The 57671-nt window shown below is 44.4% G+C and carries 57 protein-coding genes, 7 tRNA genes, 1 riboswitch and 1 other annotated feature (1 of these 66 running past the window's edge); of the genes, 19 read left to right on the forward strand and 45 right to left on the reverse strand.

The genetic code is table 11. The features are described from left to right. Window positions 1-132 precede the first annotated feature (132 nt). The 11 genes from V6C11_RS15960 to V6C11_RS16010 form a co-directional block, all read right to left on the reverse strand. Window positions 133-333 (reverse strand): hypothetical protein, encoded by a 201-nt coding sequence (locus V6C11_RS15960; protein ID WP_333532195.1) that lies wholly within the window; start codon window positions 331-333, stop codon window positions 133-135. Window positions 334-412: 79 nt separating this feature from the next. Next, the gene (locus tag V6C11_RS15965) at window positions 413-760 is read right to left on the reverse strand and encodes an antibiotic biosynthesis monooxygenase family protein (RefSeq protein WP_333532196.1); all 348 of its coding nucleotides are present in this window, start codon (window positions 758-760) and stop codon (window positions 413-415) included. Window positions 761-775: 15 nt separating this feature from the next. Then, window positions 776-1309 (reverse strand): DNA-3-methyladenine glycosylase family protein, encoded by a 534-nt coding sequence (locus tag V6C11_RS15970; protein ID WP_333532197.1) that lies wholly within the window; start codon window positions 1307-1309, stop codon window positions 776-778. A 39-nt stretch (window positions 1310-1348) separates the two neighbouring features. Then, a complete protein-coding gene (locus tag V6C11_RS15975) occupies window positions 1349-1597 on the reverse strand; it encodes a hypothetical protein (RefSeq protein ID WP_333532198.1) in 249 nt (82 codons plus the stop codon). Window positions 1598-1633: 36 nt separating this feature from the next. After that, entirely contained in the window at window positions 1634-2566 is a 933-nt protein-coding gene (locus tag V6C11_RS15980) for a DUF1848 domain-containing protein (protein WP_333532327.1), read from the reverse strand. Between the two features lie 28 nt (window positions 2567-2594). Further along, window positions 2595-2804 (reverse strand): MGMT family protein, encoded by a 210-nt coding sequence (locus tag V6C11_RS15985; protein WP_333532328.1) that lies wholly within the window; start codon window positions 2802-2804, stop codon window positions 2595-2597. A 482-nt stretch (window positions 2805-3286) separates the two neighbouring features. Then, on the reverse strand, window positions 3287-3415 hold the full coding sequence (locus V6C11_RS15990; protein WP_333532199.1) for a hypothetical protein: 129 nt from the start codon (window positions 3413-3415) through the stop codon (window positions 3287-3289). A gap of 126 nt (window positions 3416-3541) precedes the next feature. After that, window positions 3542-3618 (reverse strand) — tRNA-Pro (locus V6C11_RS15995). A gap of 470 nt (window positions 3619-4088) precedes the next feature. Then, a complete protein-coding gene (locus tag V6C11_RS16000) occupies window positions 4089-6074 on the reverse strand; it encodes a transglycosylase domain-containing protein (protein WP_333532200.1) in 1986 nt (661 codons plus the stop codon). Between the two features lie 155 nt (window positions 6075-6229). Next, the gene (locus V6C11_RS16005) at window positions 6230-6949 is read right to left on the reverse strand and encodes a cell wall hydrolase (RefSeq protein ID WP_333532201.1); all 720 of its coding nucleotides are present in this window, start codon (window positions 6947-6949) and stop codon (window positions 6230-6232) included. A gap of 205 nt (window positions 6950-7154) precedes the next feature. Further along, window positions 7155-7994: a DnaD domain-containing protein gene (locus tag V6C11_RS16010; RefSeq protein WP_333532202.1), complete on the reverse strand. Its 840-nt coding sequence runs from the start codon at window positions 7992-7994 to the stop codon at window positions 7155-7157. Window positions 7995-8230: 236 nt separating this feature from the next. Here V6C11_RS16010 and V6C11_RS16015 point away from each other — a divergent pair, with 236 nt between their 5' ends. The 3 genes from V6C11_RS16015 to V6C11_RS16025 all read left to right on the forward strand — a co-directional run bounded on the left by V6C11_RS16015 (window position 8231) and on the right by V6C11_RS16025 (window position 10381). Then, window positions 8231-8383, forward strand: a complete 153-nt coding sequence (locus tag V6C11_RS16015; protein WP_333532203.1) for a hypothetical protein — start codon at window positions 8231-8233, stop codon at window positions 8381-8383. A 136-nt stretch (window positions 8384-8519) separates the two neighbouring features. Then, window positions 8520-9659, forward strand: a complete 1140-nt coding sequence (locus tag V6C11_RS16020; protein ID WP_333532204.1) for a sensor histidine kinase — start codon at window positions 8520-8522, stop codon at window positions 9657-9659. Window positions 9660-9727: 68 nt separating this feature from the next. Beyond that, a complete protein-coding gene (locus V6C11_RS16025; RefSeq protein WP_333532205.1) occupies window positions 9728-10381 on the forward strand; it encodes a response regulator transcription factor in 654 nt (217 codons plus the stop codon). Window positions 10382-10422: 41 nt separating this feature from the next. Here V6C11_RS16025 and V6C11_RS16030 read toward each other — a convergent pair whose 3' ends face one another. Beyond that, on the reverse strand, window positions 10423-11577 hold the full coding sequence (locus V6C11_RS16030; protein WP_333532206.1) for an alkaline phosphatase family protein: 1155 nt from the start codon (window positions 11575-11577) through the stop codon (window positions 10423-10425). Window positions 11578-11881: 304 nt separating this feature from the next. Between V6C11_RS16030 and V6C11_RS16035 the strand changes: the two genes are divergently transcribed. Continuing rightward, window positions 11882-11958, forward strand: a tRNA-Pro gene (locus V6C11_RS16035). Window positions 11959-12015: 57 nt separating this feature from the next. Here the strand turns inward: V6C11_RS16035 and V6C11_RS16040 are convergent. From V6C11_RS16040 to trpE, 6 genes are all read right to left on the reverse strand, one after another. Further along, window positions 12016-13224 (reverse strand): EAL and HDOD domain-containing protein, encoded by a 1209-nt coding sequence (locus tag V6C11_RS16040; protein WP_333532207.1) that lies wholly within the window; start codon window positions 13222-13224, stop codon window positions 12016-12018. A 396-nt stretch (window positions 13225-13620) separates the two neighbouring features. Further along, window positions 13621-14238, reverse strand: a complete 618-nt coding sequence (locus V6C11_RS16045; RefSeq protein ID WP_333532208.1) for a phosphoribosylanthranilate isomerase — start codon at window positions 14236-14238, stop codon at window positions 13621-13623. Beyond that, on the reverse strand, window positions 14231-15016 hold the full coding sequence (gene trpC / locus V6C11_RS16050) for an indole-3-glycerol phosphate synthase TrpC (protein WP_333532209.1): 786 nt from the start codon (window positions 15014-15016) through the stop codon (window positions 14231-14233). Before trpC ends, V6C11_RS16045 begins: the two co-directional genes overlap by 8 nt. Further along, a complete protein-coding gene (gene trpD, locus V6C11_RS16055; RefSeq protein ID WP_333532210.1) occupies window positions 15013-16029 on the reverse strand; it encodes an anthranilate phosphoribosyltransferase in 1017 nt (338 codons plus the stop codon). The genes trpC and trpD overlap by 4 nt, the downstream gene beginning before the upstream one ends. Before the next feature lie 19 nt (window positions 16030-16048). Next, window positions 16049-16639, reverse strand: a complete 591-nt coding sequence (locus V6C11_RS16060; RefSeq protein WP_333532211.1) for an anthranilate synthase component II — start codon at window positions 16637-16639, stop codon at window positions 16049-16051. After that, entirely contained in the window at window positions 16636-18072 is a 1437-nt protein-coding gene (gene trpE / locus V6C11_RS16065; protein ID WP_333532212.1) for an anthranilate synthase component I, read from the reverse strand. Before trpE ends, V6C11_RS16060 begins: the two co-directional genes overlap by 4 nt. 41 nt (window positions 18073-18113) lie before the next feature. Beyond that, window positions 18114-18448 (reverse strand) — a binding site (T-box leader). 773 nt (window positions 18449-19221) lie between these two features. Between trpE and aroF the strand changes: the two genes are divergently transcribed. The 6 genes from aroF to V6C11_RS16095 all read left to right on the forward strand — a co-directional run bounded on the left by aroF (window position 19222) and on the right by V6C11_RS16095 (window position 25899). Continuing rightward, the gene (aroF, locus tag V6C11_RS16070) at window positions 19222-20223 is read left to right on the forward strand and encodes a 3-deoxy-7-phosphoheptulonate synthase (RefSeq protein WP_333532213.1); all 1002 of its coding nucleotides are present in this window, start codon (window positions 19222-19224) and stop codon (window positions 20221-20223) included. Between the two features lie 18 nt (window positions 20224-20241). Then, window positions 20242-21342 (forward strand): prephenate dehydrogenase, encoded by a 1101-nt coding sequence (locus V6C11_RS16075; protein WP_333532214.1) that lies wholly within the window; start codon window positions 20242-20244, stop codon window positions 21340-21342. 14 nt (window positions 21343-21356) lie between these two features. Next, window positions 21357-22634, forward strand: a complete 1278-nt coding sequence (gene aroA, locus V6C11_RS16080) for a 3-phosphoshikimate 1-carboxyvinyltransferase (protein ID WP_333532215.1) — start codon at window positions 21357-21359, stop codon at window positions 22632-22634. Window positions 22635-22902: 268 nt separating this feature from the next. After that, window positions 22903-24045: a chorismate synthase gene (aroC, locus tag V6C11_RS16085; RefSeq protein WP_333532216.1), complete on the forward strand. Its 1143-nt coding sequence runs from the start codon at window positions 22903-22905 to the stop codon at window positions 24043-24045. After that, window positions 24021-25079, forward strand: coding sequence for a 3-dehydroquinate synthase (gene aroB / locus V6C11_RS16090; RefSeq protein WP_333532217.1), 1059 nt, complete (start codon window positions 24021-24023; stop codon window positions 25077-25079). Before aroC ends, aroB begins: the two co-directional genes overlap by 25 nt. 55 nt (window positions 25080-25134) lie before the next feature. Further along, on the forward strand, window positions 25135-25899 hold the full coding sequence (locus V6C11_RS16095) for a shikimate kinase (RefSeq protein ID WP_333532218.1): 765 nt from the start codon (window positions 25135-25137) through the stop codon (window positions 25897-25899). A 56-nt stretch (window positions 25900-25955) separates the two neighbouring features. Here V6C11_RS16095 and V6C11_RS16100 read toward each other — a convergent pair whose 3' ends face one another. The 5 genes from V6C11_RS16100 to V6C11_RS16120 form a co-directional block, all read right to left on the reverse strand. Further along, window positions 25956-26156: a CopZ family metallochaperone gene (locus V6C11_RS16100; RefSeq protein WP_333532219.1), complete on the reverse strand. Its 201-nt coding sequence runs from the start codon at window positions 26154-26156 to the stop codon at window positions 25956-25958. A 14-nt stretch (window positions 26157-26170) separates the two neighbouring features. Beyond that, on the reverse strand, window positions 26171-28558 hold the full coding sequence (locus V6C11_RS16105; protein ID WP_333532220.1) for a heavy metal translocating P-type ATPase: 2388 nt from the start codon (window positions 28556-28558) through the stop codon (window positions 26171-26173). A 17-nt stretch (window positions 28559-28575) separates the two neighbouring features. After that, the gene (locus V6C11_RS16110) at window positions 28576-28905 is read right to left on the reverse strand and encodes a metal-sensitive transcriptional regulator (RefSeq protein WP_333532329.1); all 330 of its coding nucleotides are present in this window, start codon (window positions 28903-28905) and stop codon (window positions 28576-28578) included. 458 nt (window positions 28906-29363) lie between these two features. After that, window positions 29364-30440, reverse strand: coding sequence for a branched-chain amino acid aminotransferase (locus V6C11_RS16115; protein WP_333532221.1), 1077 nt, complete (start codon window positions 30438-30440; stop codon window positions 29364-29366). Between the two features lie 156 nt (window positions 30441-30596). Then, window positions 30597-34400: a response regulator gene (locus V6C11_RS16120; protein ID WP_333532222.1), complete on the reverse strand. Its 3804-nt coding sequence runs from the start codon at window positions 34398-34400 to the stop codon at window positions 30597-30599. Window positions 34401-34601: 201 nt separating this feature from the next. On the opposite strand from V6C11_RS16120, the gene V6C11_RS16125 reads away from it, so the two are divergent. The 3 genes from V6C11_RS16125 to V6C11_RS16135 all read left to right on the forward strand — a co-directional run bounded on the left by V6C11_RS16125 (window position 34602) and on the right by V6C11_RS16135 (window position 34847). Next, window positions 34602-34677 (forward strand) — tRNA-Glu (locus tag V6C11_RS16125). A gap of 5 nt (window positions 34678-34682) precedes the next feature. Then, window positions 34683-34768 (forward strand) — tRNA-Tyr (locus V6C11_RS16130). A gap of 4 nt (window positions 34769-34772) precedes the next feature. Continuing rightward, window positions 34773-34847: transfer RNA gene (locus V6C11_RS16135), tRNA-Gln, on the forward strand. Between the two features lie 91 nt (window positions 34848-34938). Here the strand turns inward: V6C11_RS16135 and V6C11_RS16140 are convergent. Continuing rightward, window positions 34939-35097 carry a hypothetical protein gene (locus V6C11_RS16140; RefSeq protein ID WP_333532223.1) on the reverse strand — a complete coding sequence of 53 codons (159 nt, stop codon included), beginning with the start codon at window positions 35095-35097 and terminating at the stop codon, window positions 34939-34941. A 453-nt stretch (window positions 35098-35550) separates the two neighbouring features. Between V6C11_RS16140 and V6C11_RS16145 the strand changes: the two genes are divergently transcribed. The 4 genes from V6C11_RS16145 to V6C11_RS16160 all read left to right on the forward strand — a co-directional run bounded on the left by V6C11_RS16145 (window position 35551) and on the right by V6C11_RS16160 (window position 37623). Further along, window positions 35551-35637, forward strand: a tRNA-Leu gene (locus tag V6C11_RS16145). A gap of 124 nt (window positions 35638-35761) precedes the next feature. Continuing rightward, on the forward strand, window positions 35762-36205 hold the full coding sequence (locus V6C11_RS16150) for a GNAT family N-acetyltransferase (RefSeq protein ID WP_333532224.1): 444 nt from the start codon (window positions 35762-35764) through the stop codon (window positions 36203-36205). Between the two features lie 152 nt (window positions 36206-36357). Continuing rightward, window positions 36358-36639, forward strand: a complete 282-nt coding sequence (locus tag V6C11_RS16155; RefSeq protein ID WP_333532225.1) for a nucleotidyltransferase domain-containing protein — start codon at window positions 36358-36360, stop codon at window positions 36637-36639. Window positions 36640-36804: 165 nt separating this feature from the next. Next, window positions 36805-37623 (forward strand): VanW family protein, encoded by an 819-nt coding sequence (locus V6C11_RS16160; RefSeq protein WP_333532226.1) that lies wholly within the window; start codon window positions 36805-36807, stop codon window positions 37621-37623. Window positions 37624-37646: 23 nt separating this feature from the next. Here V6C11_RS16160 and V6C11_RS16165 read toward each other — a convergent pair whose 3' ends face one another. Then, window positions 37647-37820: a MerR family transcriptional regulator gene (locus V6C11_RS16165; protein WP_333532227.1), complete on the reverse strand. Its 174-nt coding sequence runs from the start codon at window positions 37818-37820 to the stop codon at window positions 37647-37649. A gap of 427 nt (window positions 37821-38247) precedes the next feature. Here V6C11_RS16165 and V6C11_RS16170 point away from each other — a divergent pair. Continuing rightward, window positions 38248-38334, forward strand: a tRNA-Leu gene (locus V6C11_RS16170). Window positions 38335-38537: 203 nt separating this feature from the next. On the opposite strand, the gene V6C11_RS16175 is transcribed toward V6C11_RS16170, so the two are convergent. The 10 genes from V6C11_RS16175 to V6C11_RS16220 form a co-directional block, all read right to left on the reverse strand. Then, a complete protein-coding gene (locus V6C11_RS16175; protein ID WP_333532228.1) occupies window positions 38538-38870 on the reverse strand; it encodes a hypothetical protein in 333 nt (110 codons plus the stop codon). A 110-nt stretch (window positions 38871-38980) separates the two neighbouring features. After that, a complete protein-coding gene (locus V6C11_RS16180; protein WP_333532229.1) occupies window positions 38981-39196 on the reverse strand; it encodes a hypothetical protein in 216 nt (71 codons plus the stop codon). A 369-nt stretch (window positions 39197-39565) separates the two neighbouring features. Beyond that, entirely contained in the window at window positions 39566-40651 is a 1086-nt protein-coding gene (locus V6C11_RS16185) for a hypothetical protein (RefSeq protein ID WP_333532230.1), read from the reverse strand. A 75-nt stretch (window positions 40652-40726) separates the two neighbouring features. Next, on the reverse strand, window positions 40727-40927 hold the full coding sequence (locus V6C11_RS16190; RefSeq protein ID WP_333532231.1) for a hypothetical protein: 201 nt from the start codon (window positions 40925-40927) through the stop codon (window positions 40727-40729). Between the two features lie 105 nt (window positions 40928-41032). Beyond that, on the reverse strand, window positions 41033-42301 hold the full coding sequence (gene eam / locus V6C11_RS16195) for a glutamate 2,3-aminomutase (protein WP_333532232.1): 1269 nt from the start codon (window positions 42299-42301) through the stop codon (window positions 41033-41035). 6 nt (window positions 42302-42307) lie between these two features. Beyond that, window positions 42308-42444, reverse strand: a riboswitch (cyclic di-AMP (ydaO/yuaA leader). A 107-nt stretch (window positions 42445-42551) separates the two neighbouring features. Beyond that, complete coding sequence (locus tag V6C11_RS16200) at window positions 42552-43163, reverse strand: GntR family transcriptional regulator (protein ID WP_333532233.1); 612 nt, start codon at window positions 43161-43163, stop codon at window positions 42552-42554. Between the two features lie 198 nt (window positions 43164-43361). Then, entirely contained in the window at window positions 43362-44816 is a 1455-nt protein-coding gene (hydG, locus tag V6C11_RS16205) for a [FeFe] hydrogenase H-cluster radical SAM maturase HydG (RefSeq protein WP_333532234.1), read from the reverse strand. A gap of 9 nt (window positions 44817-44825) precedes the next feature. Next, entirely contained in the window at window positions 44826-45890 is a 1065-nt protein-coding gene (hydE, locus tag V6C11_RS16210) for a [FeFe] hydrogenase H-cluster radical SAM maturase HydE (RefSeq protein WP_333532235.1), read from the reverse strand. Window positions 45891-45907: 17 nt separating this feature from the next. After that, the gene (gene hydF / locus V6C11_RS16215) at window positions 45908-47140 is read right to left on the reverse strand and encodes a [FeFe] hydrogenase H-cluster maturation GTPase HydF (protein WP_333532236.1); all 1233 of its coding nucleotides are present in this window, start codon (window positions 47138-47140) and stop codon (window positions 45908-45910) included. A gap of 126 nt (window positions 47141-47266) precedes the next feature. After that, window positions 47267-47515 carry a TM1266 family iron-only hydrogenase system putative regulator gene (locus V6C11_RS16220; protein ID WP_333532237.1) on the reverse strand — a complete coding sequence of 83 codons (249 nt, stop codon included), beginning with the start codon at window positions 47513-47515 and terminating at the stop codon, window positions 47267-47269. A 493-nt stretch (window positions 47516-48008) separates the two neighbouring features. Between V6C11_RS16220 and V6C11_RS16225 the strand changes: the two genes are divergently transcribed. Further along, complete coding sequence (locus V6C11_RS16225; RefSeq protein WP_333532238.1) at window positions 48009-48428, forward strand: chemotaxis protein CheW; 420 nt, start codon at window positions 48009-48011, stop codon at window positions 48426-48428. A gap of 148 nt (window positions 48429-48576) precedes the next feature. Here the strand turns inward: V6C11_RS16225 and V6C11_RS16230 are convergent, their stop codons facing one another. The 10 genes from V6C11_RS16230 to hemA all read right to left on the reverse strand — a co-directional run. Beyond that, the gene (locus V6C11_RS16230) at window positions 48577-48888 is read right to left on the reverse strand and encodes a YbjQ family protein (RefSeq protein ID WP_333532239.1); all 312 of its coding nucleotides are present in this window, start codon (window positions 48886-48888) and stop codon (window positions 48577-48579) included. A 122-nt stretch (window positions 48889-49010) separates the two neighbouring features. After that, window positions 49011-50312, reverse strand: a complete 1302-nt coding sequence (hemL, locus tag V6C11_RS16235; protein ID WP_333532240.1) for a glutamate-1-semialdehyde 2,1-aminomutase — start codon at window positions 50310-50312, stop codon at window positions 49011-49013. A gap of 10 nt (window positions 50313-50322) precedes the next feature. Beyond that, window positions 50323-50796, reverse strand: coding sequence for a siroheme decarboxylase subunit beta (gene ahbB, locus V6C11_RS16240; RefSeq protein ID WP_333532241.1), 474 nt, complete (start codon window positions 50794-50796; stop codon window positions 50323-50325). A 20-nt stretch (window positions 50797-50816) separates the two neighbouring features. Next, on the reverse strand, window positions 50817-51284 hold the full coding sequence (gene ahbA / locus V6C11_RS16245; RefSeq protein ID WP_333532242.1) for a siroheme decarboxylase subunit alpha: 468 nt from the start codon (window positions 51282-51284) through the stop codon (window positions 50817-50819). A gap of 1 nt (window position 51285) precedes the next feature. Further along, window positions 51286-52278, reverse strand: coding sequence for a putative heme d1 biosynthesis radical SAM protein NirJ2 (nirJ2, locus tag V6C11_RS16250; RefSeq protein WP_333532243.1), 993 nt, complete (start codon window positions 52276-52278; stop codon window positions 51286-51288). Window positions 52279-52280: 2 nt separating this feature from the next. Beyond that, complete coding sequence (gene hemB / locus V6C11_RS16255) at window positions 52281-53267, reverse strand: porphobilinogen synthase (protein ID WP_333532244.1); 987 nt, start codon at window positions 53265-53267, stop codon at window positions 52281-52283. A gap of 83 nt (window positions 53268-53350) precedes the next feature. Further along, window positions 53351-54523: a putative heme d1 biosynthesis radical SAM protein NirJ1 gene (gene nirJ1 / locus V6C11_RS16260; RefSeq protein WP_333532245.1), complete on the reverse strand. Its 1173-nt coding sequence runs from the start codon at window positions 54521-54523 to the stop codon at window positions 53351-53353. Between the two features lie 43 nt (window positions 54524-54566). Further along, window positions 54567-56096, reverse strand: a complete 1530-nt coding sequence (gene cobA / locus V6C11_RS16265) for a uroporphyrinogen-III C-methyltransferase (protein WP_333532246.1) — start codon at window positions 56094-56096, stop codon at window positions 54567-54569. A 5-nt stretch (window positions 56097-56101) separates the two neighbouring features. Beyond that, a complete protein-coding gene (hemC, locus tag V6C11_RS16270; RefSeq protein WP_333532247.1) occupies window positions 56102-57031 on the reverse strand; it encodes a hydroxymethylbilane synthase in 930 nt (309 codons plus the stop codon). Window positions 57032-57043: 12 nt separating this feature from the next. Next, window positions 57044-57671, reverse strand: the final stretch of a protein-coding gene (gene hemA, locus V6C11_RS16275; RefSeq protein WP_333532248.1) for a glutamyl-tRNA reductase. The gene runs 761 nt beyond the window's last position; only the last 628 of its 1389 coding nucleotides appear in the window; its start codon lies beyond the right edge, outside the window — the gene reads right to left on this strand; the stop codon is at window positions 57044-57046.

The following is a 57671-nucleotide window of genomic DNA, read 5'->3' on the forward strand; positions in this document are numbered from 1 at the left end:
TGCTTGAATTCAGCACTGTATTGTTTCTTATGCTTTCCCATTAAACAGTTCCTCCTAGTTAGTTTTAATTTTACACTAAGCTAGGAAAAATCTCTATTTTGGTTGTCCTATTTTTATTCTAGCAGCATGGTTCTATTTTGCTTGTGTAAAGGCCTCATACAAACACTCAATTTCCCTTATTTTAACATTATGAACAGATGTGCATTCAAATAACGACTCATCGAATACAGCAATATTCGTTCCGCCTGTTCCCATCGCGCTGGTATATTCAACGCCAGCGTATCCCTTACCTTTTATGAATTTCATAATATACTGAGTAGGTAAATATTCCAACGGACCTTCCGTTTTGCTCAGTCCAATCCGAACTGTTCAAAACCTGAAGGTCATTTCAAGCTGCCTAAGAGATGGAAGATTAGCAGTTGAAAACCGCATTACTGTCCTCCGGCGCTTCTGACCGATCATCTTTGCTGTAACTGCGGATTTTTGAAGTAACCGTGATATTGTAGCTTTCAAACATGGAATCTCGTCCTTGTTTTTGGCTCATTCGATGCTCTGCCTGATTGCGCCATTTGCTGACCGCTTCCTCACTTTCCCAAACCGACAGGCTGAGCAGCTTCCCCTCATTAACAAGACTGGAGAAACGCTCTGACCGTATGAAACCTTCGCTTTTCATAAGTTCATTTTTCAGATTGGCGGCCAGCGCAAGATAGCCGTCCATGTAGTCTTTTTTGATCGTGACCTCAAATATTACTAAAACCATACTATTCCCTGCTTTCTATACATTGGTGTTCTGTTTTATGCCAATCATCGGCAGACACCGCTGTTCAAAATAGATTTCGCCGTCTTTTAGATATGGAGCAAACCCGGTAGAAGTTCCTCCGCGCATATCATCTTCCAGCAAGGCAATTATTTCTTTCCCGGTATGTTCAGGGGTATTGGTCAGTGCAAGCCATGCCTTTAATGACACCTCAATGGCGGTAGATTCCTGTTTCGCAACAGCGTATCCAGGCTGCTCAAACAGGCGCAATGGCTCCTGCTTGCCAAGCCCCTCACAGGCGCCGTGTGAAATCTGCCACAGGTAAAGGCTTGCCACCGTCGCATATGGAGAGTACCGTTTTTTATACTTGGCAAACAGCTTCGGCGTAATCTCCCGGTGGTGATACAACATCCGCAACCCTCTGATAATCGCCATATCGCCCCAGCTTATCACGTTCATGCGCTGCATAGAAAATATCATCAGCATTTCTGCTGTCCAGACACCGACGCCTTTGATTTGGCTCAACCGTTTGCATACATCTTCATCGGACATGTTTGAAGCTGCGCCAAGTCCAAACTGCCATCCATAATACTACGAGGCTTTTCTCATGGAAATGCCGCAGGTTTGCAGTTCTTCGGCAGGGGTTGCGTGAATATGTTCAGGCGTTACAGGGTCAAACATGGCCTGAAAGCGCGCCCAAACCGTTTCCTGCGCTTTTGTGGATATTTGCTGCCCGATGATGGAGTTAACAAGCACCATGAACAGATCGGGAATGACCTCCCGCTGCACATGCCCGATTTCGTCAATGGCCTTGCCCAAAGCCGCATCTTTCGCCTTCAAATACTCGATTTCTTTGCTTCCATATTCAAAATACTGTTATCGCCCATACCATGCCTCGCGCTTCAAAAAGGTTTTCTGTGCGCCGGGTTCCAACCTGTCAGTCGGTTTCAGATGGCCGATCAGCAACGGTGAATCCGGGTCGTGGAGCATATAGTTCTCACGGGGCAGTTGCACGTTTTTATTGGCATAACAATACTTGCATCCATTAAGACAGCTATTGAGAGCGCCAATATCCCGGCTTTCGATGCAATGGCAGCCCTTGCGAAAACCCTTGTGCTTGATGTCACGAAATTGGAGGCCATTCGCCCGTCCCAAAATATCTAATGTTACACAGCCGGAGGTCTGAATGCCATACCGGGCGTAGTTTTCCTCCGGCCCGCAGGTCTGCAAAATAAGGCCGTGTTTTGCGGCAATCCCGCCAAGTCCCCGCGCGATTTCGTCCATTTCATCGGCTGTTATAGGAATCAGTTCTGGCAGGTTCGTTTCGTGCTTTTTGTACATCTCCACAAAGCTAAAAATACAGCGGTCGATGTGACTGGCCAGCCGTTTCACCATGTATTCAAAGGTTTCCAAGTGCCGCGCTACGGTATAGCGTTCTGTGAGCAACACCGGGTCATAACGCCACGCGACGCGCTGCGCGCCCACAATATCGGAAAGGATAAGCAAAGTGTTTATGCTTGTATCAATATCGGGAATACCCGGTTCTATGTCCTCGCCGTAGGCGGTGATGGTGTAGTAGAAATAGGTGTTGAACCGCTCCGTGATTTCATGGATGCGGTCGAGGACAGGGGTATAGTTTTTGGAGCCAAAGATCAGGCAATCTATTTTGTCGGGCAACAGTTCATACCGTCTGACCGAATTGGGGAACAGGGAGTTCCGCGAAAAGACATATCCCTCCGCAAACCGTTTAAACATCCAATCCGAATAATAGTTGACAATATCGGTTCTGCCACTGATGTTGAGAATCATGTGCTGCTCCTTTATGTTTTGGTATTTACTATTCGCGCCAGCGGCATTTGGCAATATCCACACGATCATCGGATACAAAAGGAATATCTTCTGCTTCCAACATCGCCTTTCGCAAATCAGCGTGCATGCTTTTGGCAATCGAACCATCAGACAGTACCACCCGATGCCACGGTAGCTCATTCGGACAATGCCCGATTGCCTGCCCAACCGCACGCGCTGAATGAGGCCGTCCCAACATCCAGCCAATTTGCCCGTATGACACGACTTTACAGCCCGGTAAACCAAGTTGGCGGTGGCGTCGGTGACGGAAGTGCCAGGGGCAAGCTCCGGCCTGCACAAGAGGCAGGGGCGGTATCCGGCTTGTTCCGCTTCCGCTGCTGTGTGATAAAAAGTACAGTTTTAGGCTTTGGTTTGCCTTGCCCTGCATACCGGGCGGCAGTATATTCCCGTGGACGATAGCCGACAAAAAAGCGTCCGTCAAACCATACGTCCTTTGCCTTGAACGCGGCATACAATTCAGCAGTGTTTGCCACCAATATTTTCGCCTTCTTGCTAAATACTGGTTTCATTATACCACGCCTTTTCTAAATGTCTGGCTATTTCCGGACATGGTTTTTATTGTGTATTACTACTTGGGTGAACTGCGTGCAATCGTCATTGACGGTGGCTTTATGGCAGTTTATTTTTGACGAATTCCGTGTGCCGGTTGAAGAGGACTTCTTACACAAGGTTGTCCAATTCAATCGTGCCAGAATTCGATGGGCCACAGGCACCAAGATGGACAAGTGGTTCAAAAACCGTGTTTTCCAGTTTTTCGTCTCTGGTTTCGGCTTTTTCGGTAATATCCAAATTGGACATCCAAACTATATAGCAATGCCCAGAAGCCTTATCGCACAAGGCTTCTGGGCAACAAAAATGACCTTCGATTTTGTTTAGTCCAATTTGAACTATTCAAAACCAAAAGGTCATTTCATTTGGTCGGGGCGACAGGATTCGAACCTGCGGCCTTTGATTCCCGAAACCAACGCGCTACCAAACTGCGCCACGCCCCGAAGCAACTGTAATTATAACGTAACATGCAATTTCATGTCAATAAAAAACCCTAGAAAATTCTAGGGTTAAAGTTTTTTAGTACAATATGTACCATTGATTGTCACGCTACAAGCGAAACTATCAAAGATGACGGTAAACCAATCTCCGTATAATTAGCTACTTTATGTAAATAATAGGTTTAGCTATTTATAAAGGCAGGGGGTACATCAATGTCTAGTTGTTGTGTTTGTGGCAAGGAAATGCATGAATCTAAAATGGTCTTCGAGGAAGAGCTAGAAAACAGCTATTGTGAAAATTGTTATCTGGCCGAGAGAGCCGCGGAATAAGGGGAGCCATGGTGGCTATGGGTCCATAAAGATGATCGGGGATGTCGCAACTAAGTATAAGCGACATTCCCTTTTTTGTTTCATCCTGAGCAAAAGCAAAAGATAACCGTGTTTAATTATCCTTTAATTTACTGCTGTTTGTCTTACCCATCATCGTCTGGTCCTTGTTCTGGTATTTCAGGACTCTGATTTTGCTCCGGTGCAGCCTCCTCATCCTTATTCCCAGAGCTACCCCACCAAAAGTCACCAAAACATGGAATTTGTGGTTCCGTTCCCTTAATAAAGTAAGCAGCCATTGTACTGCTGGATAAGGCCGAGGCTCGAAGCCCATCATAACCACAAATATAGGCCTCTATTACCCCTTCTGGTTTTATAAAATCCCTTGCTTCTTTCCCTTCTAAAGCTTTTTCCATAAAATTACCCCAAATGGGTGCAGCAATATCACTACCTGTTAGCCCAACATGCCTCGTCTTATCATCATATCCTATATAGACTGCAGCCACTAACTCCGGAGAATAACCAACAAACCAGGCATTTGTAGTTTGGTCCGTGGTTCCTGTTTTCCCTGCCACTGGCCTTGACACAATTCTGGATAACTGCGCCGCTGTACCACCTGGTTGAACAGCTGCCCGCAACATATCCGTTACAATATAAGCCACTTTCTCATCAATAACCTTAGAGATCTGTGGTCGGTTTTCTTCAATAACCCTGCCTGAAGGGTCCGTCACCTTTAAGATATACATCGGTTTAGTACGAATACCGGCATTGGCAAGAGGTCCAAAGGCAACAGCCATTTCCAAGGGTGTTACCTCTGAGGCACCCAAGGCAAGCGATAAGTAGGGATCCAACTTACTTTCAATGCCCATGGCCCTGGCATAGCGCACCAATTCCTGGGGGCCTAGACGATCTGCCAATTGAACGGATATTACATTATCTGAAATCGCCAAGGCCTGCTTGAGGACAAAGGGCCGATAATGGAAACCCTTATAGTCCTTCGGTGTGTAACCACCGGGATAGGTAGTGGGTTGGCAAAAAAAGGTTGAAGCTGCTGTATATCCTGAACCAATGGCTGCTGTATACAAAAATGGCTTAAAGGATGAGCCAGGTTGAGATTTAGCTAAAGCTCGGTTATACTGAGACTGTTGCCAATTTCTCCCTCCAACCATGGCTTTAATATAGCCGTTCTCAGGATCAATCGCAACCAAGGCCCCCTCAATTTCTGGATCAATTTGTTCTAAACGCTCAACAACCGCCTGCTCTGCAGCCCTCTGCATATCCAGGTCCAGTGTAGTTTGAATGGTTAGACCACTGGAATAAAGCAATTCCATACCGTCGGGATATTGATTTTTAAAATGCTTAACAATCTCGGCCACAAAGTAAGGTGCCTGCCGAAAATATTCTGTTTTGGCCTGGGGTTCAATGGTTTCTGCCACTGCTTGATCCCTTTGGTCTTGGGTAATCATACCTAATTCCAACATTCTGTTTAAAACTACCTGTTGTCTTTGCTTCGCTCCCTTTAAGTTGGTTGTGGGTGCATAATAACTAGGCGCCTTTGGTAGTCCTGCCAGTAGTGCACTCTCTCCTAGGGTTAAATCCTTGGCGTGTTTATCAAAATATGTTTGAGCAGCGGCCTCAATGCCATAGGCTCCCTGACCAAAGTAAACATTGTTTAAATATAAAGTTAATATTTCATCCTTTGTATAAGTCCGCTCTAATTGAACGGTATAGTATAATTCCTTTATTTTCCTGCCAAGGGTGCGCTCCGGCCCTAGATATAAATTTTTAGCCAGTTGCTGGGTAATGGTGCTGCCACCCTCAACAATACTAAGGTTGCGCAAATTTATAAAAGCTGCCCTGGCTAATCCTCTAAAATCTATACCAACGTGCTGATAAAAGCGATAATCTTCGATGGCAATTATTGCTTGCCGCATTTCCGGTGCAATTTGATCAAATTCTACCGGAATTTGATTGGTTTGGGATATCGTGGTGATTAGCTTGTTATTAGCATCGACAATTCTGGAAGGGGTAGGAATGTCTGTAACGGTTTGTCCCATGTTTGAACAACCAGCAGCCCACATGAAAACAATAACAAAACAAACGATTAGGAGTAAAAGCCGATAACGTTGCATTTTTTCCCTCCTAAAATACTTACTATTGAATCTTTGTTATTGTTTCCTTTGAATAAAATTGCTATGTAATTTCTCCGTACCAAAAATTCCCTGATAAATAGCAAAGGGTGTAGCTAACTACTAAAACGTAGTATTGCGACACCCTTTTTTTGACTCTATACTTTGGTTGCCCTTGTGGCAAATACATGATTACCAATTTGGGTAATGACAGGTAGTGTTTTTATCCATTTATCTGTGGCAATAACCGGATTATAAAAGAATAGAGCACCACCAGTAGGATCTTGTCCACTTAATGCGTCTACCGCTGCTTTCACAGACTCCTCATCTGGCTCGAGATTAATCGAGCCGTCTTGAACCGGTGAGAATTGGTACACCCGATGGTTTTTCTCTAAAATAATTTCCCGAATACTTTTCGGAAAATCAGGGCTTTGCATACGATTTAGTATAACTGCCCCCACAGCTACTTTACCCAAATAGGATTCCCCTCTAGCCTCGGCATGAATAAGCCTCGCTAAAAGTTTAATATCCTCTCTGGATACATCTCCCCGTGAGAGAACCATACCGTAGGATGAGATATTTACTGCCGGAATAATAAGACTTTGATCTGGATATATTGTAGTATTCTTTAGATTATTGGCACGCATCAATTGACCAAGTGATACATGATAATCTTTACACACCTGGTACAGGGTATCCCCTGGTTTAACTTTATAGCTTATTTCAGAATAAGATTGACCCGATTCGGAATTTTCAAATTCTAAACCGCCGGCACCGTCGCTAGTCCCTCCCACAGCTATTGTAGCACCCATAAACCCTGAGGTGACTGCTACCAAAACCGCCAATAATGTGGCGATTCTACGGTACTTCTTGTTCATAATTCCTCCTTTCTTACCCATCAGATAGTTTGTACAATTTTGTAAAGAATATACATTGAGGAAGAAAGGAGAAATAAATTTAAATGATTGAATAATACAATGTTATTTAAAATCTTCCACCCCCATAAGCTGAAAGCGGATGGCTGAGTTGGCTTACTTCGATAAAAAAATAAAACGCCCTAAGGCGTTATTTTCAAAGATTCGATTAACTATACATCGATCTCATTAAAGTTTTTTTCTTTAATTCCGCTCGGTTGTTAACATCCGTACCTGCCCCTGTTTTTTTGGGCAGTTGCTGTTTTAGTCTATTTTGTTCAAACTGACGTTGAGAATTCTCTACTTCTTGAATGGTTCTAATATTATTTTTATGCCATTCCCTTAGGATGCTGCCGATATATTTGAAATTATGTTTACCTCGTATTACTGCCTGTCTTAATGCTTCTAATATTAACTCAACCTCATGATCATCCAACCAGATGGTAATTTGTTCAATCTCCATGGGTGAAAGAAGCCTGCCAAATTCATTTTCAAAGGCATGACACAGATCTTGTTCTCCGGAAGATAAAACAGCACCCAGCTCCTCATTGGTATAAGCCTTACCACCTGGATTATGTATTTTTTCTGAAATTTTATCCAGTTCCTTCTTCTGGTTAAGAGCCCATACTTCCGATAGTTCAAAGACAAGGGGTTCAAAATCATACCCTTGTTTTACAATACCCTCTTCTCCAATATAGTAATTCGTTATACCTATTACCCTCTTGTCAAGCAATCCCTTGATTTGTTTTTCAATCTGAACCGGCTCCGCAGAAAGGCAACTGGCCAGTATCTCCGGGCTTGGCATTAATAGGTTTTCTTCATTGCGAAGCCTTAACAACTGAATAACTAACATCATTTCCGAATCAGTAATGCCAACATCCCGATAATACCTAAGAAATAAATTAGGTATTCCCGTAATTCCCCCAGAAAAAATAGCTGAACCAAAATAAACGGTCATGTTGGTAGCATCAAATTCTTTTTTTAGAGCCCGTCTATTATTCTGTGACATGCCCCCAACCCCCTCATATCCCTTACAAATATATTATGGCAAAATTTATACTCTTGTCCACATTAGTTTCTCGACAAAGTTAATTAAAATCTGGGCTTATCTGTTTTGATTAGCGTTACTCTTTCATCTAAGCCTTATAACACGATTTTCCTAAATTACAAATAGCAAGTTACAACTCCCTTCAAAATAAAAAATACAACAATAGGTTATTATATACTAAAAACGGGAGTGTCGCTATGTCCACAGATAATATATTTGATCATATTAAAACTTTACCGCATGACGAACAAAGGCAATTAGCAGATCATCTTCTCAATCATTTGTCGCAGAAACAGGAAGAGGAAGAGGATGATCAAGATTTTAGTCTGTATAACCTCGATATTTTCTAAAGGGCAGTGCTGAGGCATTGCTCTTTTTCCGTACTACCAAATAACAGATTCCCGAGTTAAGTAGTAAAAAACTGCAGGATATTCCGTTTTGTGCCACGAATTATTTTAGTTAAATAAAGAAAGAGCAGGTCATAGTATGGTTGTTGACATAAAGATTTTAGATAAGATTATTAAAGAGACGATTTCAACGATAAATCAAAGCAAAGAACAGATCTACTACATTGCAGAATCCGCCCGTATGGAGTTGCAAAGACTGGAAAATGAAATTAAAGAAGTAAGAAGCCGCTTATTCATAATCATTGATGAAGTTAATAAACTTGAACTTGAGGAACGAAAAACGAGGATCCGTCTAATGGATGTCAGTAGAGATTTTCGTAGCTACAAAGAAGAAGATATTAAAGAAGCCTACGAAAGGGCCCAAGTTACACAGTTAAAGTTAGTAATGCTTCGGGAAGAAGAAAAATCCCTGCGTTTTAAACGGGATCACCTTGAGATATCCTTTAAGCGTATGAAAGATACCGCAAGTCGTGCGGAACAATTAGTTTCCCAGGTTAGTGTAGCACTACAATTCCTAAGCAACGATTTATCTGGAGTAAGTGAAAAACTGACAGATTTGTACGATATTAAACAGCTTGGCCTTTCGATTATCCGTGCCCAGGAAGAGGAAAGGAAAAGAGTGGCCAGGGAAATCCATGATGGCCCTGCCCAATCGATGGCCCATATCGTTATGAGGACTGATTTTTGCTCAAAATTATTGGAAATAAACCCCAGTAAAGTTGGCGGTGAGTTAGTTTCCTTGCAACAACTTGTTCGCCAAAGCTTACAAGACCTTCGAAAAATTATTTTTGATCTCAGGCCAATGGTATTAGATGACCTTGGACTTGTTCCCGCGGTTAAAAAATACCTCGAAGTCTTTCAGACACAAAATAATTTGATGGTAGACTTTAACTTCATAGGCACGGAACAACGTTTTGATCCCTCAATGGAGGTAGCTGTCTTTAGAATTATTCAGGAAGCACTGGTAAATATAAAAAAACACGCCCAAGCCCAAAAGATTATTATAAAAATGGAGCTAATTTCCAAAAGAATTAACGTATCTATAATTGATGATGGTTGTGGGTTTTGCGTAGGCAGCATTAAACCCCGAGAAGACGGAAGTGGCTATGGACTGCTTGGGATGAAGGAAAGGATACAACTTTTAAAGGGTGCCCTGATGCTTAACTCAACTCCTGGTAAAGGGACAGAGATTCGTTTTTATTTACCATTGAAAAACTAACTAATCCTTACCTATTGAGAGTTTTTATAGCCTTCCATGGGTCAAGGATTGACTTGGGAGGTAAAGCAATGAAATTTATTAGAATACTTATAGCGGATGACCATGTTTTAATTAGGGAAGGCTTAAGGAAAATTTTATCCATTGAGCCTTGTATACAAGTGGTGGGTGAAGTATCTAACGGACAACAGGCCGTAGAATTTTGTGCCAAAAATTCAGTAGATATTGTTTTAATGGATATTAATATGCCTATGATGAATGGTATTGAAGCCTGTCGGCTGATCAAGGAAAATAGAACAAATATAGGCATCATTGCTCTAACTATCCACGATCAAGAGGATTATCTCTTTGAGCTTATCAAATATGGTATTTCCGGTTATATCTTGAAGGATGTTCACCCCGATCAGCTAATCAAGACTATTTTGGGGGTTGCCCGTGGAGAATCCTTTATTCCCCCCTCTCTTACATCCCGGGTACTGGCTGAGTTAAGCAGACTTGCCACAGTTAGTAAAACAGAAAAGAAACGCCAATGCCTAACGGAAAGAGAAATAGAAGTTCTTAGACAGGTTGCCAAGGGCAAAAGCAATAAGGCCATTGCCAATGCCTTATATATCAGTGAAAAGACTGTTAAAAATCACCTAACAAATATATTTCAAAAGATTGGTGTGGTTGACCGTACCCAGGCCGCCCTTTATGCCATAAAAGAAAAAATCGTTAACCTATAAATAATTGGCCATGTGCAATTGCCCATGGCCATAAGTCTGTATTAAAACATCAGGAATCTTTTTTTCAGTAATTTATAAAGTACCAGATAACCCACACCAACTGCCCCTATGATAATTAATGCAAAAATATGATACATGTCAATACGATTTTTTAGAGATTCTATCTTTTGATCCCTTTCAGCAATTTGCTCCTGGATATCTTCCTTTTCCCTGGCCACGATCTCCTGCTCAGACTTTACCCGAAGTTTTTCTTCCTGTAACCGAGTCATTTCTTCCTGTAAATGAGTATTGGCTTGACTGAGATCCTTAATTCTTTCTTGTAACATGTATTCACCGGACTGGCCAGTGGTTTCATTAAAGGCGTTCCACAATACCAACCCGTCATTCTTGTCTAACTTCACTCCGTTTAAATAAGCAATGGTCGGGGTAACATCACAGATGCTTATCGGTGGTATTGTTCCCCCACTTTTAAAGGGTAAACCTTTCATAATAAGTGGTGGTGCACCGAGGGTACCACAAAGAACAATCATCGAGCTGTCGTAGATATTTTCATCGTGTAATTTTTTTAAAAGACGACCGATCTGGGCATCGGTCTTGGTAACCGCCATTTTATATTCATTGCTGTTTACCCCATATTTCTTGTAAGACTCGCGAAGTTCCGGCAAAAGAATAATATTCATGTAGGATTGTTCCTCAGTCCACTCATTTAATAAATTATCAATAACCAATTCATCTTTACTATCAAAGGGACCTATACAGTTATGCCCCCCCTCTGCCAGCAAATGTTTTATATCCCCTTCAGCACCATAAAAACAGGTGTTAATTTGCTTTTCCTCCATAAATGCTTGAATAGACTTACCTTCCAGTATGTCTCCTGCCTGTATAAACTTGTGTTTATCCGGCAGCATACCTGTTAGGATGGATGCCACTGCAGCCTGCCTTGTATCTGGAAATACCGAAATGACCTTAGAAGCCCTAATCCCGGTTGTGGCTAAGCCGTTAATATTAGGAGCAGAGGTCTTTTGCAAGGTTTCATCCTGTAAGCCATCAGCAACTATCATAAAGATCTTACTGGTTACCTTTGAGTACTTTTCATTTTCCTGTTTAGTTATCGATTCTTCAGCCATTGTCTGGGTTGAAAAAGCAAACCAAACCAAAATTGCCATAACTAGTATAGAAGCTCTCTTTTGATACATCTGCTGGAACCCCCTCTGGGCAACCTTTTTTATTATATATATCGAGGTGTTGTCCAGCTTATGACCATTATTTTCCTATAATTATTGACAACTTACCCTTTTTTCCACATTTTAGTGTATATTATATTTATATTTGCTCATACTATTAATACTCCGCTTTGGTGAGTTCTATCTCTCCCGTCCAGCAAATAGCTGGGCTTTTTCTTTTTAGAAACCCGGAATAATAATTTAAATTAATATTTTCGAAAAAGCCTTGCCAGTGGCAAACTTTTTTGCTAAAATAGCTTTTGTCAGTGAAACATACCGGGATGTGGCGCAGCTTGGTAGCGCACCTGCCTTGGGAGCAGGGGGTCGCACGTTCAAATCGTGTCATCCCGACCAATCAAACCATCTAAAAAGGCTATTGCATTTTGCAATAGCTTTTTTAGATAACCCATCTTATTCAGTTATCGTGTGAGATAAATCAAGCGCATTAAAGTAAGTATCAATAATATCCTTGGCTTTTAAATTTAATTTAGTAGCCAGCTGTTTTAAGTTATGCCACATACCCTGTTCATAACAAACGGCCAACTCGTAAGTATCTTTTAATATGGAGCTTTCACCCAATAAAGTCTTTTTTACATCTTCTGAGATCGGTAATTCGACGAGAATTTCGTCTAATGGTTTATCTAGGATGGCATCAATTAGGGATAACATCCCAATTAAATAAAGCTCTGAACTCCTGTCCTTTAACCCTACCTTTGGTGCCATCTGCTCACAAAAATATGCCCTTGTTAAGGCCATTGAAAAAAGTTCACTTGGTTTCTCATCTCCTAAACCCTTAATTGCTACCAATAATAACCACCGTTGCAACCCTTTTGCGCCTAAAAGGGTTAATGCCTGTTTGATGGATTGGATTTGTGTTCTTAAACCAATGGCAGAGGAATTTATCATTTTGAGGAGTTTGTATGAGAGAGAGAGATCTGACTTGATCAGTCTTTCTATTGACTCAAAACTAAAATCTTGTTTATTTATCTCCTGTAAAATATGAAAATAAATCAATTTGTGGGTTGGTATATTTTTACCCGACAATATGATCGGTTTACTGAAAAAGTAACCTTGGAAATAGGTGTATCCTAATTTAACCGCTTCCTTAAAATCCTCATGGGTTTCTATTTTTTCCGCTAAGAATTTAATTCTATAATTGGCTAACCTTTTAATGATTTGAGCTTTTTCCTCTCGGCTTGTGTTTAGGAAATCAATTTTGATTATATCTGCCAATTCAATCAAAGGTGTATATTTTTTTTGATACACAAAATCATCCAGGGCAATAAGGTAACCCTTTCTTTTTAGTCTCTTGCAGGCATTCACTAATTTTTCATTTGGTTCGACATCTTCCAATACTTCTATGACCGTGGATTCTGCTGGTAGTATCGTTGCAAAATCTTGTTCAAGCAGATTATTGGAAAAATTTACAAATGCCCTTTTGCCCCTGGTCAATTTATTAAAGCCAATGACCATCATACTATTTAGGATCAGCTCAGACGTGGCCTGATCACCGTCTAAATTAGAATAGTAATTACTTAGACCAGATCTATACAGTAACTCATAGCCAAATAAATTTAGACCTTTATCGAAGATAGGTTGCCTGGCAACATATAATTCCATTTATACCCCATCCATTTCTTCATAAAATTTCCCCAGAACCAACAAATGATATTTTGAGCAATTCTATCATTCTTATTAATATAAGGGAAGAGATCTCGTTATAGTGTAATCCATTATTAATCAATATGTTATATTTGCAACCCTATTGACATAATTCTTAATTAAAGATCCTGTGGTTTTGTGTCATAAAAAACTAAGCTGACGTCAAATTCTTGGCGTCAGCTTACTATGTCTGGTGATCATCCTACTACTTATTAATTTTTTATATTTATTTTATTTGGATGCACAGCAAAGAAGAGGTTCTTGCTCACGGCCTCTTCTTTTTTTCACCAAACGGGTATGGCAAATTCGTGGGGTAAGGATGCTAACAAATTCATCCTGTCAAATTCACCGAACCTACCTGGTATTATCTGCATGCTGCCTCACTCTCTCGACAAATTGTTCCATCTTGGAAAAATCTTTATAGCCATTCACCTCCACGCCGCTGCTCACATCAACCACCGCAGGTTGAACAATTCGCATGGCTTCCGCCACATTTGCCGCCTGTAAGCCACCGGCGAGAATCAATGGCACTCTTAAATTTATCCCTTGGGTAAGCAACCAGTCAAATGTCCGACCGCTCCCGCCATAGGTCCCGCCCGCCGGTGCATCCAAGAGAATTCCGTCCACTGTATAGCGGCTTAGCCGATGCTTAAATTCGGCATCCCTGACCGGGAAGGCCTTCCAGACTAACTGCTGATACTGTGTATCAGCCGGCCCCTCGTCCCCATGGAGCTGGATAACATCCAAACCCAATGCCGCAGCATGCTGTTCAATTAACGGCCGGGGAGCATTCACAAACACCCCCACTTTGCTGATTCCCTTTGCCAACTTAGCTACTAATTTAGCTGCCCTACTCAAATCGATTTGCCTCCGACCGGGGGCAAAAACAAAGCCGGCATAATCAACACCCAGGCTGTTTACCAAGGCAATATCTTCCTCCCGTCGCAAACCACAAATCTTAATTTTAACCATTAACGCCAGCCTCCCTCAACTTGGCTAAGGCGGCTGCCTGATCCCCGGCCCGCATGAGGGCTTCCCCAATGAGAACTGCATTGACACCCAAAGCTTTTAGATAAACAATGTCTGCTGCGGTTTTTATGCCGCTGGCCGAGACTTTAACAATCGGCTCGGGAATCTGTGTTGCCAGTTGCTCTGTGGTCCGCAAGTCAACACTAAAATCATGTAAATTACGGTTGTTTATGCCAATTATTTTTGCCCCGGCCCCAAGAGCCAGTTCAAGTTCAGCTAAGTCATGCACCTCCACCAGACAAGCTAAACCAAGCTCGGTGGCCAGTCGGCAAAAATCCTTAACTTGCTTGCCCAGGACGGCAACAATCAATAAAATTGCATCCGCCCCAAGGAGCCGCGATTGATAAACTTGATACGGATCAATGATAAAATCCTTCCGTAATAACGGACAGGGAGTAACGCCTTTGACAAGGCCAATTAATTCTTCACTGCCGCCAAAGAACTTTGTTTCTGTTAAGACAGAAATGGCCTTGGCACCGCCCCTGGTATAGGCTGCGGCAATTTCCGGCGGGTCAAAATTTTTACGAATCATCCCTTTAGCCGGTGAAGCTTGCTTGATTTCGGCAATCACGCTCATTTCAGCTTTGCCGTGCACTGCCGCCGTAAAATCACGCACCGGTTTGACCTGCTCCAGTTCTTTTAGCAATATCGGCAACGGTTTTTGGACCCTTTGCAAGGCAACCTGCTGTTGTTTCTGCTGCACTATTTGATCGAGAATCATGCACTCAACTCCTGACTTTTTTTAATAAATGCATCCAACTTAGCTGAGGCTGCACCCGAGTCAATCAAGCCTGCGGCAATTTTTATTCCTTCTCCTAAGTCACCGGCGGCATTGCCAACCCAAAGGGCCGCCGCACTGTTTAACAATACGATGTCCCGTGCCGGCGTTAATTCTCCTGCCAAGACACGGCGAATCAACGCCGCATTTTCCACTGCGTCCCCGCCGGCCAAAGCGGCACTTGGGGCATATTTAATGCCATAGGTACGGGGGTCAATGGTATAATCGGTGATCCTTTCACCCCGCACTTCACTAACAAAGGTGATATTCGTCGTCGTAATTTCATCCAGCCCATCGGCACCATGCACCACCAGCGCCCGCCGGACTCCCATTTGTTGCAGGACTGCGGCTACCGGCCGGGTATAGCTGCGGTCATAAACACCCACCACCTGTCCGGTAACCTTTGCCGGGTTAACCAGGGGGCCTAATAGGTTAAACACCGTACGAATTCCCAGTTCCCGTCGGATGCCGGCAACCTGCCGCAGGGCGGGATGATAGCTTGGCGCAAACAGGAATCCGATCCCCACCTCATTGATACAATGCACCATCTGCCTGGTGGCCAGCCCAATATTAATGCCCAACACCTCCAGCACATCGGCACTGCCGCTCCGGCTGGAAACCGCACGATTGCCGTGTTTTGCCACTTTAATCCCGGCGGCGGCGGCAACGATGGCCACGGCCGTGGAGATATTAAAGGTCCTGCCGCCATCCCCGCCGGTACCGCAGGTATCAATACTATCACCGGGCAAATCAATCGGTATTGCCCTGGACCGGATTGCTCCGACAAAACCAAGCAGTTCATCGACTGTTTCTCCCTTGCTGCCCAGTGCCACAAGGAACCCCGCGGTTTGGGCGACAGTTGCCTTGCCGCTGACGATTGTCTCCATGACCGCCATTGCTTCTTGTTCGGTTAAGTTTTCTTTACGAATTACTTTTTTAAATAACTCCTGTAACAAGCTATCTCCTCCGCTCATCTCAGCTCTGCTGCTGATTCATTTCATCCCAAACACCCAGATAGTTTTGCAGCAGCACCTTACCCTGCTCGGTCAGCACGGATTCCGGATGAAACTGCAGACCGTATACCTCAAAGGCCTGGTGCTTCATGCCCATCACGGTCCCATCCAAGGTCTGTGCGGTAACCTCCAACACCGGCGGCAGGCTTTTTCGTTCAATGACCAGGGAATGGTAGCGGGCTGCACGCAGGGGGTTGGGCATTCCCGCAAACAACCCTTGACCGTTATGCAGCACCGGCGAAGCCTTGCCGTGGATTACCTGGTCCGCCTTTACAATGGACGCACCATAGGCAGCACCAATGGCCTGGTGGCCAAGGCAAATCCCCAGCAGCGGTACTTTGCCTGCCAGCTTACGTACCAGTTCCACACAAATACCTGCCTCTTCGGGCCGGCCCGGTCCGGGGGACAGAACAATCCCTCTGGCCCCGGCTGCAACAACCGCCTGGACTGACAGGGCATCATTTCTGACCACTTCAACCTCTGGGTATAATTCCCCCAAGGCCTGGTACAGGTTATAGGTAAAGGAGTCATAATTATCGATGAGGATAATCACGCCAACACCTCCTTTAAGGCCATGGCCTTGTTTAATGTTTCCTGATATTCCATTTCCGGCACCGAATCGTAAACAATGCCCGCTCCCGCCTGAACATAGGCCTGCCCGTCTTTAAAAACAATGGTGCGAATGGCAATACACATGTCCAGGTTGCCGGTATAAGCCAGATACCCCACCGCACCGGCATAAATGCCACGCCTCACCTCCTCCAAATCATCAATAATGGTCATGGCACTGATTTTAGGAGCACCGGAAACAGTGCCTGCCGGCAAGCAGGCAATCAGCGCATCAAAACCAGTCCGATCCGGCCGCAGCTGACCCGTTACGGTGGAAACCAGATGCATCACATGGGAATAGAAATCCACCTCCAGCCACCGCTCAACCTTGACACTGCCAAAACAGGCTACTTTACCCAGGTCATTCCTTCCCAAGTCCACTAACATCACATGCTCAGCCAACTCCTTTGCATCGCTCAGGAGTTCTTCCTTCATTCTTGCGTCTGCCTCCGGATTCTGACCCCGGGGCCGGGTGCCGGCAATGGGGTTTGTCTTGACCAACTTATCCTGGACACAAACCAGACTCTCGGGTGAGGCACCCACCACCTGATAGGTGCCAAAATCAATATAAAAAAGATAGGGTGACGGATTCAGCCCACGTAGTTTGCGGTAGGCCACAAAGGGGTCTGCACTTGTCTCAATGGTAAACCTCTGTGATAGAACAACTTGAAATGCATCTCCCTCTTGAATGTGTTCCTTTGCCTTTCTGACTTTGTCACAAAATTGCTCCTTGGTGCAGCCAGCCCTTATCCGCAATGGACCCTCGGATGCCGCCAAGGGATGCAGCTGGTTCCTGGTTCTCAGCCTGCTTTGCCTTAATTTCAGCCGCTCAACCACTGCCTCATAGGTTATGTCTTGATCCGGCCTGACGTTATATACCAGGTGAACCAGATGATGGTAATGGTCATAAATCATAACTTCCTGATAAAACATGAGGCAGGCTTCCGGGGTTTGTAATTGATCAAAGTTTTGATCCGGAATTTTTTCATATTGACGGCTGTAATCATAGCCCAGATAACCGATTCCACCACCCATAAAGGGAGGCATTTCACCACTGCCGTGATCCTGCACGGACGGCATCAGTTGTTCGACAATTTGGAGCAACTGGCCTTGACTTACCGTGGTTTTGCCCTTTTCTTCGATGGTAACCCGGTCCCCGCTGCTGTAAATTGTCCGATAGGGATTACACCCCAACAGGGAATAACGTCCCCATCTTTTGCCGTTTTCCGCACTCTCCAGCAAAAACTTACGCTCCCCTTCTAAGCTGTAAAACAAGCTGATGGGGGTTAACTCGTCGGCCATAAAGGTCAACATTACCGGCACAAGCAAATTTGCCGCCTTGCCTTTTAAAAATTCCGTTTTTTCGGGATGGATCAAGCTATCCGCTCCTTTCTTAACATAAAAAAGCACAACTCATCCCATGGGACGAGTTGCGCTCGCGGTGCCACCCAAATGCAGCCGGTATTCAGGTAAAAAACAGACAGTTCGACGCTCCGGTATAAAAAAAGCATTTCATCCCTTAGGACGAAATGCTTACGCATCCGCTGTGCCACCTAAATACAGCCATCTTAGCCAGGTACGGAAAAAATTCGATACCCTGTCTTTTTAACGGTAGACTACCGGTTACGGCTACTGCAACTTCGCCTCACTTCTCCCAGGTCCATTCAACAGCAACCGTGGCACCGGATTCACACCATCGCCGGCTCTCTGTTCCCTAAGTTCGCTGCCTACTCTTCCTGTTCATCGAATTTAATTTATTCAACAATTGTTAAGTACAAAGTATAACTTCCTTTCCCGAAAAGTCAAGAAAAAAATAATAACAAAAATTGTTTACAATTCCACACATTAATAATATAATGTCCGATAACAATATTAAAAAATTATTGCAGGTGAACATCATGTTAGAGAATAAACAACGGGCTTGTCAACTTGATAACGGTTATTGGTGCAGCTTTTTTACCCAAGGCTATTACTTTAGCGTTGGTTATTTTGCTTTCACCAAAAACTGTATAAAAGACAAATCCTTTGGGGGAATCTCTGGCACGCTGGAATGATATAAAATATCTTTATTAGGTTCTTTATATTTATTTATCGGATTATACAGCAAAGAAGAGGTTCTTGATCAAGAGCCTCTTCTTTTTTTACTAAACTCGTGTGGCAAAATTCGGATTTACAGGAGGTCAATCATGTCAATCGTTATGAGAATCAGTCAACCGCAAAACGGTTATTGGTGCAACTTTTTTACCCAAGGCTATTACTTTAGCGTTGGTTATTTTGCCTTCACCAAAAAACCTTATACCTGACAAACTCTTTAAAGAATCCTAGCCGTGACCAATTTGATATAAAAAACCCAGCGTAGGGATTTTATATTTATCTGGATACGCTTAAGAAGAGGTTCTTTCTAAGAGCCTCTTCTTTTTTTTGAATCCTTGCAAAAATCACAGTAGGGCATTTTCCGCTTCTAATTTTTAACCTTGGTTCGGGCTATGTCGTATCCGCATTATTTATTTCTTAGGAGGTAACGTTATGTTAATTGTTCTCAGATCAAAGGCCCCGCAGGAAGAAGTGGAGAAAATTCACCATGGGTTGCTGCAAATGGCAGTAGAAAGTTCCTTTGTTGCCGGACCCCAGCAAAGTGTTTTTGCCTTAACCGGAGATACCAGCAAACTGAACCTGACAGCGATCACAACCAACCAATATGTTGAAAAAGTAATGAACATTCAACAGCCCTATATGCTGGCCAGCCGTACCTTCCAGCCCTCCGATACCACCATTGAAATTGGCGGTTGTAAAATCGGCGGCGGCCACAGGGCCGTCATCGCAGGACCCTGCTCGGTGGAAAGTGAGGAGCAAATGATCCAAACAGCCACCCTTGTGCAAAGTCATGGGGCCTCTATGCTGAGGGGCGGGGCTTACAAACCCCGCACCTCACCTTACAGTTTTCAGGGCTTAGGGGAAACAGGACTAAAGATACTGGCCAGGGCTAGGGAAGCCACCGGCCTGCCCTTTGTAACAGAAGTGATGTGCTTGGAAACCTTTGATCTGGTTGAGGCCTATGCAGATGTCATCCAAATTGGCACAAGGAATATGCAGAACTTTCCGCTGCTAAAAAGAGCCGGCAAAAGCACGAAACCCATTCTGCTAAAACGGGGACTAAGCGCTACCTTGGAAGAATTTCTGATGTCCGCGGAATACATTATGGCCGGCGGCAACTACAATGTCATCCTATGTGAGCGAGGTATCCGAACCTTTGATACCTATACCCGAAATACCCTTGATATCAGCCTGATTCCGGCGGTTAAAGAGCTCAGCCATTTGCCCATTATTGTTGACCCCAGCCATGCCTGCGGCAAATGGTCCATGGTGGAACCCTTAGCCAAGGCTGCCATAGCCGCCGGGGCAGACGGACTGATTATCGAAGTGCATCATCAGCCGGAACAGGCCTTATGCGATGGAGCCCAATCCCTAAAACCCCAAAAATTTGGCTCCCTCATGTCCTCTGTCTTCAAAATGATGGGCACAGTATAATAACACAGCGAGGTAATTATGAACAGTTTTAAAAATATTATGATTCTTGGCCTGGGACTAATTGGTGGTTCCATGGCCTTGGCCCTTAAAAATTCCGGCTTTCCAGGCAAGATCATCGGTTTTGATTTAGACAGGGAAAACCTCTACGGAGCCTTAGGGGCCAGCGCCATTGACATTGCAGCAGAAACCCTGCCGGCAGCCCTTGGCTATCCGGGGCTGGTTATTGTGGCCATACCTTTAGGTGCTTATCCAGAAACCTTTCAGGCAATGGCCCGTATCATTGGTGATCAGGAGATGGTCGTTACGGATGTGGGCAGTGTTAAAACCCACATTCATGACCTAGCCTGTCAGCATCTTCCACCGACGGTACCTTTTATTGGCGGACACCCCATGTCCGGCTCAGAAAAGGGAGGCTTTCCGGCAGCTACCCCTTACTTATTTGAAAATGCCTATTATTTTTTAACCCCGGCCAAGCAAGAGAATCAGCCGGTTATGGCCGCCTTGATGGAGGTCATCCAAAGCATGGGTGCTCTGCCGGTCCTGATATCGCCGGCTGAACATGATCGTATTGTGGCACAAATAAGTCATGCGCCCCATGTATTGGCATCGTTATTAGCCAATACCTTGGCCGGCAACGACTCCCTTCGTCATTCTGCCTTTGTTGGAGGCGGCTTTCGCGACACCACCCGCATTGCCTCTGGCAACCCTGATCTCTGGAAGGATATTTTAATTTATAACAAGCGAGAAGTTTTGCTGGCACTGCAAACCATCGAAAATATACTGGCCGAAGTAAAAGACATCGTACGGGAGCAAGATCAAGCCAAATTGCTTGAATTTTTCCAGAGGGCCAAATTAATCCGCGATGGTCTACCCAAGCATGGCAAGGATTATTTACCCGTTCTTTATAACATCATCGTAGATGTTCAAGACAGACCGGGAATTATCGGCCAATTAACCAAGATTGTCGGTGACCACCATTTAAATATCCGGGAAATAGAAATTCTGCATGTACGTGACAACGCCAGGGGGGCCCTTCGCATCGGCTTTACCACTGCCAAGGAACAGTCCTTTGCCACACAATTATTGGCAGCCCAAAACTTTGTTGTTACCTGTGTCTAAGGAGGTTTTCATCCATGCTGATTATCCATAAAATCGGAAAAATCTTTGGTACGATGACAGTGCCCGGTGATAAATCCATCTCGCACCGAGCCGTTATGCTGGCCGCCATCAGCAAAGGAAAAAGTATGCTTGAGGGTCTTTCAGACGGACAGGACTGTTTAAGCACCATCCACTGTTTTCGGGCCCTGGGCATTGATATCATACCAAAGGGGCAAGGGTTAGAAATAGCAGGCAAGGGACTTTACGGCTTACAAGAACCCTTGGAGATACTGGATGCGGGAAACTCCGGCACCACCATGCGGCTGCTGTCCGGTATCTTGGCCGGACAAAATTTTTTAAGCATTCTCACCGGCGACCAATCCTTACGGCAGCGTCCGATGGACCGGGTAGCATTGCCCTTAAAGCAAATGGGAGCCCATGTGGATGGCAGGGTAGCGGGAAAATACGCACCCTTAGTGATCCGGGGCGGCACTTTACAAGGTATTACCTGGCAAACTCCCGTAGCCAGCGCCCAAATAAAATCGGCCATTCTGCTGGCAGGACTATACGCCACTGATCAAACCACTGTGCAAGAACCAATCCTGTCGCGGGATCATACCGAACGCATGTTAGCCCATTTCGGTATGCCTGTGGAACGCAGGGGCACGGCTGTTACGGTCAGCAGTGGCATTTTAGAAGGACAGTATCTTAAAGTACCGGGGGATATTTCCTCAGCTGCTTTCTTCATCGTTGCCGCCGCCGCTCAGCCCGGCTCGCAGTTAGTTATTAAAAATGTCGGACTTAACCCTACCCGAACAGGAATTATTGATGTTTTATGCCAAATGGGGGCAGATATTAAAATAGACAATCGATCCAGCAGCGGCAGTGAAGAAACCGGCGACCTTATCATCCAAGGTGCGACCCTGCAGGGCACAGAAGTTAATCCGAAGATCGTCCCCCGTTTAATCGATGAAATTCCTGTTTTGGCCGTTGCGGCTGCCTTAGCCCAGGGTGTGACACGCATTAAGGGGGCCGCTGAACTCAAGGTCAAAGAATCCAATCGTTTGGCCGCTATGGCCAGCGAACTGCGGAAAATGGGTGTTAAAATTTGCGAACTGCCTGACGGACTGGAAATTGAAGGGCCAACTAACCTGCGGGGTACCGCCGTCAACAGTTACCACGATCATCGCATCGCCATGGCGATGGCCATTTGCGGCCTTTTTGCTCAGGGCGAAACAATGATTGCCGATAGTGCCTGCATTGACATCTCCTTTCCGGGTTTTTACTCTTTGCTGCGCCAGGTCGCCAGGTAACACACACCAAGAGGTGAAATGATGAAATTGGGTTATCTTGGGCCTGCCGGGTCCTATCGTTCGCATTAATTTGACTCGCATTGAGTCCCGCCCGGCCAAGCACCGAATGGGTAAGTATATTTTCTACAATGACCTTTTAGGGCATTACCAAGATGATTTAAGGGCCGGGGTTTTGCAGGAGATCAACAGGCAGGTCTGCTGGCTTAAAGTACTCGGCTCATATCCAAGGGATACCGGAGAATCTAAAGGCAGGTAGGAGGTTAAGGTTATGCTGCGTTTTTTAACCGGCGGCGAATCGCACGGCCCAGGTTTAATGGGCATTATTGAAGGATTCCCCGCCCAAGTGGCTATTAACCCGGATGCCATCAACCGTGATCTGGCCCGCCGCCAGCATGGCTATGGCCGGGGTGGCCGCATGAAAATCGAATCAGACAAAATACAAATTTTATCCGGACTGCGGGGCGGTAAAACCCTCGGTAGTCCACTGAGCTTTACCATTGTTAACAAAGACTATGAAAACTGGCTGCCCTATATGGACCCCTGTCAGATTGACGGAGAAAGTAAAAAAGTCACCGCGCCCCGACCGGGCCACGCTGACTTGCCTGGCAGCATCAAATATGGCTTTGACGACATTCGCAATGTACTGGAACGCAGCAGTGCCCGTGAAACTGCCGCCCGGGTAGCCATTGGCAGCATCATCCGGCAACTCCTGCAAAACTTTAACATTCAGGCTGCTTGTCATGTGGTAAGCATCGGGGGTATCGCCGTCAATACCCTTAACCCCTCTTTTCATGATTTAGCCAAGGCCGAGCAATCACCGGTTCGTGTCATTGACAGCCAAGCCGCCGAAAGGATCATGAAGCTGATTGACCAAACTAAAATGGAAGGTGAGTCCTTGGGTGGTGTATTTGAAATTATGATTACGGGTGTACCGGTGGGACTTGGCAGCTACGTGCAGTGGGATCGTAAACTGGATGCCCGGCTGGCCTATGCGCTCCAAAGCATTCAGGGAATTAAAGGTGTCGAATTTGGCGGCGGTTTTGCCTGTGCTGCGCAAAGGGGTTCCCAGGTCCATGATGAAATATTTTATCATTCTGACCGGGGCTATTATCGCCGGACGAACCATGCCGGCGGTATCGAAGGCGGCATGTCTAACGGGCAGCCTATCGTTATCCGTTGCGCCATGAAACCCATCCCAACCTTAACCAAGCCATTACGCACCGTAGATATTAACACCAAGCAACCCTGCACAGCCGCCATTGAGCGCAGTGATATCTGCGCCGTACCAGCCGCCGCCGTGGTCGGCGAAGCAGTGGCCCTTACCGTTATCGGAGAAGAATTTCTGCGCAAATGCAGCGGCGACAGTCTGGAGGAGATAACAAAGCAATGGAAACACTGGCAGTCTCTTTAGGAGAAAAAAGTTACAATATCTATATTAAAGAGGGTATCCTGGCCGATCTGGCCGCCTATAGCGGCGTGGCTGACAAATGGTTTATTCTTACCGACGAAAACCTGGATCGTTTATACGGTACAGCCCTGGCCGCCGCCCTGGAGGGTCTGCCCTATGCAAAATTTGTGCTGCCGCCGGGTGAAACAAGCAAAAGCTTTCATATGGTAGAAACAATCATTGATGCGATGCTGGCTGCCGGTCTTACCCGCCATTCGGCGATCATCGCCTTTGGCGGCGGCGTTGTGGGTGATCTGGCGGGGTTTTGCGCCTCCATTTATATGAGAGGCATTCGCTACCTGCAAATACCCACCACCTTATTAGCCCAAGTGGACAGCAGTGTCGGCGGCAAAACCGGCATCAATGTAAGTCAGGGCAAAAATATGGCCGGTACTTTTTATCAGCCCCAGGTGGTACTCATTGATACCGGGTTGCTGGCAACCCTGCCCCAGAGGGAGTTTACCGCAGGTCTGGGCGAGGTCATTAAATATGGCCTGATTTATGATTATCAGTTGCTACAAAGCATTAAAAATAATTTTGTTCGATTTTACAACCTGGATTTTGCCGCCTTGAACAGCCTGATTAGACAATGCTGCCAAATTAAGGCCAGCATTGTGGGACAGGACGAAACCGAAAGGGACCTTCGCAAAATCTTAAACTTCGGCCATACCATTGGCCACGCCATTGAAACCTTGACCCATTATCAGCGTTATTTACACGGTGAAGCGGTATTAATCGGGATGCATTATGAAAGCCTGTTGGCTAAAAAGATGAATCTCATTTCCGAAGCATACAGCCAGGAAATTGCGGATTTGATTGGCAGGACGAACATATCTGCTGATCTAACGGATTTTTCCCTAACCAGTCTGGTAGAACAGATGCGTACAGACAAAAAAAATCAGGACGGTATCCTTTCCTTCATTTTGCCAACGGGCTTGGGGCGCGTTACCGAATACACCTTGACACCTCAACAAACCCTTGCATTGCTTAGCAGATAAAGGAACCGAAATAAGATATAACCGATAAACGATAAAACACAGGCAGGTGTAGTGAATGCTGGATGTACTGCGAGCAGAAATTGATCAGTGTGACTCGATCCTTGCGGAAGCATTAGGCCGACGCTTTCTGGCCGCTGCCCGCATGGCCGCCTATAAAAAAGAATGCGGCATGGCTGTTTATCAGCCCGAACGGGAAGCTGCTGTTTTAAACAAACTTGCCGCTAACCTGAAAAATCAAATATACGGAGCGGAAATACAAGAACTGTACCAACACATTTTCCAACTGAGCCGCCGGGTGCAGAGCCGGCAGGTATTTTCCTCTAACATCGTTCTCATCGGCTTTATGGGCAGCGGCAAAACAACCCTGGGCCGTCACCTGGCTAAAATCAGCGGTTTTACCTTTTACGATGTGGATCGTATGATCGAACAGCAAACCGGCCAATCAATCCCAAACATTTTCAGTATGCATGGGGAAAAATATTTTCGCGCCCGGGAGCGGGAAGTTATTGAACGCCTTAGCACAGTAGAACAGGCTATTATTTCCTGCGGCGGCGGCGTTGTCATCGAGGACGCCAATGTAACTTGCCTCAAACAAAGGGGTAAACTCATCTGGCTTAAAGCAGAGCCGGCAACTCTTTTGGCGCGGCTAAGGCATCAGCATGACCGTCCGTTGCTTAAAGATAAAAGCCTTGCGGACATCAAAAGCCTGCTCCAAGAACGTCTTCGTCTATATAGCGCCGCCGCTGATTACGAAGTAACAACCGATGGGAAATCGATCTCTGCCATCGGCGATGCTATCCTTGGTCTGCCCTTTGTTTAATGTCAGACAACTAAGCTGACGTCAAATTCTTGGCGTCAGCTTAGTATGCCTTGTGATCATCCGACTACTTCGTAGCCTGCCTCTTCAATGGCTTTGGCTAATTCTTCCCTTGGGGCTGTGCCAGCTACCACAACCTCTTTTTGTCCTAGATCTACCTTCACATCTGCCACCCCAGCAACGGCCTTGAGGGCCTTTTCCACAGCAGCCTGGCAATGACCACAACTCATTCCTTCTACCTTAAGTAAAATCTCACTCATTTGATCACCTCCCTTCAAGCCGTAGGGTCATATCTCTTTAACAGCAATGAATTTGTTACCACCGATACGGAACTAAAGGCCATCGCTGCCCCGGCCATTACCGGAGTAAATAAGCCAAAAACCGCCAGGGGTATACCAATGATGTTATAAAAGAAAGCCCAAAAGAGGTTCTGTCTAATTTTTCGTAAGGTCTGCCTGGATAGTCTGATGGCCGAGGCAATGGTTCTTAAATCACCGCGCATCAAGGTAATCGCTGCACTCTCGATGGCCACGTCTGTACCAGTACCGATGGCCATTCCTACATCTGCCGTGGCCAGTGCCGGTGCATCATTAATGCCGTCACCGACCATCGCCACAACCTTGCCGGCATTCTTTAGTTTCTCAACTTCTTCCGCTTTGTGTTCTGGCAATACCTCTGCAATAACCTGATCAATGCCCACCTGGCCAGCAATGGCCTCCGCTGTACGTCTTTGGTCGCCGGTCAGCATATATACTGCCAGTCCCATTTTTTTCAGTTCAGCAATGGCTTCTTGGGCATTGTCCTTTACGGTATCCGCCACCGCCACTAATCCTGCCAGATTTCCACTGGTCATGGCAATCATGACGGTCTTTCCTTCCTCTTCCCACTTATTTTTTTCTGTTCTTACAGATGCTAAATCAATATTTAAAGCACTGGCTAAGGCTTCATTTCCGATATACCAGACATCTTGTCCCAGATTGAATCGAATCCCTTTACCCGGCAGGGCCTCGAATTCAGTGGTTTCTAATAATGTCAGCTGACGCCCCTGGGCTTCCTTAATGATGGCCTGCCCCAATGGGTGCTCAGATTTTTTCTCCCCAGAGGCAACGGCCTGTAAAACCTCGTTTTCACGAAAGGACGGTAAAACAAATAAATTTGTGAGGGATGGTTCCCCTTTGGTAATGGTGCCTGTTTTATCCAGTACGATTGTATTCAATCGACCAGCTCTTTCCAGATGCTCACCACCTTTAATTAATATCCCCTTTTCTGCACCAACTCCCGTGCCTACCATAATGGCGGTAGGTGTTGCCAATCCCAAGGCACAAGGACAAGCTATGACCAATACTGTGGTCATGTGGATTAATGCTTCCGTAACACCATAACCGGCTAAATACCAACCGATAAAGGTGAAGATAGCAATGGCTACCACCGCTGGCACAAAAATACCGGAAACCCGGTCAGCCAATCTTTGAATCGGTGCCTTAGAACCCTGGGCTGCTTCTACCATGCGTATGATCTGCGCGAGAGTGGTATCTTTGCCAACCTTGGTGGCGCGGAAAGTGAAGCTGCCTTGTTTATTTACCGCTGCCCCCACAACTTCGTCATCCGGTCCTTTTTCCACTGGGATGCTTTCACCGGTTAACATGGATTCGTCCACATTGGATAAACCCTCTATGACCACGCCATCCACGGGAATTCTTTCCCCGGGGCGAACCAGGATGACATCCCCCACTTCTACTTCCTCAATGGGGGTATCCACCTCCACACCGGCCCTGATTACTCTGGCAGTATTGGGCTGTAACCCCATTAATTTTTTGATGGCTTCGGAGGTTTTCCCTTTAGCTATAGCCTCTAGTAATTTCCCTAGTAATATAAGGGTAATAACAACGGCTGCTGATTCAAAGTACAGGGGAGTCAAATCCTTTATCACGGCAATTAGGCTATAGAAATAAGCCACTGAAGTTCCCAATACCACCAATACATCCATATTGGCGCCGCCTGTTTTTAGGGCATGATAAGCACCCCGATAAAATTGTCCTCCGGCGTAAAACTGTACCGGTGTTGCTAAGATCAGTTGAATCCACGGATCAATCATAAACTGATGCCAACCCAACACCTCAGCCACCATCATCCAGGCCAATGGCAGAGATAAAACCGTGGCCAAGACAAACTTAAAAATCATGCGGCGAATTTCCCTTTGATGTGCCTGTTGTTCCCGATCTCTGGAATCATCTGTGACCTTCTGGGCCCCATAACCGAGCTTTTCTACCGTTTTACGTATTTCACCTATATTGGTTAAACCGGAAATATACTCTACGGCTGCCCGACCTGTGGCCAAATTTACGGAGGCCCTTTGTACACCGGACAAGGAATTTAGCCTTTTTTCCACTCTGGCAGAGCAAGCAGCACAAGTCATGCCTGAAATGGCCAACTCAACTGTTTCCACTGGTACGTCATAACCAAGATCACGTACCTTGTCGATAATATTCTCTACCTTGGTTTGACTGGCATCATAGGATACCACAGCCTTTTCCGTAGCAAGATTTACACTGGCCTCTAGGATCCCCGGTGTCTTTTTTAGCACCCGCTCTACCCGGCTAGAACAGGCGGCACAGGTCATACCGGATACAGGGAGAGTGCAAGTCGTTAATTTTTGCTCCATTCCTCTTTCACCCCTCATCATCTCATCATTTTAAAAATTGTTTTTAATACTTCATCGATCACTTGCTCATCACCAGCCTGAAGCTGCTCCTTGATGCAGGACTTCATATGTTTTTCTAACAATAATTTGGCCACTCCATGCAAAGCAGAGTTGGCTGAGGAAATCTGATTTAATATTTCATCACAGTAAGCATGTCTTTCTATCATGCCTTTAATACCGCGTAATTGCCCCTCTATGCGGTTAATCCTATTTACAAGCTCTTTGATTGTCTTTTCATCATGGTGACTGAGCCTATTCTTCATTTCTTCCTGACAACCTAGACAGGAAGCCCTTTTATCGCTGTCCATTCTGATCACCGCCTTTACCAAAATAGTATACCCCCCTACCCTATATGTCAATGCATAAAATAAAAAAGCACCGGATTTAACCGATGCTACTTAATAAATTGCAATTCTCTTAGACTTTTATATTTTCTCTTGTATGTTTTACCTACATTTTTCTGCTCTTCATAAATGATTAGGAAGGCATTCACTTCATCTTCAGATATTTTTCTATTTAATTGAAGATAATTCAAAAAACACATGAGCATGTCATCGTTTTCACATAATAACTCGTGCAATTTGTACATTATAAATGACCCACCTCCCCTTTTGTAAAAAAAATCTGTCATTTATTTTGCAAATTCTACATTTCACAAGCATAATCCTTTTTTTGTACGAATTTTTAATAAAAAAGATAAAAAAACAGAAGGACACGGTGCCTTCTGTTTTTTTATCTTTTTTTATTGCCTTGGTCTGCTTCGTTTTTAATATCTGCCAATTTCCCTAACCCAACCGAAGGGGTCTTTCTCCCTACCATATTGTATATTAACAAGTTTATCATAAAGCATTTGAGTCACCGAACCAACCTGGTCGGCATTGATTGTATACTCTTTTTCTTTATAATATAAAGAACCAACCGGGGAAATTACAGCCGCAGTACCGGAACCAAAGGCTTCGGTAATATCTCCCGTGTTAATTCCCTCAATCACTTCGTCAATGCTTATTAATCTTTCTTCTGTTTCCAGACCAAGATAATTGGCAAGCTCTAATACAGAGGCACGAGTAATACCCGGTAAAATGGAGCCAGTTAACTTAGGAGTTACTAACTTATTACCAAAAACAAAGAACATATTCATGGCGCCAACTTCTTCTACATATTTGCGCTCACGACCATCCAACCACAGTACTTGAGAATATCCCTTTTGTTGAGCCCGATGGCCTGCCATTAAACTGGCAGCATAGTTGCCACCTGTTTTAACGTCACCAACACCACCTATATTTGCCCTTATATAGGTATCTTCTACATAAAGCTTTACCGGCTTAAATCCACCCTTATAGTAGGCCCCAACCGGACTTATAATAATGAAAAAGATATATTCCCTGGATGGATGAACCCCTAGAAAAGGTTCCGTTGCAATCATAGCGGGACGGAGATAAAGGGAGGTTCCTGGTTGCTTAGGCAGCCACCTTTTTTCCTCCAATACCAGTTCCGTAATTGCTTGCATGATATCTTCCTCAGGAATGGTGGGCATAACCAAACGTGCCGCAGACCGATTCAACCTTCTAGCATTTTGATCCGGCCTAAATAAAAGGATTCTGCCATCCTCCGCGGCATAGGCCTTTAATCCTTCGAAAATTTCCTGGGAATAATGTAATACGCAGGATGAAGGGTCGAGATGAAAGGGCTTATATTTTTCGATACGGGGTTCCATCCATGCATTATCTGTATATCTCATAGTAAACATACGATCAGTAAAGATGCTGCCAAATACCAGTTTGGATTCGTCTTGATAAAGAGGTTTTTGTTCGTTGTCCCCTAGTTGCTCTAAGGTAATTTTCATAATATTCACACTCCTGTTTTATAGCAACCCTGTTCTTATTTTAAAACATTCTTTCCGGGGATTCAATTATCCTTTGCATGGACTAATTAATGTTTTCACAAAATATCAATAGGGAATGCCGCAAAACATCGTGGTAAGCGACATCCCCTATTTAGTTTATGAGATATTTTCTTGCAGTACCGCTTTATATAGTTCCTGTAATTGATCCACTAGTTCTTTTAATAATACCCCATCTTCATTGATGGCTGCCTTTTCGATGGCTGCCCCACTGATTGTGAATTCAGGAAAACCATAAGCTCCCCCTGATCCCTTTAAACCATGCCCAATATAGCGAATAGTAGGAAAATCATTGCTCTCCACAGCTTGTTTGAGCCTTGCCATTTCTTCCTCTAGATCATGTAGATACCAGGGTATCAGCGCTTCAATCCCTTTATCCCGGGTTCGCCCTTTTTTGCCTGCCTCCCCGGATAAAGCAAGATATTGTTTGATCGTCTGAATTAATTCATCTCGTTTTACTGGTTTGGCCAAATATCCATTACAGCCGGCAGCAATGCATTTTTCATAATCACCTTTCATAGCGTGGGCTGTAAGGGCAATGATCGGTAGTTCCTTAAATTGATCCTGTCTGCGAATCAGACTGGTGGCCTCATAGCCATCCATAACCGGCATTTGCATATCCATTAAGATGAGATCAAATTTTTCCTGTGCCAATCTTTCTAAGGCCCGCAACCCATTTTCAACCACTGTTAGCTTAAATTCATCGGCCAATAAATGTTCTACTAAATACTGGTTAAAGTGGTTATCTTCAACCAACAATATATTAGCACTTTTCTTTTTATCATTTTTCTTGTTGCAAGAGGTCACCCCTTTTAGAAGCTCATTTAATTCTACCAATAGCATATTAGGATGGACTAAGCTTTTGTTAAGTATTTTTTCATACATATCATTAAGCCGTTGGTAATCCTCTGGGGTGAGGTCTTTTCCGGTATTGATAAGAACTGGAATCTTTCTAAAATCCAACCGAGCACGAAGACTTGCCAAAAATTCAAAGCCATCCATCCCTGGCATTAAAAGATCTAAAATGATGGCCTGAGCCCTACCCCCTTGAAGCAGGTATGCCAAGGCATCCTCTGCCCTCGTAAAGGAATGGGTTTTATAGCCGTGCTGACCAATTATCCCCTTTAGATACTGTAAGGCAGCTTCTTCATCATCGATCAGTAAAATATTAATCTTATCGTTTCTCTGCTTAGTTATAACCTTTTCCAGACGGTCAATCAGCACCCTTTCAGAAATTGGCTTCTCAATAAAATCAACTGCTCCCAAGGAAAAGGCCCTTTCCTTTTCCGGCATTACAGAACATATGACAATGGGGATTTCCCTGGTATCTTCCGAGGTTTTAATTCTTTGCAACACTTCCCAGCCAGTTAAATCCGGTAACAGGATATCAAGCATAATAACATTCGGCTGATAAATCTTTGCCAGTGTAATAGCCTCTTTTCCCTGTTCTGTGCTGATTACTGCATAACCGGCCCTTTCCAAATAGTTATGAATTAATTGTCTGGTAGTCCAATCATCTTCAACTACCAAAACCGTTCCATTTTTCACTTCCACGCCTCTGGCTTCCTGTGATTTATCCAGCTCCGTTATTTCCACTTTATCAACCGGAATATTAAAAGAAAAAACGGAACCTTTATTTACCTCACTTTTTACACGAAGTTCGCCACCCATTAGCCTTGTTAAGCTTTTACAAATCGTCAGTCCAAGACCAGTTCCCCCATATTTGCGGGTGGTGGACCCGTCTGCTTGGGTAAAGGCCTCAAAAATCAATTCCAGCTTTTCCTTCGGTATTCCAATACCAGTATCCTCGATACTAAAGAATAAATTCATCTGTTGCCCAAAAATATCCAGCACGTCGGAACCAACGGAAATTTTAACATAGCCGTTATGTGTAAACTTGGCAGCGTTGGAAATTAGGTTGCATAAAACCTGTCTTATTCTGGTAGGATCTCCCTTAAAATGATCATGGAGATTTTGTTCAATATTAATTTTTATTTCTATATTACGTGCTTGTAATCGGGATTCATTAACATTGACAGCCTCATGAATTATTTTTCGCAAACTAAAAACTCTTTCATCAATTGTTAACTTGCCCGACTCTATTTTAGAAAGGTCTAAGATATCATTAATCAGATCCATTAATTGCTCGCCGCACTGCTGAATAATCTTAATACTTTCCTGTTGTTTCGAATTTAATTCCTGTTGCATTAATACCTCGGCAAAGCCAAGGATGCCATTCATAGGGGTTCGAATCTCGTGACTCATATTGGCTAAAAACTCCGATTTGGCTTGGTTGGCCTTTTCTGCCACGAGTAATGCTTGTTCAACTTGCCTTTTTGCCTTAACCACTTCCGATATATCTACCACCATCAACAACACACCATCGTATGTTTTATCACGGTAAACCGGCTGGATGTTCATAATGACATCCTTTTCACCTAATCTCCTGGTAATCGTGGTGGGAGCACTTTTTTCGTAGCGACTATACTGTGTCACAATTTGCTGTATCTTTTTAAAGGTTTCACCACTGTGTATCTTATCTAACGTTTTCCCAATCACATCATCCCTCGTCAGATCAGACATAACAAGGCATTGTTCATTTACTTCTGTAATGATCCCATCTGCATCAGCCAATGCGATGGATGCATTCATGATGGAGATGATTGCCCTGAGTTTTGCAGCCTCTCTTTCGGTTTCTTCCTTGGCTTGTTGAAGTTTTATCTGGGTTGCTTTAACAGAAGTAATATCTTCGGCCGCCACATAAAAACCAGTAATATTTCCCTTGGGTAACCGAATGGGATTGGCGTTAATATTTAGGATCCTGCCACCTTGATTCATTTCCCCTTTCCAGGATTCACCCTGAACTAAAGAGAATAAGACTTTCTCTGCACCGGGATAGATCTCTTCGATACCCATTCCTAACAATTGTTTATATTCACTGGCAAACATATTTATGGCAGCAGGGTTAGCATAAATTAACTTACCAGCTATATCAAAAATACTTACTGATTCTATGGAGCTATTATTGGCATGCATATGCAGGCGGAGGCTTTGTTCCATTATACTACGCTCCGTAATATCTACAAAAACCTGAACCCCACCAGCATATTTACCACTGATATCATGTAGAAAGGAACCACTGGTAAGGATTTGTCTCCGTCCTTGCCTGGTTTTGATTTCCATTTGAATATCTTTAAAGGAGCCGCCCGTTGTCATAGCCTGATAAAGGTGGCACTGCTCAGGTTTAAAATCACATCCCATTAATTGAGAACATTGGGTACCTATTACATCCTCGGAACTTACATCAAAAAAAGCTGCAGCGGCAGGATTTATTTCGATAATTTTCATATCGTAATCTACCACAAAGACACACTCCATCATGCTATCGAAAATAGTTTTAAATTTATTTTTCTCATTGGTTAATCTTCGATTAATTGCCTGTAATTCTGTTAACCTAGAATCAGGGCCTTCCCCCACCCACTCACTGCAAAAACCAATTTCAAAACGGTCAAAGAAAGTATTCAATGCCTCTGAGGCCTGGGTTTGCTCCGAAATTGTCAAGTTACCTTCCTTAAGCATGTCTAAGTAGGATCGACGATAATATTTAAATAACCCCAAAAACATTTTTAAAGTAATACCCCTGGCCCTGTGAAGTTTAGCACTTTCAATGCCAAAGCTGGTCACTGGGTCCTCACCTAGTTTTTCTTCGGCATGGATCGGATCGCCCTTATAATTCTTTAGGTAATAAGACAAAGCATGAATTATTTCATGCACTGAAAGACGCCAGTCTCCTCGGCGTGTGGAACTGTATCTGGTGAACCCACCTGTTTTGGAATAATCAATTAAACGGTGGATAATTTCATCTTCCTTACGTGTGAGTAATTCAACCAGTTTCTCTCTCACGCCACTACCTCCCATAGTTTTTGATCAAATATTTAAAAGCATATCAAATTAATCTTTATTTTACTTAACTTTAATCTTACAAAACTATTAACTTTTTACAGAAGAAAATAAAAATAGTATTTGGTTAAAAATGTTTAAAAACAACTTGCTTGCTACAATATGTTTTGTTATAATAAACATCGTTGTGGGACAATAAAATATGGCCCCTTGGTCAAGTGGTCTAAGACACCGCCCTTTCACGGCGGTAACACGGGTTCGAATCCCGTAGGGGTCACCATTTATGGAGGGGTTCCCGAGTGGCCAAAGGGAGCAGACTGTAAATCTGCCGGCGATCGCCTTCGAAGGTTCGAATCCTTCTCCCTCCACCACTACTGGGGCGTCGCCAAGCGGTAAGGCACCGGACTTTGACTCCGGCATTCGTTGGTTCGAATCCAGCCGCCCCAGCCAGATGCAATAAAAAAGCTAAGACCTGCATGTAAGGTGCGTCGGTCTTAGCTTTTTTTATTGTCGGCTGATTAAACATGAATCAAGCCTACTTTTAAGTTGAAGGCCTATTGACCCCGGTTAGCCTTTGTCTTTTTTTCATGGCGTTTACTCCTGTATCCCAGGTATCATGATAGCCTCCTGTTTTACCCACCAAGGCCGACTCTCCCGTGGTCCCAGAATTTTTAACGAAACCTCTAATCTTTTTAGCCATCTACACCCCTCCTTTGCGTCTATTTATTTTCTCCTGAAACACCGTTCTTTACCATCATTATTACAGATCTTTTGAAAAACGAGTTCAGCTTAACCTGCACGCTCTGGAATCATAAGCTTTTAATGATGATCGTTTCATGCCGCTGGTCGGCACCACCAGAACAATGATCATATTTAGAAGGCTATTTTTAGGCTAGAGCACAAATAAGCCAAGCCTTTTTAATAAAATTTTACTGTATAGCCAAAATTTTATTATTTTTTGACATATAAATGTCAGCTGTGTTTCATTCTTTTTCTACAAAATATGACATAATAATATTACACTTGAAGATTACTCTCTAATCCCGGTAAAAAGACCGGGTATTTTTTTGTCTATAAATAACGAATACACTTGAACGAACTGAAATTCTTTGTTATAATCACTATTGCACTGGTGCCCCAGCTAACTAAATATGCGGTCGTGGCGGAATTGGCAGACGCGTAAGATTCAGGTTCTTATGCCCGTCAGGGTGTGGAGGTTCAAGTCCTCTCGACCGCACCAAAAAGACATAACATTTCCGCCAAGGAGATGTTATGTCTTTTTTTATGTAATCAAATGCGGTATTATAGATTCAAGGCTTATTCAGTAAACAGATAAACGGGAATTTGACAAGGAGCCATAAAATATGAAACTGATTGAAGTTAACGAATTAAATCCTGTCCTAATAGAGCAACTACTTGAAGTTTGGGATCAATCAGTTAGAGAAACACATTTATTTTTATCTGATTCAGAGGTTAAAAATATAGCGAAGTATATTCCACAGGCTTTGAACTCGATAGCTCATTTGATTGTTGCAGTCAATAATGAAAAGAAACCTGTTGCATTTATGGGAATTGAAGAAAGAAAATTGGAAATGCTTTTTATTTCCCCCCAATATAGAGGAAAGGGATTGGGAAAACAACTTTTACATTATGGTATGGAAAACTATTCTATAAACGAATTAGGTGTGAACGAACAAAATCCGCAAGCAAAAAGCTTCTATGAACACATGGGATTTCAGGTTTATAAAAGAACGAACACAGACGGGCAAGGAAATCCTTATCCGATTTTGTATATGCGATTAGTTTAACAAATTCTAATTTGTCGGTCGGGCTATAAGTTGCTGTTATTCGAAAAACCTTTTTTCCACCATCTTTACAAGGTTATTGGGCTAAAACAGATACAGAAATGTGTCTGTTTTAGCCTAATTGTTTATAGTAACGAAGGTATGGTGAGTTATGTATGGATGAAATCAGAGCTGTATTGGATAAAGTGGTAACCGCTTTGACCGAGATTTCAGGGATTGAGGCTGTTGTGCTTGGCGTCTCGCGTACAAGGGGTACACATTCCCAGACATCGGATATTGACATTGGTATCTATTACGATCATGCCGCATTCGACCTTGTATCTTTGAACAAGGCGGCACGAATTTTGGGTGATGAACATAGGCGAAATATGGTGGTTCCTCCCGGTGCATGGGGGAAATGGGTGCATGGCGGCGGTTCGCTGACGCTCGCAGCATGAAATTTTATTTGCAACGTAACTCCACTTTCCGTTAAGGGAAGGTATGCCTTCTTTTCGTGTGCAAGACGTGGTACAATGGGCAACGAGCACAGGGTATGGCTGTAGCCTATTGCAAAACGGAAATTGACTTAGCTAGCATTATTATATAATGCGTGAGGTGGCGCAATGCAAAAGCCAATCGAAAAACCGAAAAATAGAACCTCTGCCAGGTTAATGCTGGGCAGCGCTTATTATACGTTCAAAAGATATGTTTTTTGGATATTGGGCGGTATTCAATTTGCGCATATAGATAAAACTCTGTTAGAATACGAACACTTTTGTCACTCTACTCCGTTATTAAGAAAACTAAAGGATGTGGATATGTACCTGCAATATAATAAGATTACAAATTTGAAGATTGCTGTACCCAAAGTGAATCACGTAACAATACATCCGGGAGAAACCTTTTCATACTGGAAACGGATAGGCAGACCGACAAAGCGCAAAGGATACCTAAAAGGCATGGTCCTGCAAAATGGCACTTTCAAGGCCGGAATTGGCGGCGGTTTATGCCAATTGTCCAACCTGATATACTGGATGACGCTTCATACTCCACTGACAATAACGGAGCGTCACCGTCATGGCTACGACGTTTTCCCAGACTCAAACAGGACACAGCCGTTTGGGAGCGGGGCAACCTGTTTTTACAATTACGGTGACTTGATGATAAAGAACAATACAGACCAATCTTTTCAACTTTGCATAGAAATTACAGAAAATGAATTAAAAGGAACTTGGCGGTCAAACGCACCACCTGAATATAAATATAAAGTATACGAAAAAAAACATATTATTCAATCCGAGTATTGGGGTGGCTATACAAGACATAATCTGATCTTTCGAAAAAAATATGACTGGAACAATGTCTTGATAGATGATGAATTTGTGACTGAGAACCACGCTATTATGATGTACGCACCGCTGCTGCAAGACTCCACATTATAATTACAATACACAGTATGATAAATTTACCTTAGCTCCGTCCTCTCGAACCGGAATATAACAAAATCACCAATGTCATTTTTGCTATAATCCCTATATCCGTTATTTAAAACGGACGGAGAAATCAATTCTTGCAAAGTATAATACTCTATTGCTTTTTTAGTTAAGCCTGTTGTTTTGCTAACTTGATTTATTAACATATTTATCACCCCAATAAAATCTTAAGCCAATACCCAAGGTAATAGTCAAGCATTTTTTGAAGAAAATATAAATTCGCCTTATCAGCGCAAATTTCATCAAACACTCCTAAAGCGCAGAACTTATTGTTCACTGCATATTTATGTAAATACTGCTTTCAACTGCCTATAAACTCTTGATTTTACGGGGTTTTTTGAAAAAATGCTGTATCGCCACTCGTACCATTTAAACCAGGTACGAATACCTGGTTATTTTTTATGTCTGAAATATTTTACTAGCACAATCATCTGTTTTTCTACTAGAAGCACACAGCTAATAGCTAAATGGCTAAAAACACAAAATAATACTTTATTTCGCTATTGCATGTCCATTTGAAGTGATGTATAATAACTTTTGTCGGTAGGACATGTAATTCAATCCTATAAACATGCGGTCGTGGCGGAATTGGCAGACGCGTAAGATTCAGGTTCTTATGCCCGTCAGGGTGTGGAGGTTCAAGTCCTCTCGACCGCACCATTTAAACCAGGCACATATTGCCTGGTTTTTTTATACCTGAAACACGAAGGAAGGAGTGACCACAGGTCACCCCTACAACTTAACCGACCCAAAAGAAATACCTCTAAGCCCAAAAGCTGACGGCAGATAGCTGACAGCTTTTGGGCTTAGGGCATGTTTCAGGTTAGTAAGGGCCAATACTAACGGCCAATAGCAAAGCGGGCTTATATATCAACCCGCTTTTCCCCTGAACGAATTTTAGAATTAATAACCTCTACTAAAAACATGGTAGAAAACACATGATATAGTTCCCCAACCACGCCCTCAACAGAACCTTCCCTATTGGCGAGCTTCCCCTGTAAGACTATTTCAAAGCCATATTGTTGCTCATTGCTTTGAATAAACTGGCGAATGATGCTTTCTCTGATTTCACTATCAGCAATCTCCAACCAATCATCATAGGGGTTTGGTTCTTTTTCTGTGAATTGCTCCATTAGCTGTAAAAAACTCTCCCGGAATTTTTCAAAGGTTGGTTTTTCAATACTGCCAATTTTCATTGTAGCACTCCCTTAGCTATGAATTCTGCTTTAATTATAGATTTTTTATCAGTCCGGATCAATTCCCATTAAAAGATATAAAAAAACCCGGCTTTGCCGGGTAAGACCTTCTACCATTTATTGATTTCCGGACATTTCATTTTTAATAGATTGAATGAAAAGGGGCTATAATACTTTTCCTGGTTGGTACAGGTAGGGTTCTCACATACAAGTACCGGGATGCTCTCGGCGTAACAAGCTTTTAGGTCTTGTTTTACATCAACATTTTGAAGTTTCTCTACTAGATTTTGGCCGCAGTTAGGACAGGTTTTAATAAATTGTGTCATACGGTATCCCTCCTTAAAAATATGTAGGTAACCGTTCTTACCTAATTAATTATCTAATTAGGTAAGAATTACTTTTTGTCACTTTAATTATACTCCTAATAAATTGATTTATCAATAAATATTATATCACATTTAATAAATATGATGCACTAAATAAGACCCCCTGCCATTGACAGGGAGCCCTGAAAAGGCAACCCCATACCTTTTCCCGGGTGTCGGTTTTTCCAGTGGTTTTGTTGACACCTTTACCCGTTAACCTTTCCGCGCCTCCCACAAGCGACGGGTGGGAATTTTCTTTATCATTCCCCTAAATAATATCTACATGCATTAAAAGCCCAAGGCTCAAGAACCCAAGAGTTTTAAGCTGATTTACTTCAGTGTCTGCGTAAAGGCACCAATATCGGGGTAAAAATCAACATCTTTAACCCTAAAAATACTCTTATGTTTATCTAACAATGTTTCCAATTGATATCCTTCTGCCTTATCCACAATTGTTACCTTTTTAAGTTCTTTGTTATCCACCATAGCCTTGCGAAACATCCAATTGGATCGAAAATCGGTTGTGGGAAAAGAATAGCCAATAACAACAATTTCCGATGCAAACCCCAGTGCCCTGCGGGCTTGGTGCCATAACTCCGGAATAAAAGGGATCGATTGGTAGTTTTTCATTAAGGTGGGTGGAATAATGACTCTACTAAGTTTGTTGCAGCAATGTTGGGAGGTGCACTGAATCATATTGGCTATACCATTTATTACCACACTGTGTCCTCCCCCATCACTATGTTCATAGGCATAGAGCTGACCACACTGGGGACAGTACAACCAATTTAAAGAACCATGAAGTTTAAGTAATTTTACCTTGGCACAATTAGCCGGCCCCGAGTCATTCTGATGCTTAGAGTGAAGGGGCATTATTGATCCACTTAAATATCGGCAAGAAATACCGTAACCATCTTGGATGCACCACATTTTCCTTTGTAAGTTTGCCCTAAGTAAAGCGTAATCCATTAGTAATTCATAGTTAAAAGATATAATCGTATCTCCGGGATTTAAGGAGGCCGCTATTTTGCTATGGTAGGGACAAAGATCCCCGTATAAAATTTTATCAAAGGTCAGTGCCATTAGCAGCAGATACTCCTCATAGGCCTTTAAAAGTCTTTCCCGTCCTGGTTGGTCCTCTTCCATTTCAATATTTAATAAAGTTAATACTTCTTCCATATCCAGGTTGGAATTACTTACCTCATTCCTAGAAACACCCCATAATCTCTCAATAAACTGAAATATATGATTATAAGTCATATCTTCATCTTCATAGTACCTCTCTCTGATTTGATGAATATTAATAACCCGCATGGCCTTTTGAAAGAAATTTTTAGCCACCGGGCTTGTTTCACCAAGATATGAGCCTCTGTATGCTGCTCCTGCACCGGCCCCCAACACATATACTCTGGTCACCGGATTCCCCCTATCTACTATCGGCTAACCCTAGTATGGCGCATTGGCAAAAAAAAATAACCCGGTAGCGGGCTATTAATTAAACAAAATCCTGAATACTTGTCCCATAAAATATAAGCCCGAAAAACAAATTACCGCCAGGCCAAATCTCTTGACAAAAATTGAGTCATCCCCCTCTAACCACTGACGGGTACCTTCATATAGATCGGCTTCCGTTTCTTCACATACCAGTTGATGCGTTATAGAAAAATCCATCACCATCTCCGCACTTTTCATCATGACTCCTCCCGAACATTTGTTTTTATTATTTTATTACCAAACCTATGTTCGTGTCAAGGGTAAAAAATAAACCTGTCATACTATTATGACAGGTCTAAAAACTTAGTGTTTACCAGTAACATTATAGGAAATAACCCTCTTTTCCCAGGTTCGCATGACTACCTGCTCATCCTTATTCTCTAGAATATACTGTGGCAATATGGGTGTTTTCCCATAGCCATTGGGTGCATTAATAATATAAGTGGGAACAGCAAGTCCAGATGTATAGCCTCTCAGTTGTTCCATAATAGCAATACCATCATCAACACCAGTGATAAAATGCCTGGTTCCCTTTACTGCCTTAGCATGAAAAATATAGTAGGGCCGAACACGGATGGTCAATAGACTCTGGTTTAATCTCTTCATGACATCTGGTTGATTATTAATGTCTTTTAATAAAACAGCCTGATTACCAAGGACTACGCCTGCCTTAACCAACATATCGCAGGCCTTTTTTGCCTCAGGTGTAACTTCCAAGGGACTATTAAACTGTGTATTGATATAAAGCGGTGGGTGGCTTTCTAAAATACTGCAAAGTTCCGGTGTAATTCTTTGGGGCATTGTGACAGGTGTTCTGGTACCGATTCGTTTTATTTCCACATGGGGAATATTATCTAATTCCGTGAGCAGCCAATCAATTTGTTTATCTGATAATAACAAGGCATCGCCGCCTGTTATTAAGACATCCCTTATTTCAGTGTTCTCTCTGATATACTGCAGTGCTCCTTGCAGCACCTGTTTTGATTTGTGAACATCAATTTCGCCAATATTTCTACGCCTTTGGCAATGTCGACAATACATCGCACATTGGTTCGTAACATTAATAATAAGACGATCCGGGTATCTTCTGGTCACCCCCGGCACAGGTGAAGTATATTCTTCTCCCATAGGGTCTTCAACGCCATAGCGATCCAAAATTTCTTCTACACAGGGGACAGCCTGCAGCCATACAGGGCCGCCATGCCCACTGGCCATTGCCAGGGCCATATAATAGGGAGAAACAGCCCAACGGTATTGACGCCCAACCTTTTCGATTGCTTCTTTTTCATCAGTTGTAAGATCAACCAGTTGACTTAGAACCTTAACATCTTTAATTCGCTTGGCCATTTGCCAACGCCAATCCTGCCATTGTTTCTCATCCGCCTGAAAAAAATTCAGAATATTCTTTTTAGCAAGGTTATACTGCTCCTGAATTTCAAAACCATTACGTATGTTAACCTTGTTCTCCAGGTAACCACTAATGTTTGATTTTAACTCCTTGGCCCTTTTAAGTGCTATTTTTCTTTTAGTTTGTTCCGACCGAAAATCTTCTGAAATTAAATGTACAGACATAAAAAAACCCCCTTTCTTTATAGCTTACGAAGTTAGCTGAAGGGTTCGGGTCGAAAGGTTAAAACCCTACTGAATATAATCAGATTCACCCCAAAAATCGGGTCCTCCGCTCCTGTATGAACAGGATTCAGCTCCTACAAACATTTATCTAGTTTTTGTAAGTTGTCACAACTCATTTTACCATGTAAGTTGCCTGTATGTAAATAAAAAAGAAAGGCATTCCGAAGGGAATTACCTTTCAAATTTCCTTTTAAACCCTTATTAAACCTTCATTGTCAGAAGCATTTAGGTGTCCATACACGGTTATAATATCCCCGGCCAAAATACGACTATCTGGAGCAGGGTCAACAATATCCCCTTGCCCTTTGCGAACAATCGCCAATACTTTACTTTCATTGAGCCTGCTTTGGGCCAATGTTTTTCCGACCAGAATGGAATCGGGTAAGACCTTCCAATCTTCAATTTTATTTAAACGGCTTTCCAAATGGTAGGTGTGTTGTAATAAGTCTTCTAAAAGTCTTGAAATTTCACCATTTACACGGTCTCTTTCCTTTAATAGTTCATGTAATTTTTCATGGATACCAGTCAAAACCATCCGCTGATCAAAATCATCCAAGTATTTTTGAGCCGCTGAAACAGACTTAACCACCACACCAATACCAGGAACCACATCAACGATGCCCACCTCTTGTAAGAGGGTTAGTGCTCGTCTGATGGTTTCCGGTGAAACACTATATTTTCCTGCCAAAGTGGATCGGCCAAATATTTTTTGCCCTTCCTGATATTCTCCCCGGACAATTCGTTCGGCTATATCTGCAGCAATGGTAACATACCTTGCCAGATGTAGGTCATGATTTACCACAATAAGCTCCTCCATAATATATTATACTAGCTACATATTATAACCCCGTATCCAAAAAAGCAAAAGGCTTTTTAGAAAAACTTGGCACACTTGCCCCTGGTCAGGCAGGAAAATAGGGAAAGTCCCGGCTTAATAAAAAAAACAGGAACTGCACCGTAAAACACAGTCCCTGTGGAATTATATTTTGTTAATTAAATCTTAGAAATAAAGATCCCGTTCCCCGTCCTCAATTTGTTTTACTCTCGCTTCCGTCAAATTTCTAATCTGATCATTTTTAATTTCTGCTAAATGTTGGCGGATAGTCTCCTCACCAACTGCCCTTGTCTCTGGGGATGCATAGTCAATTAAATATTCTTTAAAGGTAAGAATTGCATTGGGTTGGCAGACGTTTTGAATCTCCCCGCTTTTTGCCAAAGCCATAAAGCGATCACCCGTACGGCCCTTGCGGTAACAGGCTGTGCAATAACTGGGAAGCCAGCCAGATTGACAAACATTGCGCAATACATCATCGGGATGGCGGTGGTCGTCAACATAAAATTGCGGTGATTCTTCTTCGCCACAGCTGCCGCTGGTGCAATTTTGCTTTTCTTGTTCCTTTTTATAACCACCTACCCCGGTACAGGAGCCGGCGGATATTTGAGATACACCGTAGTTCAGCAGCATATCCCTCTGCTCCGGTCGCTCGCGGGTGGATAAAATAAGTCCGGTATAGGGAACAGCCAGACGAACAATAGCAACTATCTTCGCAAATTCCTCGTCCTTAACCAAATACGGGAAGCTTTCGTAGTCGATGCCCTGAGCTGGACGCAGACGGGGCACGGATATGGTGTGAGGCCCTACGCCAAAACGTTCCTCAAGGTGTTGAGCATGCAGCATCAAGCCCATGACCTCAAATTTATAGTCGTATAGGCCAAACAAAGCACCAAAGCCTACATCATCAATGCCCCCTAACATCGCTCGATCATGGGCCGTGGTATGCCAATCGTAATCAGCCTTGGGACCACTGGGGTGCATATTTTTATAGGTTTCCCGATGGTATGTTTCTTGGAAAAGGATATAGGTTCCGATACCTGCTTCCCTTAGCAGCTGATATTCTTCGATGGTGGTGGCAGCTATGTTTACGTTGCAGCGGCGGATACTGCCGTTTTCAAATTTCAAACTGTAAATGGTTTTTAGGCATTCCAAAACATACTCAATGGAGCATTCACCAGGATGCTCTCCTGCTTCCAGGGCCAATCTCTTATGGCCCAGGGATTCTAAAATCTTTACTTCCTCTGCCACTTCCGCTTGGCTTAATTTACGCCGGTTGAATTGATGATCTCTACGATAACCACAATAAACACAGTTGTTGACACAGTGATCACTGATATACAAGGGAGCAAACATGACCAGTCTTTTACCATAGATTTTCAATTTTATTTCACCGGCAACCTTAAACATTAAATCCAGTAATTCCTGATCGTCATTTTGCAGGAGAATTGCTACTTCTGCCGGTGTCAAACCCTTTGCTTCCCTGGCCTTCTCGATAATTTCCCGCACTCTGGCCGGTGCAGCTTTTTTCCCCTCTTCCAATAGGCTGTTTATGGTTCCCTCGTTGATAAAATCCGCAGCTTCCCATTGATGCTGGTAAATATCCGCTTTGTTAATGGACATGCCTTTCCCCTACCTCTCATTCTTAAATTTTTCCTTTGGGCTATCGCCCCGTCCTGTACTAATGCTTCGTCCCACCTCTGTTAACAAGGCGGTAATCTTGCGGTGGGATTCAGCGGGGTTTTCTTTACTACCGGCCTTGTCCGGATAAATTTGATATTTTTCACGGTAACTTTCCGGAGATAAGTTGGGCATAATCACATTGGCACCACAGCCGAGGGCCATTTGACGTCCCGCAGGGTGTAAAGTCCCTATTGCTGTGGTGGCCGGTAAATGGGTTTGGGGAAGCACCAGCCGGGCCACGGCAAGGGTTTTTAGGGTTAAGCTAAGATCCCCTGGTTTGCTATCCCTTAGCGGTGTCTGATGATGCGGTACAAAGGGTCCGAGGCCCGCCATTTCAACATCTAAATCCCTTAATAAAAGGATATCCTCTGCCAGTGTTGCCACTGTTTGACCAGGCAGCCCCACAATATTGCCAGAACCCACTTGATAGCCTAATTCCTTTAACCAGCCAATTTTTTTTATTCTTTCCACCAGGGTGGTTGCTGGCCTAAGCTGCGTAAATAAATTGGGATCTGCGGTCTCATGTTTGAGCAGGTAGCGATCCGCTCCTGCTTCTTTCATCCGAGCAAAATCCTCTCTGCTGCGTTCTCCCACACAGGCTGTGATGGCAAAATTGCCGGCCTGCCTCACTTGCCGAATGATCTCTGCCAGTTCGGAACCGCTGTAATGGGGATCTTCCCCTGACTGCAAAACAATGGTACCATACCCCAGTTCTGCGGCATATTGAGCTGTTTTAATGATCTCCGCCAGGGGTATACGGTATCTTTGAATTTGTTTATTGCTTCTCCTGAGACCACAATAATAACAGTCATTACGACAATAATTGGAGAATTCGATGATTCCCCTGAGGTGCACCTCGTCACCAAAATGTTGTTTTCTTACTTGATCCGCCAACTTAAATAACTGGTTTTCTTCTTCTCCTGGCAGTGCACCTAATAAATCGATGATCTGCTGCCTGGATAATTTATCACCTGTGGCCGCTTTAGCTAGGGCCAGGCTAAAATTTTCCCCCAAGGCAGTTCCCCCTTCGTTTATGAATTTTGGTCAGCTAACATTGCTTGAATGGTTGGAAAGGGTGATAAAGCCCGATGTAAGATTCCCATGATATAGGCAATACAGACGCCATAATTGACCATGGGTACACCTGACTGCTGTACTTGCATCATCCGGGACAACATCTGCCTTCCATTGATCATACAGGCCCCGCAGTGCACCACCAGTTTGTACTCGGTCAAATCCTCGGGAAAGCTGTGGCCACTGCTCCAGTGAAATTCTAAATCTCCGCCAACAATTTTTTGTAACCAACCGGGTATTTTTTTCGTACCAATATCATCTTCCATACGATGGTGGGTGCAGGCTTCGGAAATTAACACCTTGTCACCTGGTTGCAAATTACCAATAGCCTTTGCCCCTGCCACCAATGTCTCTAAGTCCCCCTTATACCGGGCAAAGAGTATCGAAAAGGATGTTAATTGAATATCCTCCGGTGTATCTCTCGCTACTTCTTTAAAGGCCTGGGAGTCGGTAATAACTAGCTTGGGTTTTTTATTTAGATTGCCCAGACATTCCCTTAGCTCGCTCTCTTTAACAACATAGGCCATTGCCTGGTGGTCCAGAATATCTCTGATGGTTTGCACCTGGGGTAAAATCAAACGTCCTTTAGGTGCTGCTGTATCAATGGGTGTTACTAGCACAACCGTATCCCCGGGATTTAATAGGTCACCTACAATTACCCGGTCATCCCAGTTTGCCGGAGCTGTTTTGACAATGGCTGCTTTTAACTCACTTATCCCCTGGCCAGTAAGAGCACTAACCAGCACTGGTTCCCTTGAAAATGCTGCCTTGGCCTGCTCGATATCCTGTTCAGCTACCCCTTGGATATCAATTTTGTTAAAGACCACAATGGTGGGGATTTTTTTGTTCTGGCAGTGCTGAGTAATCTTTAACTCATACTCGGTAAAGCCGTTTTGGGCATCAACAACCAATAGAGCCAGGTCTGCTTTATTAAATACATCCATCGACCTTTTAACCCTAAGTTCCCCCAGGTTGCCACTATCATCAAGGCCTGGTGTATCAATAAGAACTACCGGCCCCACCGGTAAAATCTCCATGGCCTTATAAACGGGATCGGTGGTGGTCCCGGGGGTGTTGGAGACCAGTGCGATATCTTGATTGGTTAAGGCATTAATAAGGCTTGATTTGCCGGCATTACGCCGGCCAAAAAGGGCGATATGCAACCGATTGCCCTTAGGGGTGTGATCCATTATTCAGCCTCCTCCTAATTGTCACTTCTAATTTGTTTCGCTGACCCAAGTCCCATGTTGGTTTTTAGTCTTTACGCTAATCGTTAACAGCCGATCATCAAGAAATGCCCCAAAGCGGATGCCTGATCAGTATTTGTTGCTAAGGGCTGTCTTTACTTGAACTCCCTTAATGTTGCCAAGTTTACCGGTCATGGCCCCAACTTCATCATTGGTACCTTGGATAATCAGGGATATAACGGAAAGCCCTGCTTCCTTATGGGGAATACCCATGCGGCCAATGATAATCTCGGCATAGCGACTTAAAATGCTATTGATTTCTGGTGCCTTGTCCCGTTCCTCAATGATGATCCCCACAACACCAATACGACGTAACATTTAATCACTCCCAACTAAAATTAAAATACCCGTCAAGCCAGAGAAAGGCAGACGGGTAGTGTACAAGCAAAACCGCACACCCCTTGGTCCAAGGCACACTAGCCTCTCTCCTGAGGGAAATTGCATCCGTTTTTACACCCTCCAAGACAGGAAGCCCTAACTTGTCAGGTCTATTCTTATTATATCTGATACGAATTACCAGTCAATGGGTTGGTTGCATCTTTTCTGAAAATTCTTTATCCTCAATTTTAAGTATTACGTAATTCCTCAAAGGGAAATATTGCCTTAATGTCGAATATATCCACCTAAATTCTTTTAATCGCATACTAAAACAAGGGTCATCGTCCCAAGCCCTTAAAATTACTTTGTGAATTTACGCCTGTGGAGACTTCTCTGGCGGAGAGGCAGGGAACTGTTTCCAGTCACGGGTCTATGATGCAGGAATTTCAAGTTAGGAATATTTTTCTATTATGAAAGGAACGGTGATATATTTATGGCAGTGGGTCAGGAAGATCAATTGGTGGTTTTTCAATTAAACGACCAACAGTATGCACTACCCATCAATGAAACCCAGGAAATCATACGTATGGCCGAAGTAACTAGATTACCCAACACGAATTTCTATGTGGAAGGTATTATTAATTTACGCGGTACAATTCTCCCTGTTATCAGCCTCAACCGAAGACTGGGATTACCCGAAACAGAAATAAATGAGGATACCAGAATAATTGTCGTAGAAAACAAAGGGAACAAGGTGGGAATGATTGTAGACAGTGTTCTAGAGGTTGGACGTTTCACCCAAGAAGAAGTGGAACCACCCAATTTAATTGGTGACAACGTAGAATATTTAAAGGGCGTTGTTAAAAAGGGAGATCAACTCTGGTTGCTAGTAAATTTGGATACGGTTTTATAAAATGGCCGTGGGCTTTAAACCATTAGCATACTATCATCTTTAAAATTCTTTCAGATCGGATAAAAAAGAGGCTGTTGCACCATTAACGACATGTGCAACAGCCCTTATCATTTTTACCCGTGCAAAATCCATGGGTCCTGGCTCATGGCTATATCAATACCGCTGTACCGCTGGCAGCTACCATAAGCATGCCTTCTCTGATCACTTCGTAGTCTAGATCCACACCCACAATGGCATTGGCTCCCATACGACGAGCATGTTCCGTCATTTCTGCCAGGGCAACCTCCCGGGCCTGGGCCAGTTTACTCTCGTACGCTCCACTGCGTCCGCCAACAATATCCGTAATGCTGGCAAAAATATCCCGCACTACGTTGGCACCCATGATCGCTTCTCCGTTGACAAGACCAAAATATTGCCGAATGACCTTTCCTTCAATGGTTCCTGTTGTAGTAATAATCATAAACAAACCTCCTAACACAAGGATTTTGGTTATCAACTAGTGGTGACTGCCAATTTATTTTATATACATATAACTTGGAGCCAACAAAGCCCAAGGCCAAATGCTATCCGATAGGCTGAAGGCTATTCTTTTTCTGCTACCGCCTTAAAGGCTTTGAAAGCTGCTTCGACTGTTTTTTCAATGTCCTTCTCCGTATGGGCCAAGGAAACAAAGGATGCTTCAAACTGGGAAGGTGCCAAGTAAATGCCCTGTTCCAGCATGCTTCTAAAGAAAACTCCATAGTTTTTAGTATCAGAGGAAGCCGCAGAGGCAAAGTCCCTTACTGCTTCCCTGGTAAAAAAGCAGGTTTGCAAAGACCCGGTCCGGTTAAAGGATACAGCCACATTGGCAGCCTGAGCGGCCTGGGCCAGTCCCTGGGCCAGGAGGGCCGATTTGCGATCCAACTCCTCATATACCCCCGGCTGTTGAAGCTGCACCAGGGTTGCGATACCCGCGGTCATGGCCAGGGGGTTGCCCGAGAGTGTCCCTGCTTGATAGACTGGCCCAGCCGGAGAAATCATTTGCATAATCTCCCTGGGGCCGCCGTAGGCACCAACTGGCAAGCCGCCGCCAATAATCTTACCCAGACAGGTTAAGTCTGGCAGCACATTATAATAGGCCTGGGCACCGCCATAGCCCAGGCGGAAGCCAGTGATAACCTCATCAAAAATTAACAGGGCACCATATTTATTGCACAGACTCCTTAAGCCCTGCAGAAAGCCCTCTGCCGGTGCCACCACACCCATATTGCCGGCCAGCGGTTCCACAATAACCGCTGCAATATCCGAACCAACTTCCGTAAAGATTTTCTCCAGCAGCTCTAGGTCATTATAACAGGCATTGATGGTATTGCCGGCAATGTCTTCGGGTACCCCCGGGCTGGTGGGAACACCATGGGTCAAGGCCCCGGAACCAGCTTTAATTAATAAGGAGTCATGATGACCGTGATAACAACCCTCAAATTTAACAATCTTATTCCGATTGGTATAGGCCCGGGCCAATCGCAGGGCACTCATGGTGGCTTCGGTACCGGAGTTGACCATGCGAACCATTTCCACCGCAGGCAGTGCCTCTGCCACCTTTTCGGCTAAGGTTACTTCCAAATCCGTGGGTGCTCCGTAGGTAGTGCCCCGCTCCAAGCAACGTTGAATGGCTTGCACAACCGCCGGATGACGATGGCCTAAAATCAGGGGACCCCAGGAACAAACATAATCGATGTATTCATTGCCATCCATGTCCCACATATGGGAACCATCGCCTCGGGCAATAAAAGGTGGATCCATGTCCACCGACTTAAAGGCTCGCACGGGACTATTCACACCACCGGGTATAACCCTCTGGGCCTTATCAAATAACTCTTGTGACTTTTGGTAACTGGGAGCCATAGAGAACCTCCTAATCCATGAAATATTTCATACTGCTTTTCTTTAATTCCGCTACACTGTAAAGCAGCCGATAGTTTGTAACTCCGGCAATTTCAGAAAGCCTTGCTGCAATCTGCTGACACTCTTCTTGGCTGTGACCATGTACCATGGTATAAAAATTGTAAGGCCATTGCGGTAAGGACACCCTTTGATAGCAGTGGGTAACCTCCGGTAATTCTGCCATTTTTTCTCCCACTTTGATAATGATCTCCTCGGGAATGTTCCAAACAATCATGGCATTGGCCTTAAACCCAACCCGATGGTGTCTGAGGGCCGCCCCAATTCTTCTCATGAACCCGCTTTCTTTAATGGCCTGTACCCTATCCATCAGCTCTGCCTCGCTGATACCCAGTCTTTGGGCAAGTTCCATAAATGGCCTGCTTACTAAGGGTAAGCCAGCCTGCAATTCCATAACGATCTTTTTATCCAGATCCGTTAACGTCATGTTCTCCCCCGCTTAAAATTTTATTCCTCTGTTTTTCTTACTTTAAAATTCACCAATACCTTGAAAAATCTTTGGGATGGCAAATTGATGATATCATCAATCCCGGTCTGCTCTTTTATTTCGTTCAGTATCTGCTCCACCTTGGCCGGTGATTGTGCTAAGATGGTAAACCACATGTTATATTCATGATCCCGCAAATAGTTATGAGTAATACCAATATAGCTGTTAACCACCTGAGCAACCTCATCCATGCGCTCTGGTGGAACTTTAATAGCACATAGGGTTCCTTTATAGCCAAGCTTTCTGGAGTCAAAAACCCCACCCAGACGACGGATAACATCCTGCTGCATCAGTCGTTCCAAGCGGTTTAATACCTCCTGTTCGGAGATACCAATTATTTCACTGATCACCTTGTAGGGTTCCGTGCAAATAGGAAAATCCGTTTGTACCACATCCAGCAGATGCCTGTCTACATGATCCAACTTCACTTTAATACCCCTTCCGACCGTGGTATAAACACCAGGGTTCTTCCGCCATGTAATCACCATGATAGAAGTGTGCCCTGGCGCGGCAGCCGCCGCACACTTTCTTATAGCCGCATTCACCACAACCACCCTTATACTCCATGGTCCGCAGTTCCTTAAATACAGGATGGTTTTTCCAGATGTCTACAAAGGACATTTCTTTGACATTGCCAAGAGGAATATTGAGATAAGCGCAGGGCTGTACATCTCCTTTGGGTCCAATAATACAATAGGCAGTACCAGCCAAACAGCCCCTCTGAAATCTTACATCCATATCCAATTGTTTAGCAATGCGCATAAACTGGGGGGCACAGGTAGGCTTTAACTCAATATCTACCTGTTTCTGCTTCTCCATAATGCGGGTTAGTAGGTTTTCATACTGTTCTGCCCGCAAAGATTCCTGTTCGATATTAACAGCCCTGCCGGTGGGCACCAGGAAGAAAACATGGTGAGCCACAGCACCTTCCTTAACGGCAAAGTCTGTGAGGGCTTCTACTTCATTGTAATTCCAATCCATCACCGTGGTATGCACCTGAAAGGGAAGTCCTGCCTGGCGGCAGTTTCTCATACCTTCTACCGCCGCCTGCCAGCAGCCCTGCTGAGCCCTAAATTTATCGTGCTTGGCGGGGTCCACACTGTCCAGGCTAATGCCCATACCAGCCGCTCCGGCATCCTTGAGCCGCTGAGCAACTTCCGGTGTAATCAAGGTACCGTTGGTGCCAAAAACAGGCCTCAGCCCCTTCGACCGGGCATGGGCCACCAGTTCGTAAATATCTGGTCTCATCAGTGGTTCCCCACCGCTAAAAATCATTATTTTAAAGCCCGCTTCAGCAATTTCAGCCAATAGTTTTTTGGCCTGCTCCGTGTTTAATTCTTCTTCCGCCTTGACCCCGGCATCACGGTAGCAATGCTCGCAATACAGGTTGCAGGCGTTGGTTGTATTCCAAGAAATAATCATGTTTAGTCCTCCTTCAGCCTCAGCCAGCTGGCAACCTCTGGAGCATGGTAGGTAATAATGATATCTGCCCCAGCCCGCTTAAAGCCAGTAAGGGTTTCCAGTACGACTTTCTTTTCGTCTACCCACCCCAACTGAGCGGCAGCTTTGACCATCGCATATTCCCCGCTGACATTGTAGGCCGCCACCGGGTAATTAAACTCGTCCTTGATCCGTCTGATGATATCCATATAGGCGAGGGCAGGTTTGACCATGACAATATCTGCCCCTTCTTTAATATCCTGCAGGGTTTCCCGAAGGGCTTCATTGCCATTGGCATAATCCATTTGATAGGTTTTGCGATCACCAAATTGAGGTGTGGAGCCGGCTGCTTCCCGGAAGGGCCCATAATAAGCAGAGGCATATTTGGCTGAGTAAGCCATAATCGGCACATCGGCATAGCCGGCGGCATCCAGTTTAGCCCGGATAGCAGCCACTCTGCCATCCATCATATCCGAGGGTGCTACCATATCTGCTCCGGCCTGCACATGGGATAAGGCCGTTTGGGCCAGTAATTCCAGGGTCGTATCGTTTTCCACCGTATTATTCTTAATCAAACCACAGTGTCCGTGATCGGTATATTCGCACAGGCAGACATCCGTAATCACTAACATATTGGGGTAAGCTTTTTTTATGGCCCGAACGGCCTGCTGAACAATTCCTGCCGGGTCATAGGCACCCGAACCAACCTCATCCTTTTCTTCCGGCACACCAAAAACGATTACGCCAGGAATACCCAGCTCCTCTATTCTCCTTAGCTCCTCTATTAATAAATCAACCGAAAGGTTGTAAACCCCGGGCATACTGCTTACTTCCCTGCACACCCCCTGACCATAGGTGGCAAAGACGGGATAAATTAGATCATCCACTGCCAGGTGATTCTCTCTTACTAAGCGTCTGACACGTTCATTCAGTCTTAGGCGACGGTGACGAATATTAGGAAATTGGGGCATAACAGCACCTCCACAAGCTTTGATACCTAATTATAGTATAAGCCAGCAACCACAGGCCAAGGCCCTCGGTTGTTGGCTAAGTTTTAAGCTAGACCTATTTCTTCATCGGTTAGATAGCAGGCAGGATCTTCCATCCAGAAGTCCCCATAGACAGCTTCCGCTCTGGCCCGGAAATTCCCGTTGCAGAGATTAAGCCATTTACACTTGGCACAGCGGCCCTTCAAGAGGGATTTGCGATCCTTAAGACCCGCCAGAATAGGCTGGCTAAGATCCGTCCAGATATCACCAAATTTACGTTCTCTGACATTGCCAAAACGGTGATTGCGGGTAAATTGATCGGCGTGGACATTTCCTTCCCAATCCACCTCACCAATGGCAATGCCAGTACGGTTGCCCCCATTGCGAGATAACAGCTCGAATACCTTCTTAGCTTGTTCTGGATTTTCCTTTTGTAGTTTCAAATAAAGATAAATGGCATCCGCATGGTTATCTACCGTTAGTATTTCTTTGTCCAGTCCTCGCCGGTGGAAATCCTGGGTACGTTCAATAATTAAATCCAGGGCGGCCCGGCTTTCTGCCGGTGAAATATCTTCCTTAATCATTTCACTGCCCCGGCCGGAATAAACCAAATGATAAAAACAAACCCGTGGGATATTTTCCCTTTCTATAAGATCAAAGATCTGGTTCAATTCCTTATGATTATGACGGTTGATGGTAAAACGCAGACCAACCCGTTGTCCCACCGCCAGACAGTTGCGAATACCCGTTAAGGCAGCTTCATAGGCACCCTTACGACCCCTAAAGGTATCATTTACTTCACCAATACCGTCTAGGCTGATCCCCACGTAACCTACCCCAATTTTTTTGATTCGAGCGGCCACCTCCGGTGTAATTAGGGTTCCATTGGTAGAGATGGTGGTACGGATGCCCTTTTGGCTGGCATATTCGGCCAGCTCAAAAAAGTCCGGACGTACCAGTGGCTCCCCACCGGAAAATAAAATTACCGGCACCTTGAAATCGGCCAAATCATCAATAAATTGTTTCGCTTCCTGGGTATTCATTTCATTATATTTTTTATTGTCGGACTCGGAATAACAATGGCGGCACCTCAAATTGCAGGTTCTGGTGGTATTCCAAACCACCACAGGCCCATGACCAGCCACAGCACCATGTATTTGTCCCTTTGAACCATGGGCATAGCGCAGAGAATCCCCAAAATTTTCTGTACCGCAGAGTAGTTTGCTAATACCAATCATAAAGCTCCAACTTTCTATAATTTTTAGTCCGGGTTAAAATAATTTAATCTTCCCGGCCTGTGAAATAATCGGTAAGGGCTTGTACAAGACCATCAATGGTATATTCCCTTGCTTCCACATCCACCTTCAGACCCAATTGTCTGGCGGTGTTAGAAGTAATCGGTCCGATGCTGGCCACCACCACCTGCTCCATTAACTGTGGCAACCCTGCTTCCCCTATTAGTTTAACAAAATTCTGTACGGTGGATGAACTAGTAAATGTAACCACCTGGATATCACCGTTGGCCAAGCTTTCCCGTATAACTGCCGCATTACCATCCCCTAAAACCGTGTGGTAGGCAACCACTTCATGTACCTGGGCACCCATTTCTTCCAGGGCCCTGGGCAGCACTTTGCGGGCAATGTCTGCCCTGGGTAACAGGATCCGGTCACCGGGCAGCACCTTTCCCCTCAGTCCCTCAACGATTTCCTCCGCACGGTATTCACCCGGTACATAGTCCACCGTTAAGCCCCGCTTTTCCAGCTCCTCGCGGGTTTTTGGCCCAATGGCACAGAGCCGAACATCACTCAGATCCCGAATGTCCTTTTTATTTTCACTCATCCGCTTAAAGAACTTTTGCACGCCATTGACACTGGTAAATATTACCCAACGATAGGAGCGTACATCGGCAATGGCAGTATCTAAAGGTGTATAGTCCTCTGGTTCTGCAATGCGAATGGTTGGGAATTCCCAAGGCTCGCCACCCAGGGCCTCGATGGCCGCCGATAAAACACTGGCCTGCTCCCGGGAACGTGTTACAATAATCCTTTTGCCAAACATCGGTCTATTTTCAAACCAGGCTAATTTCTCCCGGAGCTTAACAACTTCACCCACCACAATCACTGCTGGATTCTTAAAGTTTGCTTCCTTTGCCTTTTGGTGGATATCGGCCAAAGTACCAACTAAAGTTCTTTGCTCCGGTCTGGTACCCCAGCGAATCAGGGCCACAGGAGTTTCAACAGCGCGTCCATATTCCATTAACCGAGCACAAATACCCGGTAAATTACCCATCCCCATCAAAAAAACCAAGGTACCGGCACCGGTGGCAATTTTGTCCCAAGCAATGCTGGAATCTTCTTTACCGGGATCTTCGTTCCCTGTGACAATGGCCAGGGTAGAGGTATAACCCCGATGGGTCACGGGAATTCCAGCATAGGCTGGTACAGAAATGGCGGAGGTAATACCCGGCACCACTTCAAAGGGAAGATTATTTTCTACTAATAACTCGGCTTCTTCGCCGCCGCGGCCAAAAACAAAGGGGTCGCCACCCTTCAGGCGGGTTACAAGCTTCCCTTCCTTGGCCTTATCCACCAGCAATTGGTTAATATCCTCCTGCACCATGGCATGACGATCAGGTGATTTCCCCACATAAATCATCTCTGCATCCTGACGGGCATGCATCAACAGCCTGGGGCTGGCCAGACGATCATAGACCAGGACATCTGCCTTCTTAATACAATCTAAGCCTTTAACGGTAATCAAACCCGGGTCACCGGGACCTGCTCCTACTAAATACACAATACCCTTTGTCATTGTCATCATTCCCCTGCCCTAACTTGTTCCAGTATTTTTTTGCCACCCATGGCCAACAGTTTTTCCGCAACTTCTACACCCAGCTCCTCCGCTCTGCCCACTTCAGCTTCTCCCTGGGCCCGTATAACCTGGGTACCATCTAGGTTGGCCACCACGGCAGTAAGATAGAGCTTATTGTTTTTTACTGCACCATGGGCTCCGATGGGAACTTGGCAACCACCTTCCAAATAACGAAGCAATGACCTCTCTGCCGTGGTTGCATCCCGGGTGTCTTTATGGTCAATACCCTTCAATAATTCTCTAATTTGTTGATCACCTTCCCGGCATTCAACGGTAATGGCACCTTGTCCCACTGCTGGTAAACATACTTCAAAGGGGATAATTTCGGCGATCATATCCTCCCAGCCCATACGGGTGATCCCAGCCGCTGCCAAAACAATGGCATCCAACCGCTCTGACACCAGTTTTTTCATGCGCGTGTTTAAGTTGCCCCTTAGTGCTTCCAGTTTAAAATCAGAGCGATAGCTTAATAACTGAGCACAACGACGCAGGGAGGATGTGCCAATCCTGGCCCCCTTCGGAAGGTCGGCTAATTTTCGTCCGTCCTTAGAAATCAGTGCATCCCCCGGATTATCCCTTACGCAGATGGCACCAAGGGTTAAGCCTTGGGGCAAGGCTGTGGGCATATCCTTTAAGCTATGTACCGCAAAATCAATTTCCCTTTGCTGCATGGCCACTTCTAATTCCTTGGTAAATAACCCCTTATCACCGATCTTAGCCAGGGCCACATCCAACATCTTGTCACCTTTGGTTTTCATCGTGACAATTTCAAAAGCAATTTCCGGATTTAGCCTTTCTAACTGCTCAACCACCCACTTGGTTTGCCACATGGCCAGAGCGCTATCCCTGCTGCCTACGGTTATTTTGTGTTTCATGGAAGCCTCCCTTTATTCCCCGGATCGACATTCTGCCACCACTGCGGCAACTTCCTGATCCCAATTTTTACCAAAACCAGAACCACCTGCCACCTTTCTCTTCTCGGGTAGGGGTTTAGCCTGGGTCCTTTGACCTTCCACTTCCAGGTTAAAAATATTCTGAGTTATTTCAGTATATAGATGACCCTCCGGTGTGAGGGCGTACTGCTTGAGTTTGATTACCGGATTATGTAAAATTTGATTGACAATGGAGTTAGCCAATGAACCAATTATTTTTTTCTCCCTCTCTGTTAAATCCCCCATACGGTTATAGGCCCTTACCAATTCTCTATTTTTAATCTCCTCACCCATCTTTTTTAAAGCAGTGATGGTAGGAACTACAAATCTTGTGGCAAGCCAGCGCATAAATTCATTCAGTTCTTCTTCAATGATTCCCTCGGCCTGAACCGCTGCCTTCCTTCTTTCTTCCAGATTAGCATCTACCACATGTTGTAAATTATCCACGTCATAAAGCGTGACATTAGCAATTTTGCGCACCTCTGGATCAATATCCCGGGGCACTGCAATATCAATCATCATGATAGGTTTGCCCTGTCTTTCAGCCATGACCTGCAACATTTCCGGAGTTTTAATCACATAA

The sequence above is a fragment of the Desulfotomaculum sp. 1211_IL3151 genome (genome assembly GCF_036763075.1).
GTDB lineage: Bacteria > Bacillota > Desulfotomaculia > Desulfotomaculales > Desulfotomaculaceae > Desulfotomaculum.

What these genes read in the sequence shown, in the direction of transcription:
- aroC (WP_333532216.1), top strand. Translation starts at nt 22,903, where the DNA reads ATGCTGCGTTTTTTAACCGGCGGCGAATCGCACGGCCCAGGTTTAATG.
- V6C11_RS16175 (WP_333532228.1), bottom strand. Translation starts at nt 38,870, where the DNA reads ATGAAAATTGGCAGTATTGAAAAACCAACCTTTGAAAAATTCCGGGAG.
- V6C11_RS16025 (WP_333532205.1), top strand. Translation starts at nt 9,728, where the DNA reads ATGAAATTTATTAGAATACTTATAGCGGATGACCATGTTTTAATTAGG.
- V6C11_RS16220 (WP_333532237.1), bottom strand. Translation starts at nt 47,515, where the DNA reads ATGTTACGTCGTATTGGTGTTGTGGGGATCATCATTGAGGAACGGGAC.
- V6C11_RS16005 (WP_333532201.1), bottom strand. Translation starts at nt 6,949, where the DNA reads ATGAACAAGAAGTACCGTAGAATCGCCACATTATTGGCGGTTTTGGTA.
- V6C11_RS16020 (WP_333532204.1), top strand. Translation starts at nt 8,520, where the DNA reads ATGGTTGTTGACATAAAGATTTTAGATAAGATTATTAAAGAGACGATT.
- V6C11_RS16040 (WP_333532207.1), bottom strand. Translation starts at nt 13,224, where the DNA reads ATGGAATTATATGTTGCCAGGCAACCTATCTTCGATAAAGGTCTAAAT.
- nirJ2 (WP_333532243.1), bottom strand. Translation starts at nt 52,278, where the DNA reads ATGATTATTTCTTGGAATACAACCAACGCCTGCAACCTGTATTGCGAG.
- hydG (WP_333532234.1), bottom strand. Translation starts at nt 44,816, where the DNA reads ATGTCCATTAACAAAGCGGATATTTACCAGCATCAATGGGAAGCTGCG.
- V6C11_RS16105 (WP_333532220.1), bottom strand. Translation starts at nt 28,558, where the DNA reads ATGGAGCAAAAATTAACGACTTGCACTCTCCCTGTATCCGGTATGACC.
- V6C11_RS16010 (WP_333532202.1), bottom strand. Translation starts at nt 7,994, where the DNA reads ATGTCACAGAATAATAGACGGGCTCTAAAAAAAGAATTTGATGCTACC.
- V6C11_RS16110 (WP_333532329.1), bottom strand. Translation starts at nt 28,905, where the DNA reads ATGGACAGCGATAAAAGGGCTTCCTGTCTAGGTTGTCAGGAAGAAATG.
- V6C11_RS16225 (WP_333532238.1), top strand. Translation starts at nt 48,009, where the DNA reads ATGGCAGTGGGTCAGGAAGATCAATTGGTGGTTTTTCAATTAAACGAC.
- V6C11_RS16165 (WP_333532227.1), bottom strand. Translation starts at nt 37,820, where the DNA reads ATGTTAATAAATCAAGTTAGCAAAACAACAGGCTTAACTAAAAAAGCA.
- V6C11_RS16000 (WP_333532200.1), bottom strand. Translation starts at nt 6,074, where the DNA reads ATGCAACGTTATCGGCTTTTACTCCTAATCGTTTGTTTTGTTATTGTT.
- aroA (WP_333532215.1), top strand. Translation starts at nt 21,357, where the DNA reads ATGCTGATTATCCATAAAATCGGAAAAATCTTTGGTACGATGACAGTG.
- V6C11_RS16230 (WP_333532239.1), bottom strand. Translation starts at nt 48,888, where the DNA reads ATGATTATTACTACAACAGGAACCATTGAAGGAAAGGTCATTCGGCAA.
- V6C11_RS16045 (WP_333532208.1), bottom strand. Translation starts at nt 14,238, where the DNA reads ATGGTTAAAATTAAGATTTGTGGTTTGCGACGGGAGGAAGATATTGCC.
- hemL (WP_333532240.1), bottom strand. Translation starts at nt 50,312, where the DNA reads ATGGCTCCCAGTTACCAAAAGTCACAAGAGTTATTTGATAAGGCCCAG.
- nirJ1 (WP_333532245.1), bottom strand. Translation starts at nt 54,523, where the DNA reads ATGATTGGTATTAGCAAACTACTCTGCGGTACAGAAAATTTTGGGGAT.
- hydF (WP_333532236.1), bottom strand. Translation starts at nt 47,140, where the DNA reads ATGGATCACACCCCTAAGGGCAATCGGTTGCATATCGCCCTTTTTGGC.
- eam (WP_333532232.1), bottom strand. Translation starts at nt 42,301, where the DNA reads ATGTCTGTACATTTAATTTCAGAAGATTTTCGGTCGGAACAAACTAAA.
- aroB (WP_333532217.1), top strand. Translation starts at nt 24,021, where the DNA reads ATGGAAACACTGGCAGTCTCTTTAGGAGAAAAAAGTTACAATATCTAT.
- V6C11_RS16140 (WP_333532223.1), bottom strand. Translation starts at nt 35,097, where the DNA reads ATGGCTAAAAAGATTAGAGGTTTCGTTAAAAATTCTGGGACCACGGGA.
- V6C11_RS16150 (WP_333532224.1), top strand. Translation starts at nt 35,762, where the DNA reads ATGAAACTGATTGAAGTTAACGAATTAAATCCTGTCCTAATAGAGCAA.
- V6C11_RS15965 (WP_333532196.1), bottom strand. Translation starts at nt 760, where the DNA reads ATGGTTTTAGTAATATTTGAGGTCACGATCAAAAAAGACTACATGGAC.
- V6C11_RS16095 (WP_333532218.1), top strand. Translation starts at nt 25,135, where the DNA reads ATGCTGGATGTACTGCGAGCAGAAATTGATCAGTGTGACTCGATCCTT.
- aroF (WP_333532213.1), top strand. Translation starts at nt 19,222, where the DNA reads ATGTTAATTGTTCTCAGATCAAAGGCCCCGCAGGAAGAAGTGGAGAAA.
- V6C11_RS16100 (WP_333532219.1), bottom strand. Translation starts at nt 26,156, where the DNA reads ATGAGTGAGATTTTACTTAAGGTAGAAGGAATGAGTTGTGGTCATTGC.
- V6C11_RS15980 (WP_333532327.1), bottom strand. Translation starts at nt 2,566, where the DNA reads ATGATTCTCAACATCAGTGGCAGAACCGATATTGTCAACTATTATTCG.
- V6C11_RS16180 (WP_333532229.1), bottom strand. Translation starts at nt 39,196, where the DNA reads ATGACACAATTTATTAAAACCTGTCCTAACTGCGGCCAAAATCTAGTA.
- V6C11_RS16115 (WP_333532221.1), bottom strand. Translation starts at nt 30,440, where the DNA reads ATGAAAATTACCTTAGAGCAACTAGGGGACAACGAACAAAAACCTCTT.
- V6C11_RS16015 (WP_333532203.1), top strand. Translation starts at nt 8,231, where the DNA reads ATGTCCACAGATAATATATTTGATCATATTAAAACTTTACCGCATGAC.
- V6C11_RS15970 (WP_333532197.1), bottom strand. Translation starts at nt 1,309, where the DNA reads ATGTCCGATGAAGATGTATGCAAACGGTTGAGCCAAATCAAAGGCGTC.
- ahbB (WP_333532241.1), bottom strand. Translation starts at nt 50,796, where the DNA reads ATGACGTTAACGGATCTGGATAAAAAGATCGTTATGGAATTGCAGGCT.
- V6C11_RS16155 (WP_333532225.1), top strand. Translation starts at nt 36,358, where the DNA reads ATGGATGAAATCAGAGCTGTATTGGATAAAGTGGTAACCGCTTTGACC.
- trpC (WP_333532209.1), bottom strand. Translation starts at nt 15,016, where the DNA reads ATGATTCTCGATCAAATAGTGCAGCAGAAACAACAGCAGGTTGCCTTG.
- V6C11_RS16160 (WP_333532226.1), top strand. Translation starts at nt 36,805, where the DNA reads ATGCAAAAGCCAATCGAAAAACCGAAAAATAGAACCTCTGCCAGGTTA.
- cobA (WP_333532246.1), bottom strand. Translation starts at nt 56,096, where the DNA reads ATGACAAAGGGTATTGTGTATTTAGTAGGAGCAGGTCCCGGTGACCCG.
- hemB (WP_333532244.1), bottom strand. Translation starts at nt 53,267, where the DNA reads ATGCCCCAATTTCCTAATATTCGTCACCGTCGCCTAAGACTGAATGAA.
- V6C11_RS16075 (WP_333532214.1), top strand. Translation starts at nt 20,242, where the DNA reads ATGAACAGTTTTAAAAATATTATGATTCTTGGCCTGGGACTAATTGGT.
- hemC (WP_333532247.1), bottom strand. Translation starts at nt 57,031, where the DNA reads ATGAAACACAAAATAACCGTAGGCAGCAGGGATAGCGCTCTGGCCATG.
- V6C11_RS15985 (WP_333532328.1), bottom strand. Translation starts at nt 2,804, where the DNA reads ATGTTGGGACGGCCTCATTCAGCGCGTGCGGTTGGGCAGGCAATCGGG.
- V6C11_RS16030 (WP_333532206.1), bottom strand. Translation starts at nt 11,577, where the DNA reads ATGTATCAAAAGAGAGCTTCTATACTAGTTATGGCAATTTTGGTTTGG.
- V6C11_RS16190 (WP_333532231.1), bottom strand. Translation starts at nt 40,927, where the DNA reads ATGAAAAGTGCGGAGATGGTGATGGATTTTTCTATAACGCATCAACTG.